52 protein-coding genes, 1 tRNA gene and 2 pseudogenes (1 of these 55 running past the window's edge) are annotated in these 56621 nt (G+C 71.3%); 28 read left to right on the top strand and 27 right to left on the bottom strand.

Going from position 1 to position 56621, the window contains the following annotated elements; translation table 11 throughout:
* A protein-coding gene (locus DY218_RS11120) for a hypothetical protein (RefSeq protein ID WP_128555780.1) crosses the window boundary here: on the top strand, window positions 1–185 show its 3' end. The gene continues 481 nt to the left of window position 1, outside the view; 185 of the gene's 666 nt are visible here — the last part of the coding sequence; its start codon lies beyond the left edge, outside the window; the stop codon is at window positions 183–185.
* A 99-nt stretch (window positions 186–284) separates the two neighbouring features.
* On the opposite strand, the gene DY218_RS11115 is transcribed toward DY218_RS11120, so the two are convergent.
* From DY218_RS11115 to DY218_RS11090, 6 genes are all read right to left on the bottom strand, one after another.
* Window positions 285–1721 (bottom strand): alpha/beta hydrolase family protein, encoded by a 1437-nt coding sequence (locus tag DY218_RS11115; protein ID WP_128555779.1) that lies wholly within the window; start codon window positions 1719–1721, stop codon window positions 285–287.
* A 124-nt stretch (window positions 1722–1845) separates the two neighbouring features.
* On the bottom strand, window positions 1846–2238 hold the full coding sequence (locus tag DY218_RS11110) for a hypothetical protein (RefSeq protein WP_407703601.1): 393 nt from the start codon (window positions 2236–2238) through the stop codon (window positions 1846–1848).
* Between the two features lie 102 nt (window positions 2239–2340).
* Window positions 2341–6093, bottom strand: coding sequence for an ABC transporter ATP-binding protein (locus tag DY218_RS11105; RefSeq protein WP_128555789.1), 3753 nt, complete (start codon window positions 6091–6093; stop codon window positions 2341–2343).
* Window positions 6094–6374: 281 nt separating this feature from the next.
* The gene (locus tag DY218_RS34490) at window positions 6375–6542 is read right to left on the bottom strand and encodes a PIN domain-containing protein (RefSeq protein WP_199566695.1); all 168 of its coding nucleotides are present in this window, start codon (window positions 6540–6542) and stop codon (window positions 6375–6377) included.
* Window positions 6542–6823 (bottom strand): hypothetical protein, encoded by a 282-nt coding sequence (locus DY218_RS11095; RefSeq protein WP_233521502.1) that lies wholly within the window; start codon window positions 6821–6823, stop codon window positions 6542–6544. The genes DY218_RS34490 and DY218_RS11095 overlap by 1 nt, the downstream gene beginning before the upstream one ends.
* Window positions 6824–6894: 71 nt before the next feature.
* Window positions 6895–7203 (bottom strand): hypothetical protein, encoded by a 309-nt coding sequence (locus DY218_RS11090; RefSeq protein ID WP_233521500.1) that lies wholly within the window; start codon window positions 7201–7203, stop codon window positions 6895–6897.
* Window positions 7204–7324: 121 nt separating this feature from the next.
* Here DY218_RS11090 and DY218_RS11085 point away from each other — a divergent pair, with 121 nt between their 5' ends.
* The 3 genes from DY218_RS11085 (at window position 7325) to DY218_RS11075 (ending at window position 8850) form a co-directional block, all read left to right on the top strand.
* On the top strand, window positions 7325–8134 hold the full coding sequence (locus DY218_RS11085) for a helix-turn-helix domain-containing protein (protein WP_128555778.1): 810 nt from the start codon (window positions 7325–7327) through the stop codon (window positions 8132–8134).
* On the top strand, window positions 8112–8333 hold the full coding sequence (locus DY218_RS11080) for a DUF397 domain-containing protein (protein WP_128555777.1): 222 nt from the start codon (window positions 8112–8114) through the stop codon (window positions 8331–8333). Before DY218_RS11085 ends, DY218_RS11080 begins: the two co-directional genes overlap by 23 nt.
* Before the next feature lie 61 nt (window positions 8334–8394).
* The gene (locus tag DY218_RS11075) at window positions 8395–8850 is read left to right on the top strand and encodes a hypothetical protein (protein ID WP_128555776.1); all 456 of its coding nucleotides are present in this window, start codon (window positions 8395–8397) and stop codon (window positions 8848–8850) included.
* A 10-nt stretch (window positions 8851–8860) separates the two neighbouring features.
* Here the strand turns inward: DY218_RS11075 and DY218_RS11070 are convergent, their stop codons facing one another.
* Together DY218_RS11070 and DY218_RS11065 are read right to left on the bottom strand one after the other, a co-directional pair.
* Complete coding sequence (locus DY218_RS11070; RefSeq protein ID WP_128555775.1) at window positions 8861–9721, bottom strand: LLM class flavin-dependent oxidoreductase; 861 nt, start codon at window positions 9719–9721, stop codon at window positions 8861–8863.
* 175 nt (window positions 9722–9896) lie between these two features.
* A complete protein-coding gene (locus DY218_RS11065) occupies window positions 9897–10667 on the bottom strand; it encodes an MBL fold metallo-hydrolase (protein WP_128555774.1) in 771 nt (256 codons plus the stop codon).
* A gap of 138 nt (window positions 10668–10805) precedes the next feature.
* Between DY218_RS11065 and DY218_RS11060 the strand changes: the two genes are divergently transcribed.
* A complete protein-coding gene (locus tag DY218_RS11060) occupies window positions 10806–11138 on the top strand; it encodes a hypothetical protein (protein ID WP_128555773.1) in 333 nt (110 codons plus the stop codon).
* Between the two features lie 55 nt (window positions 11139–11193).
* On the opposite strand, the gene DY218_RS11055 is transcribed toward DY218_RS11060, so the two are convergent.
* Window positions 11194–11727, bottom strand: a complete 534-nt coding sequence (locus DY218_RS11055) for a hypothetical protein (RefSeq protein WP_128555772.1) — start codon at window positions 11725–11727, stop codon at window positions 11194–11196.
* Window positions 11728–11885: 158 nt separating this feature from the next.
* Here DY218_RS11055 and DY218_RS11050 point away from each other — a divergent pair, with 158 nt between their 5' ends.
* On the top strand, window positions 11886–12278 hold the full coding sequence (locus DY218_RS11050) for a VOC family protein (RefSeq protein ID WP_128555771.1): 393 nt from the start codon (window positions 11886–11888) through the stop codon (window positions 12276–12278).
* A 23-nt stretch (window positions 12279–12301) separates the two neighbouring features.
* Here DY218_RS11050 and DY218_RS11045 read toward each other — a convergent pair whose 3' ends face one another.
* Window positions 12302–12658, bottom strand: coding sequence for a MerR family transcriptional regulator (locus tag DY218_RS11045; RefSeq protein WP_128555770.1), 357 nt, complete (start codon window positions 12656–12658; stop codon window positions 12302–12304).
* 83 nt (window positions 12659–12741) lie between these two features.
* On the opposite strand from DY218_RS11045, the gene DY218_RS11040 reads away from it, so the two are divergent.
* Complete coding sequence (locus tag DY218_RS11040; RefSeq protein WP_128555769.1) at window positions 12742–13899, top strand: alkene reductase; 1158 nt, start codon at window positions 12742–12744, stop codon at window positions 13897–13899.
* Window positions 13900–13909: 10 nt separating this feature from the next.
* Here the strand turns inward: DY218_RS11040 and DY218_RS11035 are convergent, their stop codons facing one another.
* The 3 genes from DY218_RS11035 to DY218_RS11025 form a co-directional block, all read right to left on the bottom strand.
* Window positions 13910–15634 (bottom strand): thiamine pyrophosphate-binding protein, encoded by a 1725-nt coding sequence (locus DY218_RS11035; protein WP_128555768.1) that lies wholly within the window; start codon window positions 15632–15634, stop codon window positions 13910–13912.
* A gap of 600 nt (window positions 15635–16234) precedes the next feature.
* The gene (gene speB / locus DY218_RS11030) at window positions 16235–17209 is read right to left on the bottom strand and encodes an agmatinase (RefSeq protein ID WP_128555767.1); all 975 of its coding nucleotides are present in this window, start codon (window positions 17207–17209) and stop codon (window positions 16235–16237) included.
* A 79-nt stretch (window positions 17210–17288) separates the two neighbouring features.
* Window positions 17289–18110, bottom strand: coding sequence for a nitrilase-related carbon-nitrogen hydrolase (locus DY218_RS11025; RefSeq protein WP_128555766.1), 822 nt, complete (start codon window positions 18108–18110; stop codon window positions 17289–17291).
* Between the two features lie 210 nt (window positions 18111–18320).
* Between DY218_RS11025 and DY218_RS11020 the strand changes: the two genes are divergently transcribed.
* Window positions 18321–19994 (top strand): PucR family transcriptional regulator, encoded by a 1674-nt coding sequence (locus DY218_RS11020; RefSeq protein WP_128555765.1) that lies wholly within the window; start codon window positions 18321–18323, stop codon window positions 19992–19994.
* Window positions 19995–20131: 137 nt separating this feature from the next.
* Complete coding sequence (locus DY218_RS11015; RefSeq protein ID WP_128555764.1) at window positions 20132–20920, top strand: phosphatase; 789 nt, start codon at window positions 20132–20134, stop codon at window positions 20918–20920.
* Window positions 20921–20952: 32 nt separating this feature from the next.
* On the opposite strand, the gene DY218_RS11010 is transcribed toward DY218_RS11015, so the two are convergent.
* The 4 genes from DY218_RS11010 to DY218_RS10995 all read right to left on the bottom strand — a co-directional run bounded on the left by DY218_RS11010 (window position 20953) and on the right by DY218_RS10995 (window position 24771).
* The gene (locus DY218_RS11010) at window positions 20953–21963 is read right to left on the bottom strand and encodes a cation diffusion facilitator family transporter (RefSeq protein ID WP_128555763.1); all 1011 of its coding nucleotides are present in this window, start codon (window positions 21961–21963) and stop codon (window positions 20953–20955) included.
* Between the two features lie 79 nt (window positions 21964–22042).
* Window positions 22043–22915, bottom strand: a complete 873-nt coding sequence (locus tag DY218_RS11005) for an acyl-CoA thioesterase (RefSeq protein ID WP_128555762.1) — start codon at window positions 22913–22915, stop codon at window positions 22043–22045.
* 5 nt (window positions 22916–22920) lie between these two features.
* Entirely contained in the window at window positions 22921–24078 is a 1158-nt protein-coding gene (locus tag DY218_RS11000) for an acyl-CoA dehydrogenase family protein (RefSeq protein ID WP_128555761.1), read from the bottom strand.
* Between the two features lie 105 nt (window positions 24079–24183).
* A complete protein-coding gene (locus tag DY218_RS10995; protein WP_128555760.1) occupies window positions 24184–24771 on the bottom strand; it encodes an SACE_7040 family transcriptional regulator in 588 nt (195 codons plus the stop codon).
* Between the two features lie 151 nt (window positions 24772–24922).
* Between DY218_RS10995 and DY218_RS10990 the strand changes: the two genes are divergently transcribed.
* From DY218_RS10990 to DY218_RS10970, 4 genes are all read left to right on the top strand, one after another.
* Entirely contained in the window at window positions 24923–26539 is a 1617-nt protein-coding gene (locus DY218_RS10990; protein ID WP_128555759.1) for a carboxyl transferase domain-containing protein, read from the top strand.
* Window positions 26540–26603: 64 nt separating this feature from the next.
* Complete coding sequence (locus DY218_RS35025) at window positions 26604–29132, top strand: acetyl/propionyl/methylcrotonyl-CoA carboxylase subunit alpha (protein WP_233521499.1); 2529 nt, start codon at window positions 26604–26606, stop codon at window positions 29130–29132.
* Window positions 29133–29164: 32 nt separating this feature from the next.
* Window positions 29165–30166 carry a hydroxymethylglutaryl-CoA lyase gene (locus tag DY218_RS10975; RefSeq protein WP_128555786.1) on the top strand — a complete coding sequence of 334 codons (1002 nt, stop codon included), beginning with the start codon at window positions 29165–29167 and terminating at the stop codon, window positions 30164–30166.
* A 2-nt stretch (window positions 30167–30168) separates the two neighbouring features.
* On the top strand, window positions 30169–31329 hold the full coding sequence (locus DY218_RS10970; RefSeq protein WP_128555758.1) for an acyl-CoA dehydrogenase family protein: 1161 nt from the start codon (window positions 30169–30171) through the stop codon (window positions 31327–31329).
* Between the two features lie 178 nt (window positions 31330–31507).
* On the opposite strand, the gene DY218_RS10965 is transcribed toward DY218_RS10970, so the two are convergent.
* The gene (locus DY218_RS10965) at window positions 31508–33253 is read right to left on the bottom strand and encodes a beta-N-acetylhexosaminidase (RefSeq protein ID WP_128555785.1); all 1746 of its coding nucleotides are present in this window, start codon (window positions 33251–33253) and stop codon (window positions 31508–31510) included.
* 105 nt (window positions 33254–33358) lie between these two features.
* Here DY218_RS10965 and DY218_RS10960 point away from each other — a divergent pair, with 105 nt between their 5' ends.
* The 3 genes from DY218_RS10960 (at window position 33359) to glmS (ending at window position 36567) form a co-directional block, all read left to right on the top strand.
* Entirely contained in the window at window positions 33359–34267 is a 909-nt protein-coding gene (locus DY218_RS10960) for a DUF4429 domain-containing protein (RefSeq protein ID WP_128555757.1), read from the top strand.
* 140 nt (window positions 34268–34407) lie between these two features.
* Entirely contained in the window at window positions 34408–34665 is a 258-nt protein-coding gene (locus DY218_RS10955; protein ID WP_128555784.1) for a hypothetical protein, read from the top strand.
* 87 nt (window positions 34666–34752) lie between these two features.
* Window positions 34753–36567, top strand: coding sequence for a glutamine--fructose-6-phosphate transaminase (isomerizing) (gene glmS / locus DY218_RS10950; protein ID WP_128555756.1), 1815 nt, complete (start codon window positions 34753–34755; stop codon window positions 36565–36567).
* Between the two features lie 390 nt (window positions 36568–36957).
* On the opposite strand, the gene DY218_RS10945 is transcribed toward glmS, so the two are convergent.
* Complete coding sequence (locus DY218_RS10945) at window positions 36958–37482, bottom strand: universal stress protein (RefSeq protein ID WP_128555755.1); 525 nt, start codon at window positions 37480–37482, stop codon at window positions 36958–36960.
* A 482-nt stretch (window positions 37483–37964) separates the two neighbouring features.
* Between DY218_RS10945 and DY218_RS10940 the strand changes: the two genes are divergently transcribed.
* From DY218_RS10940 to DY218_RS10925, 4 genes are all read left to right on the top strand, one after another.
* Window positions 37965–38339 (top strand): hypothetical protein, encoded by a 375-nt coding sequence (locus DY218_RS10940; protein ID WP_407703600.1) that lies wholly within the window; start codon window positions 37965–37967, stop codon window positions 38337–38339.
* 434 nt (window positions 38340–38773) lie between these two features.
* Entirely contained in the window at window positions 38774–39976 is a 1203-nt protein-coding gene (locus DY218_RS10935; protein WP_128555754.1) for a helix-turn-helix domain-containing protein, read from the top strand.
* 5 nt (window positions 39977–39981) lie between these two features.
* Window positions 39982–40584: an oligoribonuclease gene (gene orn, locus DY218_RS10930; protein ID WP_128555753.1), complete on the top strand. Its 603-nt coding sequence runs from the start codon at window positions 39982–39984 to the stop codon at window positions 40582–40584.
* A gap of 103 nt (window positions 40585–40687) precedes the next feature.
* Window positions 40688–40760, top strand: a tRNA-His gene (locus DY218_RS10925).
* 70 nt (window positions 40761–40830) lie between these two features.
* Here DY218_RS10925 and DY218_RS10920 read toward each other — a convergent pair.
* A complete protein-coding gene (locus DY218_RS10920; RefSeq protein WP_128555752.1) occupies window positions 40831–41895 on the bottom strand; it encodes a LacI family DNA-binding transcriptional regulator in 1065 nt (354 codons plus the stop codon).
* A gap of 261 nt (window positions 41896–42156) precedes the next feature.
* Between DY218_RS10920 and DY218_RS10915 the strand changes: the two genes are divergently transcribed.
* The 4 genes from DY218_RS10915 (at window position 42157) to DY218_RS10900 (ending at window position 46993) form a co-directional block, all read left to right on the top strand.
* Window positions 42157–43509, top strand: coding sequence for an ABC transporter substrate-binding protein (locus tag DY218_RS10915; RefSeq protein ID WP_128555751.1), 1353 nt, complete (start codon window positions 42157–42159; stop codon window positions 43507–43509).
* Between the two features lie 5 nt (window positions 43510–43514).
* The gene (locus DY218_RS10910) at window positions 43515–44528 is read left to right on the top strand and encodes a carbohydrate ABC transporter permease (RefSeq protein ID WP_128555750.1); all 1014 of its coding nucleotides are present in this window, start codon (window positions 43515–43517) and stop codon (window positions 44526–44528) included.
* On the top strand, window positions 44525–45436 hold the full coding sequence (locus DY218_RS10905) for a carbohydrate ABC transporter permease (RefSeq protein ID WP_128555749.1): 912 nt from the start codon (window positions 44525–44527) through the stop codon (window positions 45434–45436). The genes DY218_RS10910 and DY218_RS10905 overlap by 4 nt, the downstream gene beginning before the upstream one ends.
* 117 nt (window positions 45437–45553) lie before the next feature.
* Window positions 45554–46993, top strand: coding sequence for a GH1 family beta-glucosidase (locus DY218_RS10900; protein ID WP_128555748.1), 1440 nt, complete (start codon window positions 45554–45556; stop codon window positions 46991–46993).
* A 106-nt stretch (window positions 46994–47099) separates the two neighbouring features.
* Here the strand turns inward: DY218_RS10900 and DY218_RS10895 are convergent, their stop codons facing one another.
* From DY218_RS10895 to DY218_RS10885, 4 genes and pseudogenes are all read right to left on the bottom strand, one after another.
* Window positions 47100–48149, bottom strand: a complete 1050-nt coding sequence (locus tag DY218_RS10895) for a chitinase (RefSeq protein WP_128555747.1) — start codon at window positions 48147–48149, stop codon at window positions 47100–47102.
* 126 nt (window positions 48150–48275) lie between these two features.
* A pseudogene (locus tag DY218_RS35020) lies at window positions 48276–48472 on the bottom strand (ATP-binding protein); the annotation flags it as partial.
* Window position 48473: 1 nt separating this feature from the next.
* The coding region (locus tag DY218_RS10890; protein WP_233521494.1) for a sensor histidine kinase at window positions 48474–49714 on the bottom strand (1241 nt) is incomplete at its 3' end.
* On the bottom strand, window positions 49711–50403 hold the full coding sequence (locus DY218_RS10885) for a response regulator transcription factor (protein ID WP_199566694.1): 693 nt from the start codon (window positions 50401–50403) through the stop codon (window positions 49711–49713). The genes DY218_RS10885 and DY218_RS10890, both read right to left, overlap by 4 nt.
* A 78-nt stretch (window positions 50404–50481) precedes the next feature.
* On the opposite strand from DY218_RS10885, the gene DY218_RS10880 reads away from it, so the two are divergent.
* Window positions 50482–51048 (top strand): hypothetical protein, encoded by a 567-nt coding sequence (locus DY218_RS10880; RefSeq protein ID WP_128555745.1) that lies wholly within the window; start codon window positions 50482–50484, stop codon window positions 51046–51048.
* A 62-nt stretch (window positions 51049–51110) separates the two neighbouring features.
* Here the strand turns inward: DY218_RS10880 and DY218_RS10875 are convergent, their stop codons facing one another.
* Window positions 51111–51965 (bottom strand): spermidine synthase, encoded by an 855-nt coding sequence (locus DY218_RS10875; RefSeq protein WP_233521493.1) that lies wholly within the window; start codon window positions 51963–51965, stop codon window positions 51111–51113.
* A gap of 63 nt (window positions 51966–52028) precedes the next feature.
* Window positions 52029–52493: a hypothetical protein gene (locus tag DY218_RS10870; protein WP_233521492.1), complete on the bottom strand. Its 465-nt coding sequence runs from the start codon at window positions 52491–52493 to the stop codon at window positions 52029–52031.
* 416 nt (window positions 52494–52909) lie between these two features.
* On the opposite strand from DY218_RS10870, the gene DY218_RS10865 reads away from it, so the two are divergent.
* Window positions 52910–54307: a hypothetical protein gene (locus DY218_RS10865; protein ID WP_128555744.1), complete on the top strand. Its 1398-nt coding sequence runs from the start codon at window positions 52910–52912 to the stop codon at window positions 54305–54307.
* A 114-nt stretch (window positions 54308–54421) separates the two neighbouring features.
* Here DY218_RS10865 and DY218_RS10860 read toward each other — a convergent pair whose 3' ends face one another.
* Window positions 54422–55021, bottom strand: a complete 600-nt coding sequence (locus DY218_RS10860) for a histidine phosphatase family protein (protein ID WP_128555743.1) — start codon at window positions 55019–55021, stop codon at window positions 54422–54424.
* A 315-nt stretch (window positions 55022–55336) separates the two neighbouring features.
* On the opposite strand from DY218_RS10860, the gene DY218_RS10855 reads away from it, so the two are divergent.
* Complete coding sequence (locus DY218_RS10855) at window positions 55337–56314, top strand: phosphatase PAP2 family protein (protein WP_128555742.1); 978 nt, start codon at window positions 55337–55339, stop codon at window positions 56312–56314.
* Window positions 56265–56621, top strand: a pseudogene (locus tag DY218_RS10850) (hypothetical protein); the annotation flags it as partial. The gene DY218_RS10855 and the pseudogene DY218_RS10850, both read left to right, overlap by 50 nt.

Here is a 56621-nt window from a genome sequence, read left to right as displayed (position 1 = left end):
CCGGCCGCACGCTGCGCCCGGACGCCCGCAGGGACCATGCCGACGGCAAGGACGTGCCCGCCAACGCGCCTGAGTTCCGGGTCGGTTCGGCCGTGGCCGAGCGCGCACAGTGCCCGCCGTCCACGGTCCTCTACGTCCGCCTGCGCGGGCCCGAGCCGGTGGGGTGCGCCCAGGCGGTCGGGTGAGGACCGGGGGCCGTGCGCACACGACCGCGCCCGCCGCCACGGAGGCGACGGGCGCGGTGCGCATCGTTCGAACTACGGGCGCGGTGCGCATGGTTCGGACTACGGGCGCAGCACCGGCTCGCGCTGCAGGTTCTGCTTGTCGAGCTTCGCGTCGTACGTCGCCAGCGGCTTCGCCTTGCCCGGGTCCGCCTCGACGGAGTCCGGTGCGACGCCCGCCCAGTCCAGGATCGCGGCGGTCGCCGTCGCCTTCTCGTCGGGCACCAGGCCCTCGACGTTCGCGCCGTGGTTGGCGCCCGGCGCGGTGAAGACGTGGGTGTCACGGGTGTGCTTGCCCGGGCGGAACGGCTCGGCGCCCCACGGGTCGTTCTGGCCGTAGACCCACATCATGCGGGTGGCCTTGTGGCGCACCCAGGTGTCCACGTCGCGCATCGACCCGTGCTTGAACTTCATCGGGATCTCGCGCGGCACGAAGTTCCGCGGCGGCTGGTAGCCGTAGCGGGTCAGCCCGTCCAGGTGCGGGAGGCTGATGGTGGGCGCGCCCAGCTCGGTGCCGGCCTGGTAGTAGTACGGCGTGTACGGCTCCAGGCCCTGGTCGGTGTAGAAGGAGAACCCGGAGATCGTGTCCACGTAGTCGTAGATCTCCTGGTCGGTGGCGGTGGCCGCGTCCGGCACGTCGGCGCAGTCGGCCTCCAGGCTGTACTGCCAGAAGCCCCAGACCAGGTCGGTGACGACGGCCTCGTAGGCCTTGTCGAGGGTGCCGACGGTGTTGAAGGTGGCGCCCTCCTCCTTCGCCCAGTCCGCGTACTTCTTCTTCAGCGGCTCGCGGCGTACCAGGGCCTCGCGCTGCACGGCGTTCAGGGCGTCGCGGCACTCGGGGGTGCCGACCTTCTCGAAGAACTCGTCGTAGGCCGAATCCTCCTTGTTCACCACGTCGTTCGGCGCGACATAGGCGACGACGCCGTCCATGTCACGCGGGTGGAAACGCTCGTAGTACGTGGCGGTCATGCCGCCCTTGGAGGCGCCGGTGGCCAGCCACTTCTTGTCGTAGATCGGCTTGAGGGCCTTGAAGATGCGGTGCTGGTCGTCCGCGGCCTGCTTGATGTCCAGCTTGGTCCAGTCGGCGGGCTCCGGGCGGGACGGCGTGAAGAAGCGGTACTCCATGGAGACCTGGTTGCCGTCGATGATCCGGGTCGGCTCGCTGCGGCCCGGGGTGGTGGAGACGCCGTAGCCGGAGGTCTGGAAGACCGTGGGCCGTGCGGTGTCCTTGTGCAGCACGGTCAGTCGCTGCTGGAAGGTCCCCTTCGACGGGCGGCGGTGGTCGACCGGCTGCTCGTAGTTGAGGACGAAGTAGCGGTATCCCTCGTACGGCTTCTCCTCGATCAGGCTCATGCCGGGTATCGCGAGCAGCCGTTCCTTGATGTCGGTCTTTCCGGTGCTCGCCCCTGCCTCCGGCTGTGCGGCGGTGGCCGCGCCGGCCGTGCTCACGGTGCCGATCAGCACCACGAGCGACAGCAGCCATCTGAGCGCCTTGCTCATGCACCCTCCCCTGGTTTCACGTGTGTGCGCCGGAACCTAGCGGAGCAACAGGCGCCACACCAGGGGCGGTTGGGGATACGTCAGGTATGCCCGGATCGGTGCTCGGGGCCGGCGGGCAGGGCGTTCAGCAGAGAATCCAGCCGGAGTTGTACGACCCGCCGCCGATGGTCGCCTTGATGCGGACGCAGCGCTTGCCGGCGTGCACGTTCACCGGGCCCGCGTACTTCTTGAAGGTGCCCGCGTTCTTGACCGCGCGGTGGCCGCGGGCCTGCACGCTGACGCTCATGTGGCGGGCCTTGCCGGGCTTTGCGGCATGCGCGGTGGCGCAGACGAAGCCGCTCTTGCGGTAGACGTGCACCGTGCCGGTGGAGAAGGACAGCTTGCGCGCCTTGTGTCCGGCGCAGGCCGCCGCGTGCGCCTCGCCGCCGGCCGGTCCGGCCAGGGCGAGCAGCAGTCCGGCCACCAGCGTGCCGACGCCGACGCCCCAGCGTCGCCGCCCACCCACCGCAGATCCCACAGCACCCACTGTCGTCCCTCCCCGCGCAGCAGCGTACTGATGTACGGACGCCGAACGGAGACCGGATGGTTGCGGCGGGAAGCCGAAGACAGGCCCCAGGGATCAGCGCTGCACGGCGGCCGGCTGCGGCTCCGGGTCCGCCGCGCCGACGAAAGTGCGCCACAGGCGGGCGTATGTGCCGTCCAGGGCGAGGAGTTCGTCGTGTGTGCCGTCCTCGGCGACCCGGCCGCCGGCCATCACCACCACCCGGTCCGCGCGGGCGGCCGTGGTCAGCCGGTGGGCGACCACCAGCGTCGTACGGCGCCCCGCCAGCCGGTCGGTGGCCTGATTGACCTGCGCCTCGGTGGCCAGGTCGAGCGCGGCGGTCGCCTCGTCGAGCAGCAGCACGTCCGGATCGACGAGCTCGGCGCGCGCCAGGGCGATCAACTGCCGCTGTCCCGCGGAGAGATTGCGGCCGCGCTCGGTGACATGGTGCAGATAGCCGCCGTCGAGCGTGGCGATCATCTCGTGTGCGCCGACCGCCCGGGCGGCCGCCTCCACCTGCGCGTCACTCGCCTCCGGCCGCCCGTACGCGATGGCGTCCCGCACGGTGCCCTCGAAGAGGTACGCCTCCTGGGGCACCACACCGAGCCGGTGCCGGTACGAGGTCAGGTCCAGGTGGCGCAGATCGGTGCCGTCGGCGGTGACCCGCCCGGCCGTCGGGTCGTAGAACCGGGCGACCAGCTTGACCAGGGTGGACTTGCCCGCGCCGGTCTCGCCGACGAAGGCGACGGTCTGCCCGGCGGGGATGCGCAGAGTGATCGCGCTGAGCGCCTCCTCCGGGGCGGGTGCCTGGGCCCCCGGGTCCGCCGCGTACGCGAAGTGCACGTCCTCGAAGGCGATGTCGCCGCGCAGCGAGACCACCTCGAGCGGTTCCTTCGACGCCTTCGTCGAGGTGGGCTCCTGCAGCAGCTCCTGGATCCGGCCGAGCGAGACGGTCGCCTGCTGGTACCCGTCGAAGACCTGCGACAGCTGCTGCACGGGCGCGAAGAACAGGTCGATGTACAGCAGATACGCCACCAGTGCACCCGTGGTCAGCGTGCCCGCCTCGACCCGGCCCGCCCCGACGATCATCACCGCCGCGGCCGCGACCGTGGAGAGCAGCTGCACGAACGGGAAGTAGACCGAGATCAGCCACTGGCCGCGGATCCGCGCCTGCCGGTACCCGTCGCTCCGCTCGGCGAACCGGTCCGCACCCGTCCGCTCCCGCCGGAACGCCTGCACGATACGGAGCCCCGACACGGACTCCTGCAGATCGGCATTGACCACCGAGACCCGCTCACGCGCCAACTCGTACGCCTTCACGCTCGACTTGCGGAAGAAGTACGTGCCCACGATCAGCACCGGCAGCGTCGCGAACACCACGAGCGCCAGCTGTACGTCGATGACGAGCAGCGCGACCATGATGCCGAGGAAGGTGACGACGGAGACGAAGGCCGTGACGAGGCCGGTCTGCAGGAAGGTGGACAGCGCGTCCACGTCCGTCGTCATCCGGGTCATGATCCGCCCGGTCAGCTCCCGCTCGTAGTAGTCGAGACCGAGCCGCTGCAGCTGGGCGAAGATCTTCAGGCGCAGCGAGTAGAGCACCCGTTCGCCGGTGCGTCCGGTCATCCGGATCTCGCCGGTCTGCGCGGCCCACTGCAGCACCACGGCGCCGAGCGCGAGCCCGGCGGCCGCCCACACGGCGCCGAGCGCGGTCTGCGTCACGCCCTCGTCGATGCCGTGCCGGATCAGCACCGGAAGCAGCAGGCCCATGCCCGCGTCCACGGCGACCAGCGCGAGTGCGAAAAGCAGCGGCTTCCCGAAGCCCCGCAGCAGCCTGCGCAGCCCGTACGACTCCTCGGTGGTGACCGCCCGCGCCTCGTCGATGTCCGGGGTGTCGGTGGCCGGCGGCAACGCGTCGACCTGGGCGAGGAGTTCGGGCGTCGCCGGAGTGCCGGCGAGTGCCAGGTCCTTCGGCTCGCGGTCCCCGGTCCACAGCCGGGGTGTGGTGCCGCGCTCGGCGTCGAACTCGGCGTCCAGCTCCTGCCGTACGGAGGTGTCCTCTTCGTCCTCGGCGGGCGCGGTCGGCAGATGGCCGGGCGAGACCCCGCCCAGCTCGTCCGGGTCGGTGAGCAGCCGCCGGTACAGCGGCGAGCGCTCCTGCAGCTCCTCATGGGTGCCGATGTCGCTGAGCTGGCCGGCGTCCAGGACCGCGATGCGGTCGGCGAGGCCGAGGGTGGAGCGGCGGTGTGCGATCAGCAGGGTCGTCCGGCCGGCCATCACGCCGCGCAGCGCCTCGTGGATCTCGTGCTCCACGCGCGCGTCGACGGCGGAGGTGGCGTCGTCCAGGACGAGCAGCCGCGGGTCGGTGAGGATCGCGCGGGCGAGCGCGAGGCGCTGGCGCTGGCCGCCGGAGAGCGTCAGACCGTGCTCGCCGACCTTGGTGTCGTAGCCGTCCGGCAGCTCGGCGATGAAGCGGTCCGCCTGGGCGGCGCGGGCCGCGGTCTCGATCTCCTCCTGCGTGGCGTCGGGCTTCCCGTACGCCAGATTGGCGCGGACCGTGTCGGAGAACAGGAAGCTGTCCTCGGGGACCAGGCCGATCGCCGCCCGCAGCGACTCCAGCGTCAGCTCGCGGACGTCCTGGCCGCCGACCAGTACGGCGCCGTGCGTCACGTCGTAGTAGCGCGGCAGCAGCAGGGACACGGTGGACTTGCCGCTGCCGGAGGCGCCGACCACGGCGACGGTCTCGCCGGGCCGGATCTCCAGGCTGAAGCCGTCGAGCACCGGGTGGCCGTCCTCGTACCCGAAGGACACGTCATCGAACTCGACCGTCGCCGGTGCGTCCTCGGCCAGCTCCTTCGAGCCGTCCTCGATCACCGGCTCGGTGTCGATCAGCTCCAGTACGCGCTCCACGCCCGCCCGCGCCTGCTGCCCCACGGTCAGCACCATGGCCAGCATCCGCACCGGTCCGACCAGCTGCGCCAGATACGTGGAGAACGCCACGAACGTACCGAGGGTGATCTCGCCGCGCACCGCCAGCCAGCCGCCGAGCGCCAGCATCGCGACCTGGCCGATCGCGGGGACGGCCTGCAGTGCGGGCGTGTACTTCGAATTCAGCCTGATGGTCCGCAGCCGGCCCGCGAACAGCTTCCGGCCGACCGACCGCAGCTTCCCGGTCTCCTGCTCCTCCTGCCCGAAGCCCTTGACCACGCGCACGCCGGACACCGAGCCGTCCACGACGCCCGCGACGGCCGCGGCCTGCGCCTGGGCGTACCAGGTCGCCGGGTGCAGCCGCACCTTGCTGCGCTTGGCGATGAACCAGAGTGCCGGTGCCACGGCGAGCGCGACCAGGGTCAGCGGCAGGGACAGCCAGGCCATGATCACCAGGGAGATCAGGAAGAGCAGAATGTTCCCGATCGTCATCGGCAGCATGAAGAGCAGGCCCTGGATCAGCTGCAGATCGCTGGTGGCCCGCCCGACGACCTGCCCTGTGGACAGCTCGTCCTGCCGCTGCCCGTCCAGCTTGGTGATCGTCCGGAACATGTCGGTCCGCAGATCGTGCTGCACATCGAGCGCGAGGCGTCCGCCGTAGTACCGCCTGATGTACGTCATCACGTACACCACAAGCGCGGCACCGATCAGCAGCCCCGTCCACACCGCGAGCGAACGGGTCGGGGTCTCGATGACGTCGTCGATGATCACCTTGGTGATCAGCGGAGCCAGCGCCATCACGCCCATACCGCCGAGCGAGGCCCCGAGCGCGAGCACCACGTCCTTCGGGTACCGCCATGCGTACCCGGTCAGGCGTCTCGCCCACCCCTTGCCCGCGTCCACCTCGGCTGCCACCTGGGCCCTCCCGTCGATCCGATCTGCCGGTGACGCCAACACGGGGGGCGATCGATTTCATCCCGCTGCAACAAACGGGGCGGGGAAGCACCCGGTCCCGGGCAACGTACGCGTTTACGGCAACAACGTCAGAGCCACCACGTGCTTCGGCGGGATCACCGAAAAGTGTCTGTGATCGAGCGTCGCCACGCGGTCCGTCCCAAAACGTTCGGCGACAGCCATGACCGAGGCGTCCACGGCGCCGAGAGGAAAGTCTGCGTACTGCAGGATCAGATCCGCGGCCAGCGTTCCAGGCTCCAGCTGACCTCGGCCAGAACTGTGCTGGGCAACAGCTTGCGACCCCGCAACCGCGTAAAGAAGTCCACGCGGCGATCGTGGTGCTTGTCATTGGCGTTGAATGCCGCGAGGAGCGGGCCGGTGTCGAGGACAGTGATCATCAGTTCTCGGGCCCGAGGTCTCGTTCCATGCGGTCTCGGATGTAGTCGTCATGCCGCTCGGCGTAATCGGCGGGTGCATCGATGCTGCCGAACATGGCCAGGAACTCTGGCGGCAGCGGCCCCTCGTCGGCGTCGCCCCCGGTAGACGTTCCCGGCACTTCCTCATCGACTCGCGAGAGTTCCTCGTCCTGGGTGATGATCAGCCGCAGGCGGCGCACCTGGGTCGGACTCAGCCGGTCGACCAAGTGGTGCAGATGCTCGTAGTCGTGCGCTGCCGTCATGCTCCAAGTCTGGCACGCTCTGGACAGCCAGGTCGTGGCGTTGCCCGGCTCCTGCGCTCCGAATCGCCACCTCACGGCAGGGTCTGGACGCCGCGGCTGACCGCGATGCGGCGTACGTCGGTGAGGGACTCGGCCATTCTGGCCAGGAGGTAGCGGAGCTGTGGGGGTGTTGCGCGGCTGTCGGCGAGCAGGTCGGTCGCGTGGGCGAGGAGCTCGCCGGCCATCTCGAGCTGTACGCGCTCGGCGTCGTCCGCCATCCGGGAGATCAGGCCGCCCTCGGCGCCGCCGAGGAGGTAGCAGGGCTTGCCCTCCGGCCCCGCCCAGGGCAGCAGCCTCGCGACTCCGCCGACCTGTCCCCGTTCGTCGTTCACCTGTGCCACACCGGCCACCTGCCTCACATTTGTCGCTGTCCGTACGGAACGTGTCACAGCGTGCGAGGGGCGCGGCTAGGCTCGCCAGGGGTTTCCGGGTGACCAGGCAGGCGTCACAGGGGAGTTGACGATGGCGAACAAGTACGGCGACTGGCTCCGCGCGAAGCGGGAGGCCGCGGGCCTCACGCAGCAGGAGCTGGCCGATGCGGCGATCATGACGCGGTCGCACATTGCGCATATCGAGGCGGGGAGACGGGTTCCGTCACGTGACGACGCGAGGCGTCTGGATCGGGCGCTGGGGACGGGGGATGTGCTGGCGAGCTTCTTGCCGGAGCGGGACGTGGTCGTGGCCGAGTACTTCGAGGCTGCCCGCGCGCTCGAGCAACAGGCGGTTTCATTACGCGAGTTCGCGCTGTCCTTCGTGCCGGGCATCCTGCAGACGGAGGCGTATGCGCGGACGGTGCTCAGCACCACGTATCCACCGCTGCCGGCAGAACAACGTGACCAGCGCGTCGTCACCCGCCTTCAGCGAGCAGAAATCCTGAACGACCCGGTGACGCCCTCGGTCTGGGCCCTGCTCGACGAAGCGGTTCTACGCCGCGCAGTCGGCGGCCCTGAAGTGATGGCCGGCCAGCTCGCCCACCTCATCGACCTGGTGGAGTGCGGGCGCATCCGCGTGCACATCCTGCCGTTCGACCTCGGCATGCACCCTCTGATGTCGAGCATGCTGACGCTGATGGCCTTCGACGACCAGCCGCCCGTGGCGTACAACGAGGGAGTGCGGTGGAGCCGGATCCACGACTCACCCGTCGTCGTGGACGAGCTGTACGACCGTTACCATCTCGCCCTGGCGGACGCCCTCCCGCAGACGGAGTCGCTCGCCTTCCTGAAGGCGCGAGCAAAGGAGTACAGAGACCGTGAGCAACCTCGCCATTCCTGACGCCTCGGCCCTCTCCGGCTGGCGGAAGTCCTCGTACAGCAACGACACCGCCGGCAGTTGCCTCGAAGTCCTCGACAACCACGCCGCCCCCGGCGTCCCCGTGCGCGACTCCAAGAACCCCGCCGGCCCCGCCCTCCTCATCACCGCGGCCCCCTGGTCCGCGTTCGTCGCGGCCGTCGCGCGGGGGGAGTTGTCCTGACGCCTTTCGGTCCAGGTCGAAGCACGCCCTGCCGGGCGTCGGTGCCCCTACGATCCCGGCCATGCAGATACAACGGGGGTACTTCATCGCGCTGGTGGCACTGCCACTGGTCCTGGCCACGATCTTCGGCTTGATCCTGTGGGAGCAATCGAGGCTGGACCGGGACGAGTTGGGGGAGGTCTCGCGGGACGCCGTGGACCGGATGGAGTCGGCCCACTATGCCGGCTCGCTCCCCAAGGACATACAGGCGGCGGTGGACTCGGCCGTGGAGAGCGCCGCGCAGCGCAAGTCCGTACCGGTGCCGTTCACGCCGAGCGCGGGCTTCTCGACGGATCCGGGCGACGACAGCCTCCGGACGTACTACTTCCACCTCACCGGCGACGAGGACTGGCACGTCAGCAACGGCAACGCGGACGACGTGGTCTGTCTGACTCTCACGCCGGCCGAGGAAGCGCCGCGGTCCGGGACCGGGCTCTTCGAACCGAAGTTGAAGGACGGGATGTGCCCGGACAACTGACCGCCCGGCCCTACCAGAGCGAGAAGAGGGCATCCGCCAGGCGGTCGAGCTGGGCGATGTCCGAGGACCAGCAGTAGAGCATGACCTCGTCCGCGCCGATGGCGGTGAAGTCCGCGACCGCCGTGCGGATCGACTCCGGCGTGCTGAGGAGGCCTTCGGCCATGTGGTCGGCGCGGCCGGTGAAGTCGTAGTAGTCGAGGAGGACGCGTCGGGCCTGCTCGACGATGTGGTCCGGGCCGAGGGCGACGTTGACCTGGGCGACCAGTCGCGGCCGGCCAGGGCGTTCGTACCTCTCCCAGACCGTCTCCACGTCGCGGAACATGCCGTCCATGAACCGCGGCGGCAGCGCCGCACCGAGGAAGCCGTGGCCGAACCGGCCGACCCGCTCGATCGCCGCCGGCGCGAACCCGCCGAACAGCACCTCAGGCCCACCGGGCGTCGTGGGCGCGGGACCGATGGGCCCGACGCCCTCGCCGTACGGCTCACCGCGCCAGGTCAGGTCGAGCAGCCGCATCTGCTCGTCGAGGCGGCGGCCCCGGCGCCGGATGTCGATGCCTGCGGCGAGGCAGTCGTCCTCGCGCCCGCCGACGCCGATGCCGAGCGTGAACCGGCCGCCGGACAAGCGGTCGAGCGTCGCGGCCTGCTTGGCGAGCAGCGCGGTGTTGTGGACGGGCGCGATCAGCACCTCGGTCTGGAGGCGGATGCGCGAGGTGGCGCCGGCGAGCGTGGCCAGGGTGATCAGCGGCTCGGGATTGTCGTAGACGAGGCGGTCGAGCAGGCCGAGGGTGTGGAAGGGGCCGGCGTCTGCGCGCCGGGCCCAGTCGAGCAGCAGGGCGGGATCGTCGATGGGGAGACCGAGACCGATCTTCATAGGAGAACCTCCGGAGGGCATGCGGACATGAATGCCGCCCCTCCGTGGCTCCGCGCTGCTGTGCGCGGGCTCGCTCCCGTACTGCGGCTGTGTTCTCAGAGAGCGTGATCTGTAGAGTCCGGCGACCATAACGCGGTCGCGCGAGCGCCGGCAACGGACTTATGGCCGGCCCGCCTCAGCCGATCGTGAAGGCCGCCCCCGGGGCCGCGTAGTCGATCGGCCCGGCGTAGTGCTTCCCGGCGCGGGACACCGCTTCCTCCGGGGTGAGGTACGGGCCGACGTGGGTGACGACGAGGCTGCGGGCGCCGGCCGCATGGGCGGTGGCGCCGGTGTCCTCCGGGGTGTGGTGCGCCTGCGGACGCAGGGTCGGCACCTCCGCGCTCTCCGCCTCGCAGAGGAGGGTGTCGCAGTCGGTGGCGAGGTCCGTGAGGGACGGGCAGGGGGCCGTGTCGCCGGAGTAGACGAGCGAACGGCCCGCGGACTCGATGCGTACGGCGAAGCCGGGGATGTCATGTTGCACGGACCGGCTGGTCAGGGTGAGCCCGCCGGCCTCGGCCCGGTGGCCGTCGTACAACTCCCGTACGGAGAAGGCGGATTCGACAGGGCTGCGGGTGTCGGAGTTGGTGAGGAAATGCGCCAGCCGGTCCGCGGTGCCGGGCGGTCCGTACAGCGGGATCGGGGCGTCGAGTTCGAGGTCGGCGTAGCGCGCCGCGTAGTACGCCGTCAGGAGATCCGCGCTGTGGTCGGCATGCAGATGCGAGATCCAGATCGCGTCCACCTCGTCGAGCCGGCAGTACCGCTGCAGCGCGGCGAGCGTCCCACTCCCCGCATCCACCCACACCCGGGCTCCGCCGCCGGCCACCAGATATCCGGAACACGGATTGTCCGCACTCGCGCACGGCGTCGCACTGCCGAGCACAGTGAACTGCAGGTCATCGCTGATCATCTGCGCACCATGCCCGCCGAGGGCCGCCGCCGCAAGGTATGACCTCCACCATCGGTCACCCTGTGAACCGGCGACGGTGCGCCCGCCCTTCGCCCAGCAGCGGCGCCGTACTGTGGGCGCCATGTCAGCGCGCGCCCGATGAGGACCTGCGGAGAACCGCTCGACCTGCGGGGAACCTTCCATCTCGCCCTGATCCGCACGGATCACCTGCCCACCCTGCGCGAGCTCCTGCCGGAAGCCTTGCCCTGGTCGGAGTTCCTGCCCGACGACGACATCGAGACGATGCTCGGCGAGCTCGTCAGCACGGCGCGCGGCACGGTCTCTCCGCAGAGCCCGGACCCCGTCGCCACACTCCTCGCCCAGTGGCAGCACACCGCCGAGATCTACGCCGATCCGGCGCTGCACAACGCGGTGACTCGCGAGCCCGAGGGCGATCTCGGCGCGGTTCCCGCGCCCCGGATCACCGAGTAGCCGCGTGGACCGCAGTCAAGTCAGTCCGCACACCCTGTCACCGCCCGGAGTCAGCTCACTTCGAGACGATCTGCAGGAGGGCCGTCGACGTCGGGCCCGTGGTCATCTGGATGACTACGGCGTCGGGTTGGGGGGAAGGGGCGGTGTCCGGGGAGACGCCGCCGCAGGTGTTGCCGCTGCCGGTGGAGCGGAGGACCGTGAGGCAGCCCTGGCCGGGGCCGGTCGCGCCGCCGGAGGAGCGGCCGTTGTCGGACTTGACCGTGTACTCGACCTTGTTGCGGGCGACCTCGGTGACCGAGAGGGTGGTCGGTCCTGCCGGGCCCTTGAAGCGGATCGTCACCGGCTCGGAGACCGTGACCTCGCAGTCGGCGTCCTTGCAGGCGTCGAGGTCGTCGCCGTCCGCAGCCGTGAAGGACGGCGACGGCTTCGCGGGCGGGCTCGAAGTGGCGGGCGCCGGGCTGGACTTGGTCTTCCCGTCGCCGGGTGCCGCGGTGTCGTCCGCGTTGTCCTGGCCACCGCCGCAGGCGGTCAGCGCCGCCGCGGCAAGGAGCGCGGCCACCGCCCCCGTACGTACCGATCGTGCCCGCATCCCGCTCTCCCGCCCATGTGTCCGCGACGCCACCCGGGTCGGCCCGCCGCTCCCGCGGCCCAGTCTTCCCCGTACGGGACCGGGAACCACCCCGTACGACCGGCCCCGGTTGCCGGGCGCCGGTTGCCGCCGTCCGGCGCCCGCAGTTCCATGGGCGTATGGCCAAGCTCGAGATCAACCTCGTGGTCGCCGACCCGGCCCGCAGCAAGGACTTCTACACCGCCCTCGGCTGCACCTTCCGGCCGCTGTCGCCGGATCCGGACGACATCCAGGCGTGGATGGCCGTGGACGGGCCGCTGCCGGTCACCGTGCACAGCGTGGAGTTCGCCCGCTGGTGGGACACCACGGGCCCGACGGTGGCGCCCGGAGCCACGGTCATCGACGTCACGGTCGCACCGGACGAGGCCCACCGCATGCTCGACGCCGTACCCGCGCACGGGGGCGAGATCGTACAGCCCCTGCGCAACATGCCCTGGCGGCAGGCGTACGCCATCGTCACCGACCCGGACGGCTACCGGTGGGGCGTCAAGACGGAGGAGCTCGACGCCTGAGCTCGACGCCTGAGCGCGACGCCTCAGCCCGCCGCCGTCGCGATGACCTCGTCGAGGATCTCGCGGGTGTGGCGCAGGTCGTCGATGGAGCGGTCGATGCGGGTGCGTTCCGCGGTCAGTTGTTCCAGGAGCCATGGGGTGGCGGTCTCGGCCGGGCCGCCGTCGTGGTCGCGCATGCAGGGCAGGACGCGGGCGATCTTGTCGGTGGTCAGGCCGGCGGCGAGAAGCTGCTGGACGAGGATCACGCGGTCGACGGCCGCCTCGGGGTACTCGCGGTGGCCGCCGGGCGTCCGGTCGGAGGCGAGGAGGCACTTCTGCTCGTAGTACCGGATCGAGCGCACGCTCACGGCCGTGCGCCGGGACAGTTCGCCGATCTTCATGTCGCCCACCTCTGCCGCCGGGCGGCCGTCACCGTACGGCCGGGGTTGAATCTGACACCGGTGTCAGATCTTACGGTTCCGGCATGACGAACACAGCGCAGTCGACGGAGACGGGCCACTCGACGGACACGGCCCACTCCCCGCTTCTCACCCCGTACGCAGCCCGGGGCCTCGATCTCCCCAACCGCCTCGTCATGGCGCCCATGACCCGGTTCCGCGCCGCGGAGGACGGGACTCCGCTCCCGGTCGTCGCGGAGTACTACGCGCAGCGCGCGGACGCCGGGCTGCTGGTCAGTGAGGGCATCTGGCCGCACCGCAGGGGCCAGAGCGGCTGGCGCATCCCGGGCCTGGAGACCGAGGCGCATGTCGCCGGCTGGCGGACGGTCACCGAGGCCGTGCACGCACGCGGCGGCCGGATCTACGCGCAGCTCATGCACGGCGGACGCCAGGGGCACCCGCGCTCGCGGCTGCTCGGGGACGTCCCGGCGGGCCCGTCCGCCGTCCCCACACCGAGCCCGGTGCACGTGAAGGACGGCAAGGCCGAGGCGCCCGTGCCGCGCGAGATGACGACCGCCGACATCCGGACCGCGATCGACGATCATGTGGCCGCCGCGCGCAACGCGCTGCGGGCCGGCTTCGACGGCGTGGAGATCCACGGCGCCAACAGCTATCTGACCCACCAGTTCCTCGCCGACAACACCAACCTCCGCAGCGACGCGTACGGGCGGGAACGGACCCTGTTCGCCGTCGAGTTGGTGACCGCGGTCGCCGAGGCCATCGGGGCGCACCGGCTCGGGCTCAGGCTCTCGCCCGGCAACCCGCAGTTCGGTATGGCCGAGCGCAACCCGGGGCCGGTGTACCGCGCACTGGTGGACACCCTCGATCCGCTCGGCCTCGCCTACCTCCACCTCACCGACAACGACGCCTACCCGGCTCTCGCGGACCTGCGCCCGCGCTGGCACGGCACGCTGATCGCCAACGTCGGCGAGAACCACGCGCCCACCAGCCAGGCCCAGGGCGAGCGGGTGCTCACGGAGGGCCTCGCCGACCTCGTGTCGTACGGGCGCGCCTTCCTCACCCATCCCGATCTGCCGGCCCGGATCGCGGTGCACGACCCGCTCGCGACGCCGATCGACATGGCGCACCTGTACACGCACGGCGCGGAGGGCTACACGGACTATCCGACGCTTGAGGGGGAGCGTCGTGCGGGGCGGCGGGACGCCGCGGTGGCCGCCTTGTGAGTCCGGTCGCTCAGCCCTCCCCGGTGTGCGTCGGCGCGAAGAGCCGCAGCGTCGCGGGCAGGACGACCACCGAAGGGCCGGGCGCGGCAAGGGACTTGGCCAGGTCCGCGGCGAGGGTGTCGGGGGTGGTGAGGGTGGCGGGCACGTCGAAGGACGTGGCCAGGGCGACGAAGTCGGGGCGGGCGAGTTCGGTGCCGGTGGTGGTGCCGTAGGCGTCGGTGAGGTAGTCGCGCAGGATGCCGTAGCCGCCGTCGTCGACGATCAGCCAGGTGATGTTCAGGTCGTGCTGGCGGGCCGTGGCGAGCTCCGCGATCGAGTAGAGGGCGCCGCCGTCGCCGGAGACGGCGAGCACCGGTCCTGTGGGGTCGGCGACGGCCGCGCCGATCGCGGCGGGGAAGGCGTAGCCGAGGCCGCCGGCGCCCTGCGCGGAGTGCATGGTGTTGGGGCGGCGGGCGTCGAACGCGGACCACGCCCAGTAGGTCAGCATGGTCATGTCCCAGAAGCTGGGCGCCCGGTCGGGCAGGGCCTCGCGCACGGCGGCGAGGATGCGCTGCTCCGCGCCGAGGTCCTGGGAGTCGATACGGGTACAGATCCGGGCCAGGACGTCACGGACCCGGTCGGCCGGGGACGGGGTGGCCGTGGACGGGTCGGCCACGGACGGGGCGGGCCGGTGGTCGTCGAGGGTCTCCAGGAGGGCCGTCAGCGCGAGGCGGGCGTCGGCGTGGATGCCGAGCGCCGGATGGTTCGCCTCGAGTTTGCCCGCGTCGGCCTCGATCTGGATCAGACGGCCGCGGGGCGCGAACGTGTGGTAGTTCGAGGAGAGTTCGCCGAGACCGGAGCCGACGACGAGCAGGACGTCCGCGTCCTCCAGGAAGTCGGTGAGGTGCCGGTCCTCCAGCCAGGACTGCAGCGAGAGCGGGTGCTCCCAGGGGAAGGCGCCCTTGCCGCCGAAGGTGGTGGCGACGGGCGCGGAGAGCTGCTCGGCGAGCGCCCGCAGTTTGCCGGAGGCGTCGGAGCGGATCACTCCGCCTCCGGCGATGATCGCGGGGCGTTCGGCGCCGGCGAGGAGGTGTGCGGCGACGGCCGTCAACTCCGGCCGCGGGACGACCTCGTGGGGTGTCGCGTCCATCGCCGTGACACCGGGCAGCCGGGTCTCGGCGGACAGCACGTCCGCGGGGATCTCCACCCAGACCGGCCCGTGCGGTGCAGTCAGCGCGGACTCCCAGGCGGCGGCGATCGCGGACGGGATCTGCGACTGGGTGCGCGCGGTGTGCACGGACTTGACCACATCGCGGAACGAGGCCTGCTGGTCGCGGAGTTCGTGCAGATGGCCGTGCCGGCCGCCGCCGAGCCCGGCGACCGGGACCTGGCTCGCGATCGCCAGGACGGGCGCGCTGGCCGCGGCGGCCTCCTGGAGCGCGGGCAGCGCGGTGAGGGCGCCGGGACCGGTCGACACCAGCAGCGGGGCCGCCTCGCCCGTGATCCGTCCGTACGCGTCGGCGGCGAAGCCCGCGTTGTTCTCGACGCGCAGACCGACGTAGTGCAGGTTGCTGCGGCGCACGGCGTCGAACAGGCCGAGCGCGTGCTGCCCCGGCAGACCGAAGACGGTCGTCGCACCGAGCCCGTACAGGGTCTCGACGACCAGGTCACCGCCGGTGCGCCCCGGCTCCGGGTCCAGGGCGGCGGCCGTCTGGCGCGGGGTCGGACGCAGCTCCAGGTCGTGGTCGTGGGTCACGGGGGTCTCTTTCCGGCGGGTCGGGTCGGGTCGGGTCGGTTCTGCTCAGCGGTACGGTCGCGGCCCACCGCTGCACAGCACCCAGTGTGTCCGCGCCGGACGACGGGGCGCGAGGCGGGGCGGAGCGCTGCGCGGTGCGGGCTCTGAGGTCCCCCAGCCGGAGTCCACGCACTGAGTCCACGCACTGAGTCCGCGCACTGAACCGTGCATGAGCTGTCGGCCGGGGGCAGGGACAGCGTGCCGGATGCCACGCAGAACTCCGCGGCCATACCCCAGCGCCCGGGAACCTGGGCCGCCCCGGTCCGAGCGCACGAGCACCTGCCCGACGGCCCGGCCCGCTTCCGGACCGCCACCACCGAAACCGAGATCGGACGGACCCGCCACGGACCCTGACCGCCCCAGCCGGAAGACACGAACACGTACCGACAGCACTCGGCGCCCCGCTCGGCGCGGCTTGCCCCGGTTCCAGGCGGCCGCCGACACCGGGGCGCGGCCGGCCGGGGCGAGGCCCGGCTCGGTGGCGCCGTCACGTGTGGATGCCGGGCGATGTCAGCGAAGCAGGTCGTGGGCGGCGCCCACCCCGGCCCCCCTGACCACCGGTCAGGCCTCGCGCCCCGCCGCGATCTGCCGGGCCATGATCGTGGTCAGTTCGTACGCCGTGTGGGAGGCCGCGACCGAGGTGATCTCGGCGTGGTCGTACGCCGGTGCCACCTCGACGAGGTCCGCGGACACGAGATGGCAGGAGGCGAGGCCGCGCAGGATCTCCAGGAGCTCGCGGGACGTGAGGCCGCCGGCCTCCGGGGTGCCGGTGCCGGGCGCGTGGGCCGGGTCGAGCACATCGATGTCGATGGAGATGTACAGCGGGCGGTCGCCGATGCGCTGCCGCAGCTGGTCGGTGATCTCGTCCACGCCGCGGCGCATCACGTCCGCGGAGGTGACGATGCCGAAGCCCATCTTGGCGTCGTCGTCCAGGTCCTTCTTGCCGTAGAGCGGGCCCCGGGTGCCGACGTGGGAGAGCGCGGAGGTGTCCAGGATGCCCTCCTCGACGGCCCGGCGGAACGGGGTGCCGTGCGTGTACTCAGCGCCGAAGTAGGTGTCCCAGGTGTCGAGATGGGCGTCGAAGTGAAGGAGCGCGACCGGCCCGTGCTGCTTCGCGACGGAACGCAGCAGCGGCAGCGCGATCGTGTGGTCGCCGCCGAGCGTCATCATCCGCGCGCCGGTCGCCAGGAGGTCGTCCGCCGCACCCTCGACGGTCTCCACGGCCTCGTTGATGTCGAACGGATTGGCCGCCACGTCACCGGCGTCCGCGACCTGCGCGAGGGCGAACGGCGAGGCGTCCTGCGCCGGGTTGTACGGGCGGAGCAGCCGCGAGGCCTCCCGTATCGCATTGCCGCCGAAGCGGGCGCCGGGCCGGTAGGAGACACCGGTGTCGAAGGGCACACCGACCACGGCGACGTCGGCCGCACCGACCTCGTCCAGGCGGGGCAGCCGGGCGAAGGTCGCGGGGCCCGCGTAGCGCGGGATCCGGGAGGAGTCGACGGGGCCGCGGGGCGTGGACGGGGTGTGGCTGGTCATGCGGGGGCCTTTCACAGCGGAAGGGACAGGGGTCGGTCCTGCGGTCAGGTCGGTCCTACGGTCAGGTCGGTCCTGGCGGTCAGGGCTCGTACAGCTCGGGGCGCCGGTCGCCGAACACGTCGTTGTGGTCGCCGAGCCGCTTGTCACGGGCCCGGGCCGGATCGCACTCGGCGAGCAGCAGGGTGGGGCCCTCGGTCGGGCGGTGGCCGGCGAGCGGGAAGCCGTCCGGGTCGACGATCACGGAGCCGCCGGTCCAGGCCGTGCCGCGCTCCTCGCCGGCCCGGTCGCAGGCGGCGACGTAGAGACGGTTGACCGCGGCGTCGGCCTGGACGCGTACGACCTCGCCGGGGCGCTCGCCGTCGGGGCGCGGGAAACGCGGCCAGTTGACCGGCGCGCACAGCAGCTCGGTGCCGGCGAGGGCGGCGAGCCGTACCCACTCGGGGAACTCCAGGTCGTAGCAGACCATGACGCCGATCCGGCCGACGGACGGGACCTCGACGACCGGCGGCCGCTCGTCACCGGGGACGAAGAACTCGGCCTCGGTGCCGAAGAGATGAGCCTTGCGGTAGCGGGCGCGGAGCTCGCCCGAGGGGTCGATCAGGACCGCCGAGTTGCGGACCCGGCCGTCCGCGTCGCGCTCGCACAGGCCCGCGACCAGGGTCACGCCGTGCCGGCGGGCGGCGGCGGACCAGGCGGTGACAGCGGGACCGTCGACGGGCTCGGCGAGGGCCGCGGCCTCGGCGGCGTCGGCGAAGACGTAACCGCTGTTGGCCAGCTCGGGCAGCACGACGACCTGGGCGCCGGCCGCCGCGGCTTCGGCCACGGCCTCCTCAGCTGCGGCGCGATTCCCGGCCGCGTCACCGACCGCCAATTCGAGCTGCGCACAGGCCACGGTCGTCATACGTTCCACTGTCTCCCGCCTCGTCGAGCACTGCCGGGCGGCCTCGGGCGGGACCGGCCCCGGTTCGGCTGCGGGTGCGCGGACGCGGGGTGTACGCCTGGGCCACCACTCGAAGCTAGCGCGGTCCGCGACCAGCCCCGATGGCCCGCCGGGCGAATCCTCTCCCTCCTCCTGGACACCATGTCCATTCCGCTGGGCGACACTGGACCCATGCCCCTGCTCCTCTCCGACCTGGTCGACCTCCCGGACCTGCATCTCTCCACCGTCACGGGGCGCCGGCACCTCGACCGCCCGGTGCTCGCCGCGCACGCCTCGGAGCTGGTGCGGCCCGGCGCCTGGCTGCAGGGCGGGGAGCTGCTGATGACGATCGGGCTGCTGCTCCCGATGGAGCCGGCCGCCTGCCGGGCGTACGTGGACGATGTGGCCGCGGGCGGTGCGCACGCGCTTGCGCTCGGGCTCGGCGGCGATCTGCCGTACCAGGAAGCACCCGCTCCGTTGATCGACGCGGCGACGGAGGCCGGGCTTCCGCTCCTCACGGTCGGGGCGCAGGTGCCGTTCATCGCGGTGACCAAGGCGGTGTTCGCGGCGCAGGCGGCGGAGCAACGGGCCGCCGTTGAACGGGCGTTCGCCACCCAGCGGGGCCTCACCGCGGCCGCCGCCTCAGGTCGGGGCCTGGCCCCGACCCTGGACGCATGGACAGCGGCAACCGGCATCCGCGCCTACGTCACGGACCCCCTCGGCCGCGTCCTGGCGGCGGACGGCAGCGGGCCGCGGGAGGTGGGGGACGGCACCTGGCCGGAGCCGGAGGGTGGCGGCCGCGGTGAGCCTCCGCCGGGTGACGCCGACAGTCCGCGTACGGCCGCGGGCCCGGCGGACGTCGGCCGGCCCGATGCCTCCGCCGGAGGGGATCAGGCTCCGAGTGGCGGGAGTCCCCTCACCGGCGATGACCCCGCGGTGGCCGGGCGCGATCTGTTGCGGCGGGTCGCGACAGGCGGGCTGCGGTCCAGTGCCGCGGCGCCGGGGCTCGAGGTACAGCCGCTCGGGGCGCGGCGGCTGCGCGGGATGCTGTTGCTCGCCGGTACGCCGGGGTCCGACGACCGGCTCCTTGTGCCGGGGCTCGTCTCGCTGCTCTCGCTCGAGCTGGAGCGCCGGCATCTGGCCGGAGAGCCGGAGCGCCGCCGCCGGGCGACACTGCTCGGTCGCCTGCTCGCCGAGGACGTCAGCGCGGAGCAGGCCGGTGACGTACTGGCGGTGGCCGGCCTGGCGTCGGCCGCGGTGCGCGGCGTGGTGGTGTCGGTGAACCCACCGGCGGACGCCGGGGACCCGGCCGCCATGGAACTCGCCGCCGATCTCGCCCTCGCCGTGCCCGGCGGCCTCACCCGGGCCCGGGGCACGCTGGTGGAGGCGCTGGTCGGTGCGGAACTCGACCTCGACGCCGTACTCGCCCACTTCGCGCCCGGCCGCCCCGCGGGCATCGGCTCGGCAGTGCCGCCGGAGGCCGCCCGGGTGTCGCTGCGCGAGGCGGCCGGTCTGGTGGAGCTGAGCCGGGACGCCGGGCATCCGGTACGGGCCCGGCGGACGCGGTCCAGCGGCCTGCTGCTCGGCCTCGGGGACCGGCCGGCCCTCGCCGGGTACGCGGACTCCGTGCTCGGCCCGCTGGACGCCGCGGACCCGTCGGGCGCCCTGACCCGTACCCTCGCCACCTGGCTGGACTGCGGAAGCTCCTGGGACGAGACGGCCCGCCGCCTGGGCCTGCACCGGCACACCGTTCGCAACCGCCTCGACAAGGCCGCCCGCCTCACCGGCCGCCGCCTCGACGACGGCGACGACCGCTTCGACCTGTGGCTCGCCCTCCGCGCCCGCGCAGCGGCGGGCCCGACTTGACGGCCGGACCACCCGAGCCCCGCCCCCCCTGGGCGGGCCCGACCCCGGCCAGAAGCGGAGACATCCGCTCCGCCCGGGCCTGTCCGCCCCTCGGAACCCGTTCCCCCGAGCGGCCCGAGCGACGGCACAATGGGGGCATGCCGATACCCAGTCGGGTCGCCCTGGTCGACCACCTCGTCCGCACCCGTATCGCCGGAGACGTCGCCACCCCGCGCGACAACAACCTCTCCCACTACCGCAAGCTCGCCAACGGCGACCGGCACTACTGGCTGGGACTCGAGCTCGGCGACCGCTGGACCGACGAGCAGGACGTGCTCGCGGTGATGGCCGAGCGCTGCGGCGTCAACGACGACCCGGAGTACCGCTTCGGGCAGGACACCATCGACCCGGAGCTGACCGTCGACGCCCTGGACCGGCTGGCCGCGCGGCTGCGCAAGGCGGCCGCGAGCCGGCAGCGGGTGCTGTTCGCGACCGGTCACCCGGGCGGGCTGCTCGACGTGCACCGGGCGACGGCGGCCGCGCTGCGCAGGGCGGGCTGCGAGATCGTGGTGATCCCCGAGGGCCTCACCGCGGACGAGGGCTATGTCTTCCAGTTCGCCGACGTGGCGGTACTCGAACGCGGCGCGACGCTCTGGCACACCCATTCCCCCGAGCCGATGAACGCGATCCTCGACGGCCTGGAGCGCGAGGGCCGCCCGGTGCCCGACCTGGTCGTCGCCGACCACGGCTGGGCCGGCCGGGCCGGTCAGCGCGGCCTGGACTCGGTGGGGTACGCGGACTGCAACGACCCGGCGCTCTTCATCGCGGAGGCCGAGGGCACCCTGCAGGTCACCGTCCCGCTCGACGACCACGTCACCAGCCCCCGGCACTACGACCCGATGACGGCGTACCTGCTGGACGCGGCCGGCCTGGACGCAGCCGCGTAGCCGAAGCGACACCGCCCGCCGGGGCCGGGAGGTCAGCCGCCCGACCGCCCCGGCGTCGGATCCAGATACACCCGCCGGATCTCCGGATACCGCGCCCGCAGCCGCCGCTCCGCCTCCTCGCAGGCCGCCTCCACCTGCGCCGCACTGGACAGGTCACGGAAGTCGACCTTGGCGGCGATCATCACCTCGGCCGGCCCCTGCACCAGCGTCACCAGATCCAGTACGGCCACCACGTGCTCGACGCCGAGGAGCTCCTCGCGCACCCCGTCCCGCGCCCGTGCCGACATCGGCCGGCCCACCAGATACTGGGCGTTGGACCTGCCGAGCACCCATGCCACGTACACGAGCAGCAGGCCGATCAGGAGCGAGGCGACGCCGTCCCAGACGCTCGACCCGGTGAGCTGGGTGGCGAGCAGCCCGCCCGCGGCGAGCAGCAGGCCGGTCAGCGCGGCGGAGTCCTCCATGACCACGGCCTTGACCGCGGTGTCCGGGGTGTGGCGCAGATACCGGCCGAAGCGCACACCGTGCCGCTCCGCCTCCCCGGTGGCCTGCCGGAGCCCGGTGCGCAGCGAGAAGCCCTCCAGGAGGAAGGCGATCGCGAGCACCACGTACGACAGGACCGGGCTGCCCATCTCCTCGCCGTGCGTGAGGGTGTGGATGCCGTCGTACACGGCGAAGACACCGCCGCCCACGAAGGTGGCGACGGAGGCGAGCAGCGCCCAGATGTAGCGCGCGGGTCCGTAGCCGAGCGGATGCTCGTCGTCCGCGGGCCGTTCGCTGCGCTTGAGTGCGACGAGCAGCATCAGTTCGGTGACCGTGTCGGCCACCGAGTGGGCGGCCTCGGAGAGCATCGCGCTGGAGCCGCTGACCAGGCCGGCGACGGCCTTCGCCGCGGCGATGCCGAAGTTGGCGGCCGCGGCGACAAGGACGGTGAAGACGCTCTCGCCGGAATCCGACGCCCCGGAGCCGCCCGTGTCCTCGGCCCGCTCGGCCCGCCCACCGTCCCGTTCGCCGTCCGGTTCGCCGTCCCGTTCGCTGGTCATGCGGTGACGTTAAGGCCGCGGGGTGGGCCACGCACACGGGCCGCCGGGCGGGCACGCACACGGACGAGGCAGCCGCGCCTCAGCGCGGCACGCGCACCAGTCCCTCCTGGATGACGGAGACCGCGAGCCGCCCGTCCTGGGTGTAGATCCGGGCCTGCCCGAGTCCGCGGCCGCCGGAGGCCGAGGGCGACTCCTGGTCGTAGAGCAGCCATTCGTCGGCGCGGAACGGGCGGTGGAACCACATCGCGTGGTCGAGGGACGCGCCCACCACGTCGCCCACGGTCCAGCCGCCCCGGCCGTGCGCGAGCAGCACCGAGTCGAGCAGGGTCATGTCGGAGACGTACGTGGCCAGGCAGACGTGCAGCAGCGGATCGTCGGCGAGCTTGCCGCCGGTCCGGAACCAGACCTGTGAGTGCGGCTCCCGGGGCGCGCCCACGCTCGCGTACGGCGGCTCGTCCACGTACCGCAGGTCGACGGCCGCGCGAGCCTGGAGCATCCGCTCGACGATGCCCGGATCGCTGAACCGGTGCGCGTACCGGGGCAGCATCTCGGCCGCGGTGGGCAGCAGTTCGGGATCGGTCGTGGGCGGCATCGGAGCCTGGTGCTCGAGCCCTTCCTCCACGCTCTGGAAGGACGCCGAGAGATGGAAGATCGGCCGGCCGTGCTGTACGGCGACGACGCGGCGCGTGGTGAACGACCCGCCGTCCCGGATCCGGTCCACCTCGTAGACGATCGGTGCACCCGGATCGCCCATGCGCAGGAAGTACGCGTGCAGCGAGTGGGCGTGCCGGCCCTCGGGGACGGTGCGGCCCGCGGCGACGAGCGCCTGGGCCGCGACCTGTCCGCCGAAGACCCGCGGCACCAGCGCGGAGCGCGACTGGCCGCGGAAGAGGTCCTGCTCGATCCGCTCCAGATCGAGGAGATCGAGCAGGGCCTCGAGTTCCTGGTTCACCTCGGTCAGAGGCCCATGTTCTTCGCGATGATCATCTTCATGACCTCGCTGGTGCCGCCGTAGATGCGGTTGACGCGGTTGTCGGCGTAGAGGCGGGCGATCGGGTACTCGTTCATGAAGCCGTAGCCGCCGTGCAGCTGGAGGCAGCGGTCGATGACGCGGTGCGCGACCTCGGTGCAGAAGAGCTTGGCGCTGGCGGCCTCGGCGGCGGTCAGCTCGTGCGCGTCGAGCGCCTCGAGGGCGCGGTCGGCGACGGCCTCGGCGGCGTCCACCTCGGCCTGGCAGGCGGCCAGTTCGAACTTGGTGTTCTGGAACGAGGCGACGGTCTTGCCGAAGACCGTGCGGTCCTGCACGTACTCCTTGGCGAAGCCGACGGCGGCCTTGGCCTGCGCATAGGCACCGAAGGCGATGCCCCAGCGCTCGGAGGGGAGGTTCTGGCCGAGGTAGTGGAAGCCCTTGTTCTCCTCGCCGAGGAGGTCTTCGACGGGGACCTTGACGTCGACGAAGGCGAGCTCGGCGGTGTCGGAGGTCTTGAGGCCGAGCTTGTCGAGCTTGCGGCCGACCGAGTAGCCCTCGGACTTGGTGTCCACGGCGAACAGCGAGATGCCGTGCCGGCGGTCCTCGGCGCTCGGGGCGTCGGTGCGGGCGCAGACGATGACCTTGTCGGCGTGCACACCGCCGGTGATGAAGGTCTTGGCGCCGTTGAGGACGTAGTGCGTGCCGTCCTCGGAGAGCTTCGCGGTGGTCTTCATGCCGGCCAGGTCGGAGCCGGTGCCCGGCTCGGTCATGGCGAGCGCCCACATCTCCTCGCCGGTGACGAACTTCGGCAGGTAGCGCTTCTTCTGCTCGTCGGTGGCGAGCATCTGGATGTACGGCAGGCCGAGCAGGACGTGCACGCCGGAACCGCCGAAGGAGACGCCCGCGCGGGCGGTCTCCTCGTACATGATCGCCTCGAACTTGTGCGAGTCGATGCCCGCGCCGCCGAACTCCTCGGGCACGCGGATGCCGAAGATGCCGAGCTCGCCGAGCTTGTAGTAGAAGTCGCGGGGCGCCTGGCCGGCGGCGAACCAGTCGTCGTAGACGGGGACGACCTCGGTCTCGATGAAGGCGCGGAGGGTCTCCCGGAACGCCTGGTGATCCTCGTTGTAGACGGTACGGCGCACTGGGGGCCTCCTGATCGGCCTGGTCGGCAGCTGGCTAAGCGCTTGCTCAGACGAAGTTACCGGGGAGTCCGAACGGCTGTCCAGACCAACGGGGCGAGGCGCGCATCACGCCGAGGCCGCATCGAAGGCGCCGCGGGCCAGGCGGTGCAGCAGCGCGGCGGTGGCGCGGCGGCCGGGCAGGGTGCCGGAACGGCCCAGGTGCGGGGTCGAGTTGAGCAGCCCGAAGACCGCGTGCACGGTGGCCCGCGCCTCCGGCTCGGCGAGCTGCGGATAGACCTTACGGACGGCCTCCACCCACAGCTCGACGTACTGCCGCTGCAGCTGGCGGACCAGGCGGCGGTCGGTGTCCCGGAGGCGGTCGAGCTCGCGGTCATGGAGGGTGATGAGGGGGCGGTCGTCGAGCGCGAAGTCGATGTGCCCCTCGATCAGCGCGTCGAGCAGCTCGTCCGCCGAGCCGTCCGCCTCCGCGACGCATCGCCTGCCGCCGGTGAGGAGCCTGCCGCTGATACCCACGAGGAGCTCGGCGAGCATCGCGTCCTTGCCCGCGAAGTGGCGGTACAGGCCCGGGCCGCTGATCCCGACGGCGGCCCCTATCTCGTCCACGCCGACGCCGTGGAAGCCGCGCTCGGCGAAGAGGCGGGCGGCCTGCTTGAGGATCTGCTCGCGGCGGGACGTCGGTGCACTGGTGCTCATGAGAATTCATTCTAGACAGGACGGTTAGCGGTCGTTAACCTGAGAGGCGGTGTTAACGGTCATTAACAGGCGGGCGCGGTCGTACAGGCATCTCGTACCAGCTACGGGCACCTCGTACGAGCGCGGCCATACGAGCAAAGGGGCTCGACCGATGCAGCAGGCACCGGTGCTTCACAGCGGGGTCGATCCCGCCTCGGAGGCCTGGCGGGTCAATGAGGCGGCGCACCACGCCCTGGTCGAGGAGCTGCGCCAGAAGCTCGCCGCGGCCCGGCTCGGCGGCGGTGAGCGGTCCCGGGCCCGCCATGTGGCCCGCGGCAAGCTCCTTCCGCGGGACCGCGTGGACACCGTGCTCGACCCGGGCTCGCCCTTCCTGGAGCTGGCGCCGCTCGCGGCGGACGGGCTGTACGGCGGGGACGCCCCGGCGGCCGGCGTGATCGCCGGCATCGGCCGCGTCTCGGGCCGCGACTGCGTGGTGGTGGCGAACGACGCGACGGTCAAGGGCGGCACGTACTACCCGATGACGGTCAAGAAGCACCTGCGCGCCCAGGAAGTGGCCCTGGAGAACCGCCTGCCGTGCCTGTATCTGGTCGACTCGGGCGGCGCCTTCCTGCCGATGCAGGACGAGGTCTTCCCGGACCGCGAGCACTTCGGCCGGATCTTCTACAACCAGGCCCGGATGTCCGGCGCCGGCATCCCGCAGATCGCCGCGGTCCTCGGCTCCTGCACGGCCGGCGGTGCGTACGTCCCGGCGATGAGCGACGAGGCGGTGATCGTCCGCGGCCAGGGCACCATCTTCCTCGGCGGCCCGCCCCTGGTGAAGGCGGCGACCGGCGAGGTCGTCACGGCCGAGGAGCTGGGCGGCGGCGAGGTGCACTCGCGCACCTCCGGGGTCACCGACCACCTCGCCGAGGATGACGCGCACGCCCTGCGCATCGTGCGGGACATCGTCGCGACCCTGCCCGCCCGCGGCCCCCTGCCCTGGTCCACCGAGCCGGCCGAGGAGCCGAAGGTCGATCCGTACGGCCTCTACGGCGCGGTGCCGGCCGACTCCCGTACGCCCTACGACGTCCGCGAGGTCGTCGCGCGCGTGGTGGACGGCTCCCGCTTCCAGGAGTTCAAGGCCGAGTACGGCACGACCCTGGTCACCGGCTTCGCCCACATCCACGGCCACCCGGTGGGGATCGTGGCGAACAACGGCATCCTGTTCTCCGAATCCGCCCAGAAGGGCGCCCACTTCATCGAGCTGTGCGACCAGCGCGGCATCCCCCTGCTCTTCCTGCAGAACATCTCGGGATTCATGGTCGGCCGGGACTACGAGGCGGGCGGCATCGCCAAGCACGGCGCCAAGATGGTCACCGCGGTGGCCTGCACCCGCGTCCCCAAGCTGACCGTGGTGATCGGCGGGTCGTACGGCGCGGGAAACTACTCGATGTGCGGCCGGGCGTACTCCCCGCGCTTCCTGTGGATGTGGCCCAACGCCAAGATCTCCGTGATGGGCGGCGAACAGGCCGCCTCGGTCCTGGCGACGGTCAAGCGGGACCAGTTGGAGGCCCGCGGCGAGAGCTGGTCCGAGTCCGCGGAGGAGGAGTTCAAGGCCCCGGTCCGCGCGCAGTACGAGACCCAGGGCAATGCGTACTACGCCACGGCCCGCCTCTGGGACGACGGTGTGATCGACCCGGCCGACACCCGCAGGACCGTCGGCCTCGCCCTGACCGCCTGTGCGAACGCCCCGCTGGGAGACCCCGGCTTCGGCGTCTTCCGGATGTGAGGGGGCGGCGATGACAGCGGCACAGGCAGCAGCGGAATCCGTGCAGGGACCTTCGGGAGTGGCCATGTTCGACACCGTGCTCGTCGCCAACCGGGGCGAGATCGCGGTCCGTGTCATCCGTACGCTGCGCCGGCTCGGCATCCGCTCCGTCGCGGTCTTCAGCGACGCGGACGCGGACGCCCGCCATGTGCACGAGGCGGACACGGCGGTACGGATCGGGCCGGCGGCCGCGGCCGACAGCTATCTGTCCGTGCAGCGGCTCCTGGACGCGGCCGCCCGCAGCGGCGCCCGGGCGGTCCACCCGGGATACGGCTTCCTCGCGGAGAATGCGGGCTTCGCGCGCGCCTGCGAGGAGGCCGGCCTGGTCTTCATCGGTCCCGGCGCGGACGCCATCGACCTGATGGGCGACAAGATCCGGGCCAAGGAGACCGTGCGGGAAGCCGGCGTTCCGGTCGTCCCGGGGTCCTCGGGCAGCGGCCTGACCGATGCCGAACTGGCCGCGGCCGCCCGGGAGATCGGCATGCCGGTGCTGCTCAAGCCGTCGGCGGGCGGCGGTGGCAAGGGCATGCGGCTGACCCGCGTCGAATCGGCGCTCCTTGAGGAGATCGCCGCCGCGCGGCGCGAGGCCCGCGCCTCCTTCGGCGACGACACGCTGCTCGTGGAGCGCTGGATCGAGCGGCCCCGGCACATCGAGATCCAGGTCCTCGCGGACGGGCACGGCGGCGTGGTGCACCTCGGCGAGCGCGAGTGCTCGCTGCAGCGCCGGCACCAGAAGATCATCGAGGAGGCCCCGTCGGTACTGCTCGACGAGGCGACCCGGGCCGCGATGGGCGAGGCGGCCGTGCGCGCGGCGCGCTCCTGCGGGTACCGGGGCGCGGGCACCGTGGAGTTCATCGTGCCGGGCGGCGACCCGGCGGCGTACTGCTTCATGGAGATGAACACCCGGCTGCAGGTGGAACACCCGGTCACCGAGCTAATCACCGGACTCGACCTGGTGGAGTGGCAGATCCGGGTGGCCGCGGGCGAGCAACTGCCGTTCGCCCAGGGGGACATCACGCTCACCGGGCACGCCGTGGAGGCCAGGGTCTGCGCCGAGGACCCGGGCCGCGGCTTCCTGCCGTCCGGCGGTACGGTGCTCGCGCTCGCCGAGCCGGGCGGCGACTGGAGCTCCCCGCTGACCGGCCGTGCTGCCGGCGGCGTACGCACGGACTCCGGCCTCAGCGAGGGCACGGAGGTCGGCAGCCGGTACGACCCGATGCTGTCGAAGGTCATCGCGTACGGTCCGGACCGGGCGGCGGCGCTGCGCGGTCTGCGGGCCGCCCTGGCGGACACGGTGACCCTCGGCGTCCCGACGAACGCGGGCTTCCTGCGCCGCCTCCTCGCCCATCCGGCGGTGATCGAGGGCGAGTTGGACACGGGGCTCGTGGAGCGGGACGCGGACTCGCTGGTCTCGGAAGAGGTCCCGGCGGAGGTGTACGCGACGGCGGCGCTGCTGCGGCATGCGCGGCTCGCCGACGCCGCTGCGGGCGGCGGCACTTGGGCAGACCCCTTCGCCGCCGCCGACGGCTGGCGGCTCGGCGGCGAGCCGGCATGGACGCCGCACGCCCTGCGGGTACCGGGGCAGGACCCGGTGACGCTCGCCGTACGCCCGGCGACCACTGCCCCCGGCCGGAGTCGCCCCCTGACCGGGGAACTGGAGATCCGCCTCGACGGTCCGGGGGCGCTTGCCGCGGGGGCCGGGGACGACACGCGCACCGGACGCGACACGGCGTCCGGGGACGACACGGCCACCGGGGCCGGTGCGACGGCCGGAGTCGGCGCGAACATCGCCGGCGGCACGGACACCGGGACCCGTACGGCAGTCGCAGCCGACACCGGGACCGGCACGACGGCCGGAAGCGGCACAACAGGTGGCGACAGCACGGTCACCGGCAACGACACAGGCACCGGGACCGGGACCGGCGCGGGCGCGAGGGCCGGAGGCGGCACGGACGCCGGAAGCGGCACGGTGTCCGGCACGGGGCACAGCGCGGATTCCAGACCCGACGCGGATTCCAGGCCCGGCACGGGCCCCGGCTCGCTCGACGCCGGGCAGGGGGACCGTGGGCCGCGCCGTGGCCTGCTCGCCCGTCTCGTGGCCGTCAGGCCGGGCCGGGTCACCGTCGAACTCGGCGGAGTCACGCACACGTTCAGCCACGCGATCGATGGCACCGACGACTGGCTCGGGCGGGACGGCGACTCCTGGCGGGTGCAGCGGCACGACCCGGTGGAGGCGGCGCTGCGGGGCACCGCGCACGCCGGTGCCGACACCCTGGCGGCCCCGATGCCCGGCACCGTGACCGTGGTCAAGGCCGCGGTGGGTGACCACGTGACGGCAGGGCAGAGCCTGCTCGTCGTCGAGGCGATGAAGATGGAACACGTGATCTCCGCACCGCACGCAGGCACCGTGGCCGAGCTGGACGTCACACCGGGCGCCACGGTGGCCATGGACCAGATCCTGGCGGTGGTGACCCCCGACGACGCGGACCCTGCCTCCTCCGGCGCCGAGCCCGCGTCCGGTGCAGCCACCCACTCCCCCGAGGGGGCATCATGACCAGCACCCCGCACGGCCCCGCCGCCCTGCCGATGAGCTTCCCCGCCCCGGGCCTGCCGGCCCGGATCCGTATCCACGAGGTCGGCCCCCGGGACGGACTGCAGAACGAGTCGGCGACCGTACCCACCGAGATCAAGGCGGAGTTCATCCACCGTCTGGCGGACGCGGGGCTGACCACCGTCGAGGCGACCAGCTTCGTCCACCCCACATGGGTGCCCCAACTGGCCGACGCCGAGGACCTGTTCCCCCGCCTGTCCGACCTGGCCGGCATCGCCCTCCCGGTCCTGGTGCCGAACGAACGGGGACTGGACCGCGCCCTCGCCCTCGGCGCCCGCTCCATCGCTGTCTTCGGCTCGGCCACCGAGACGTTCGCCTCGCGCAACCTCAACCGCACCGTGGCCGAGTCACTCGCCATGTTCGAGCCGGTCGTCGCCCGCGCCAAGGCCGAGGGTGTACGGGTACGGGGCTACCTGTCCATGTGCTTCGGCGACCCGTGGGAGGGGCCGGTCCCGCTCTCCCAAGTGGTGCACGTCGCCAAGTCCCTGTTCGACCAGGGCTGCGACGAGTTGAGTCTCGGCGACACCATCGGAGTCGCCACCCCTGGCCATGTCACCGCACTGCTCGCCGCGCTCGATGAGGGCGGTGTCCCCACCACGGCGATCGGCGTCCACTTCCACGACACCTACGGCCAGGCCCTCGCCAACACCCTGGCCGCCCTGCAGCACGGCGTCACCACCGTCGACGCCTCGGCAGGCGGCCTGGGCGGCTGCCCGTACGCGAAGAGCGCCACGGGGAATCTCGCCACCGAGGACCTGGTGTGGATGCTCCAGGGCCTCGGTGTCGAAACCGGGGTCGACCTCGGCCGGCTCACCGCCACCAGCAGCTGGATGGCCGGACACCTCGGCCGCCCCAGCCCGTCCCGCACCGTCCGCGCCCTCACCGGGGTCGGCACGGAACGCACCGCATCCGACCGGGAGCCCGAGGCCGGCCACCCCGCCTCCACCCCGGCCGGCCCCGACGACAAGGAGTCCTGATCATGCCGCTCGACCACCGGCTCTCCCCCGAGCACGAGGAACTCCGGCGTACCGTCGAGGAGTTCGCCCACGACGTGGTGGCACCCAAGATCGGTGACCTGTACGAGCGCCACGAGTTCCCGTACGAGATCGTGCGCGAGATGGGGCGGATGGGACTGTTCGGGCTGCCGTTCCCCGAGGAGTACGGCGGGATGGGCGGCGACTATCTGGCCCTGGGCCTGGCCCTCGAGGAGTTGGCGCGGGTCGACTCGTCGGTGGCGATCACCCTGGAGGCCGGTGTCTCGCTCGGCGCGATGCCGCTGCATCTGTTCGGCACCGAGGAGCAGAAGCGGCAGTGGCTGCCGCGGATGTGCTCCGGCGAGATCCTCGGAGCGTTCGGCCTGACCGAGCCGGACGGCGGCTCGGACGCGGGCGGCACCCGCACCACGGCCCGCCTCGACGGGGCCACGGACGAATGGGTGATCAACGGCAGCAAGTGCTTCATCACCAACTCCGGCACGGACATCACCGGCCTGGTCACGGTCACCGCGGTGACGGGCCGCACGGAGGACGGCAAGCCGCTGATCTCGTCGATCATCGTCCCGTCCGGCACTCCCGGATTCACGGTGGCCGCCCCGTACTCGAAGGTCGGCTGGAACGCCTCGGACACCCGCGAGCTCTCCTTCTCCGACGTCCGCGTCCCCGCGGCGAATCTGCTCGGCACCCAGGGCCGCGGCTACGCCCAGTTCCTGCGGATCCTCGACGAGGGCCGGATCGCCATCGCCGCCCTCGCCACGGGACTCGCCCAGGGCTGTGTGGACGAATCCGTCCGGTACGCCAAGGAGCGGCACGCCTTCGGCCGGCCGATCGGTGCGAACCAGGCGATCCAGTTCAAGCTCGCCGACATGGAGATGAAGGCCCACACCTCCCGCCTCGCCTGGCGGGACGCGGCCTCCCGGCTGGTCAGCGGCGAGCCCTTCAAGAAGGAGGCGGCCCTCGCCAAGCTGTATTCCTCCACGATCGCGGTGGACAACGCCCGCGAAGCCACCCAGATCCACGGCGGCTACGGCTTCATGAACGAGTACCCGGTCGCGCGTATGTGGCGCGACTCCAAGATCCTCGAGATCGGCGAGGGCACGAGCGAGGTCCAACGCATGCTGATCGCCCGAGAATTGGGTCTCTGACCCAAACCCGGCACCACATTCAGCCCCTCCGGCGTTTGAGATGGGGGTCCCCCGTGCTCGAGCGGAGCCGAGAGCTTGGGGGAGGGGTCCGGGGCAGCGCCCTGGAAACCACGCGCCCTGACCGCCGGTCAAAAGATGTCCTCAAACGCCGGACGGGCTGGATTTGCCGGACAGTCCCTCAATCGCCGGCCGCAGGCCACGGCACCACAGGCGACCTGTAGTAATTGATCCCGAGCGCATCCCACCGAGCCCCCTGCTCGGCCAGCCGAGCCTTGTACTCGTCCCAGGAGTGGGACCCCGCCGGCGACCACCCCAGCTCCGCGATCCCGGGAAGCCGCGGGAACGCCATGAACTCCACCTCGTCCGACTCGGACAACGTCTCCGACCACAGCGGCGCCTCGACACCGAGCACCGCGTCCTCGGGCAGCCCCTCCAGATAGGAGGCCGGATCCCAGTCGTACGACCGGTCGACCTCGACAAGTCCCGCCCAGGACAGGCCGAGCGGCGTGTCCTCGTCGTACTTCATGTCGAGATACGAGCGGTCCGCGGGCGAGAGCACGACACCCGTGCCGTTCTTCCCCGCGTCGGCGACCTGCTTGCGCTCCTCCGCGCTCGTCGCGTCGTAACCCCAGTACTGCGCGACCGCACCCTCCACGGGCGTGGCGGCGGTCAACTGGTGCCAGCCCACCACGGTCTTGCCGTACTTGCCGACGACCGGCTGCACCCGGTTCATGAACGCGACGTAGTCCTCGTGGGTGGTGGAGTGCGCCTCGTCACCGCCGATGTGGAGGTACTTGCCGGGGGTGAGCTCGGCGATCTCGCGGATCACGTCGTCGACGAAGTCGTACGTGATCTCCTTGTCGACGCAGAGCGAACTGAAGCCGACCTCGGTGCCGGTGTAGAGCGGCGGGGCGACGCCGTCGCAGTTGAGTTCGGCGTACGAGGCGAGGGCCGCGTTGGTGTGGCCCGGCAGGTCGATCTCGGGAATCACCTCGAGGTTCCGGGAGGACGCGTACTTCACCAGGTCCTTGTACTCGGCCTTGGTGTAATAGCCGCCCTCGCCGCCGCCGACCTGGGTGGAACCGCCGTACTCGGCGAGCCGCGGCCAGGAGTCGATGGCGATGCGCCAGCCCTGGTCGTCACTGAGATGCAGATGCAGCTTGTTGATCTTGTAGAGCGCCAGCTGGTCGATGTACCGCTTGACCTTGTCCGGGCTGAAGAAGTGCCGTGAGACGTCGAGCATGGCGGAGCGGTAGGCGTAGCGCGGGACGTCCTCGATGGTGCCGCCGGCCACCTGCCAGGGCCCCGGCTGTTCGGTGTCCTGCTCCACGGACGCGGGCAGCTGCTGACGCAGCGTCTGGACGCCGTGGAAGAGTCCCGCCGGCTCGCGGGCGGTGATGGTGACGGCCTCGTCGCCGGACTCGAGCCGGTAGCCCTCCTCGCCCAAGTCGCTCTCGTCCGGCGAGAGTTCGAGCCGGATGCCGTCGTTGCCCGAGTCCTCGGTGACGGGCAGCGGATGCCCGGTGGACGGCCGCAGCACATCCGCCAGATAGTCGCCGACGCGGCGCGCATCGCCGCCTTCTCCTCCGTCTTCTCCCCCGACACGGATCTGCGTGCCCTCGGTGATCTCGTAGCCGGGCCCCTCCGCCTGCACCGAGGACGGAGCGGGGATCACGCGGCCGAGCGGGACTGGCGCCGGCTGCTCGGCCCCGCTGGCCGGCGCGGCCCCGACTCCGCAGACCCCGACGGCCCCGACGAGGAGCAGCGCACCCAGGATGCGGCCCGGCAGACGCGGTGCGGCCGGCGGACGTGGTGTGGATCGTGGACGGCTCACAGGCTCGGTTCCCTTCGACGGGCTCTCAGCTGTGGTTCCCCGGGGCGTACGGAAGACCCCCGGCGCCGCGACGGACGGCCGGCGCGGCATGTGCATCCCAACCTCCTCATGGCTACCGGCACACCAGGGCCCGGTCAAGGGGTGTAGACCAATTTTGAACGACCGGCCCGACAGGCCTGATGACAGAATCGCGGCATGGCGGAAATCATCCAGCGCGACGGGACCTGGACCTTCGACGGCGAGACCCTGCGGATCGTCCCGGGCCGCGACAAGGGGGTGAGCCTGCTGCGCAAGACCCTCGGCGAACTGGCCGTCCCCGTAAGGGCAGTGGCCGCCATCTCGTTCGAGCAGGGCAAGAAGTCGGGGCGGCTGCGGCTCCGGCTGCGGGACGGCGCGGATCCGCTGCTCCAGGTCACGCACGGCAAGCTCGAGGACGCCTCGGACCCCTATCAGCTGACCGTGGACTCCGACCGCTACGGAGTCGCCGAGTACTTCGTGGACGAGGTGCGCAACGCCCTGCTCCTCGAGCAGGTCCCGTCCGAACCGAGCGACAGCTATCTGCTGCCCGGTCCCGCGGTGCCGCTGTCGGCGACCGCCGGCGACGGCACGGTCTCCTTCGACGGTGAGCAGATCCGCCTCGAGTGGAAGTGGAACGCCGAGGAGGCCAAGTCCGCGGCCGGCGCCCGCTCCCTCGCCCTCAGCGATCTCGCCACCGTCGAGTGGCATCCCGCGGTCGGCTGGGAGAACGGCTACCTCCGCTTCACCGTGCGGCACGCACCGACCAAGGCCCCGCCGAAGTACGACCCGAATTCGGTGGAGCTCTTCGGCTTCAAGAAGGACCCCCTGATGGCCTTGGTGGCGGCCGCGGTACGGGCCCGGATGCCGCACCCCGCGAGCCCGGAACCGACAGCTGCCATCGCCGGACCCGCGTCGCCCACCCCTTCCGCTGATACGCCCGGCGCCACCCGCTCCCCCGCCCCTGCGAACGACGATCACGACGCGCTCCTGCGCCGGCTGCGGGAGCTGGGCGAGCTGCACCAGTCGGGAGTGCTCACCGACGAAGAGTTCAGCCTCGCCAAGCAGGCGGTACTCAAGCGCCTCTGAAGCCCTCCGCCGGACGGAACCCGACAGAACCCGACGGAACCCGACCGCGCGCCCGACCGAACACCCATGGAACGCCACGATCCTGCCCGGATTCGGGCAGGATTCTTGCGATGCACTCGCCCATACCCCAGGATCGTCGAGTGCACGAGGACCTGGTCGACCACCTGACGCGCAGCACCTCCCTCCAGCGGGGCGAGGCCCTGCGGGTCATCCAGGACGTCCTGGCGTACTTCGACGAGACCGCCGAGGACTACGTCCGCCGCAGACACCGCGAACTCCAGGCCCAGGGCCTGCTGAACGCGGCGATCTTCGAGCAGATCGCCGGCGAACTCGACTACCGCGCCGTGGCACCGCCCGAGCTCTCCCTCAGACAGCTCCGCCGCATCGTCTACGGCTGACCACCACCCTCGCGAAAAGCCCAGCCCGGGCCGAGCCCCCGAGCCCCCAAGACCGAGCAGAGCACCCCGAGAAGAGGACCAACACCCATGTGCGGAATCGTCGGATACATCGGCAAACGCGATGTGGCTCCCCTGCTGCTCGAAGGCCTGCAGCGCCTCGAGTACCGCGGCTACGACTCGGCCGGCGTGGTGATCACCGGCAAGTCCGGCGGCCTGAAGATGGTCAAGGCCAAGGGCCGCGTACGTGATCTGGAGTCCCGTGTCCCCAAGCGGTTCGCGGGCACCACCGGCATCGCGCACACCCGCTGGGCCACCCACGGCGCCCCCTCCGACGAGAACGCCCACCCGCACCTGGACGGCGAGTCCAAGGTCGCCGTCGTCCACAACGGCATCGTCGACAACGCCTCCGAGCTGCGCGCCAAGCTCGTCGCCGACGGCGTGGAGTTCCTCTCCGAGACCGACACCGAGGTGCTCACCCACCTGATCGCCCGCTCCCAGGCCCCGACCCTGGAGGAGAAGGTCCGCGAGGCCCTCCGCCTCGTCGAGGGCACGTACGGGATCGCCGTCCTGCACGCCGACTTCACCGACCGCATCGTGGTGGCCCGCAACGGCTCCCCGGTCGTGCTCGGCATCGGCGAGAAGGAGATGTTCGTCGCCTCGGACGTGGCCGCGCTCGTCTCGCACACCCGCCAGGTCGTCACCCTCGACGACGGCGAGATGGCCACCATCAAGGCCGACGACTTCCGTACGTACACCACCGAGGGCTCCCGCACGACGGCCTCGCCGACCACCGTGGAGTGGGAGGCCGAGTCGTACGACATGGGCGGCCACGACACGTACATGCACAAGGAGATCTCCGAGCAGGTCGACGCCGTGGACCGGGTGCTGCGCGGCCGTATCGACGACCGGTTCTCCACCGTCCACCTGGGCGGACTCAATCTGGACGCCCGCGAGGCGCGCACCATCCGCCGGGTGAAGATCCTCGGCTGCGGTACCTCGTACCACGCGGGCCTGATCGGCGCCGGACTGATCGAGGAGCTCGCGCGCATCCCCGCGGACGCGGAGCCGGCCTCCGAGTTCCGCTACCGCAATCCCGTCGTGGACCCCGACACGCTCTATGTCGCGGTCTCCCAGTCCGGTGAGACGTACGACGCGCTGGCCGCCGTGCAGGAACTCAAGCGCAAGGGCGCCCGGGTGCTCGGCGTGGTCAATGTGGTGGGCTCGGCGATCGCCCGCGAGACCGACGGCGGCGTGTACGTGCACGCGGGGCCCGAGGTCTGCGTGGTCTCCACCAAGTGCTTCACCAACACCGTCGTCGCCTTCGCCCTCCTCGCCCTGCACCTCGGCCGCATCCGGGACCTGTCGGTCGCCGACGGCAAGCGGCTCATCGCCGGCCTGCGCAAACTGCCCGAGCAGATCTCCGAGATCCTCCAGCAGGAGGACGAGATCAAGAAGCTCGCCGAGGAGTACGCGGACGCCAAGTCGATGATGTTCATCGGCCGGGTGCGCGGCTACCCGGTGGCACTCGAGGCCTCCCTGAAGCTCAAGGAGATCTCCTACATCCACGCCGAGGCGTATCCCGCCTCGGAGCTCAAGCACGGCCCGCTCGCCCTCATCGAGCCGGCCCTGCCGACGGTGGCGATCGTCCCCGACGACGACCTGCTCGAGAAGAACCGCGCGGCGCTCGAGGAGATCAAGGCCCGCAGCGGCCGGATCCTCGCGGTCGCCCACCAGGAGCAGGAGAAGGCCGACCACACCGTGGTGGTGCCGAAGAACGAGACCGAGCTCGACCCGATCCTGATGGGCATCCCGCTCCAACTCCTCGCCTACCACACGGCGTTGGCCCTCGGCCGGGACATCGACAAGCCGCGCAACCTGGCCAAGTCGGTGACGGTCGAGTAGTCGGCCGCTTCCGGATCCGGCCGCTCCCGTCCGGTGCCGGCGGGGAGCATACGGGAGCGGCCCCCTGCGTGTGCCACCACGCACTCAGGGGGCCGCTCCCTTCGGATGCCGGGATCGCCCTAACCCCGGCCTCAGGCTGCCGCGCGCCGGCGGCCGTCACCCACCGGCCGGCAGCTCGCCGACCCGGCGTCACCGCGTGGACGCCCGTGCCTGATACGTACCCGCGGCAAGGGCGCACAGCACCTCTACGCGCGGGTAGATTCCGTTGATCCGGAAGGAAGTTGACGGCCCGACAGGCCGATATGAGCAGGCCCGCAGCCGCGTTACGGAATGAGGCGCGGGCTGAGGAACCGGCTGGGCGCCGACTGGGGCGGCGGCTGCGGACGCCGGTCAGGGAATGACGACGACGGGGCGCTGCGCGCGCTTGGCGAGCCGGCCCGCCACCGATCCGAACATCCGCCCCACGAGCCCGTGTGTGGAGCCGACGACGATGGCGTCCGCCTCGTACTCCCGGCCCACTTCCTCGAGTTCGTGACAGATGTCGCCGCCGCGCTCGACCAGGATCCAGGAGACCGAGCCGAGATAGTCCGCACAGGCCAGCTCGAGGCCGAGCACTTCGGTGCGGTGATCGGGGACGTCGACGAACACCGGCGGTTCGCAGCCCGCCCAGACGGTGGTCGGCAGCCGGTTGGCCACGTGCACGATGATCAGGCCCGAGCCCGTGCGGTTCGCCATGCCGATCGCGTACGACAGGGCCCGCTCGCTCGAGGTCGATCCGTCGAAGCCGACGACGACACCGTGCCGGAAGGCCGGATCGCAGGGGTGACGTGCTTCTTCCGCCGCCAGGGGGTCGACCGTGGGATCGGTGACCTGCCGCTTGCGGTCCGTGGGTTCAGGGAATTCGTGACCGGCCATCGGTGTCTCGGCGAAGAAAGTCCTCGGTGGAGGGCGGCTGCTGTGGTCTCTGCGGCTGCCGGGGCGGCCACGTGGTCGGAGGAACGGTGTGGAGCGGGGACGATGCGTACTGGACGGGCGGTCGGACGACAGGGATGCCTGTCCGGGATTCATCTTCCCGACCCCATACCCCCAAGGGTACGGCGACACTCCTGCCCTGCCCAGTTCCCGCAAGGGTTCCGCGGCATTCCAGGGAGCATGCACGAGGTCGCCCCGGATGGCAACGGTCGCTGGCAGGTACAGCATTCTGGCCCGCTTCTGCCCCGTATCAGCAGGTGTAAGCCGTGTAAGCCCCTTGAATCGCCGGATGCCCCAGGAACCCCACCACCGGCCGGCTCCCTCCGCGTCCGTTCCGGGGCCGCGTCACCTCGCCGCCCCACGGACAGTGACCGGCCGGAAGGCGTGACGTTGAACGGGAGACATCGAGCCAGAGGGAGCACGCAGTGCCCGGACCGTCCCCCGCATCCACCGGATCGAGCGACCCGGCGCCCGAGACGGCACCGGAGGCCGACACCGTCGGGGATCTGGTCCGCTGGGCCGCCTTCAGCTGCGTCCTGGTGCCGGTGGTACTCGTGATCTACGGCACCGGGCTGCTCGGCACCGCGGAGGCCGCGCTCGGCCTGGCGGCCGTCACCGGGGTGTGCCGGGTGCTGCTCCGCCGTTGCGAGCGCGGTGCGCGGAGCGACGCGGCCGGTCCTGCCGAAGGGACGCCCGCACTCCCGGCGGACCCACCGTCCGCCGGCGCCGTGGACCTGCCGCGAGCCCGACGCGACAGGGCGCACACAGGGGCGCACAGCAGCGGTCGACACTCGGCTTGAATTACGCGCGGCGCTGACTTGATCCGACTGTGCGCCCCCGTCTACTTTCAGCCAAACTCCGGCAGTGCCCGGAGCGTTGGCACTCCGGGCCTCCAACCCCCTTACCACCAGGGCTGAAAGGGGTGGAGCGGGTCGACGCACCCTACGGGGACCGGCCATGGATCCGAGGCGTACTTCCACGGAACGCCCTTGAGTGCCACGCTTCGTGATCGAATGCTTCACGCCAAGTTGCCTTGTCGACAATGTGTCGAGTCCTGAACTGGTCACGCAGGCCCCACGGGACGCAGTAGATTCGATCATGACCGTCTGGGCGGGGGACTCGTGCAGGACCGAGGGACTGTGACAGGGACTGTGATTGTGAAGGACCGTGCGCAGGACCGAGGGAGCCAGCGACACAGTCGAGGAGCCGCGACTATCGAGGGGGGCTTAGCACCGTGAGCCACGACTCCACTGCCGCACCGGAGGAGGCAAGGAAACTCACCGGACGCCGACGCAGGGAAATCGTCGCCGTGCTGCTGTTCAGCGGCGGCCCCATCTTCGAGAGCTCCATCCCGCTCTCGGTGTTCGGGATCGACCGCCAGGACGCCGGCGTACCGCGGTATCGCCTCATGGTCTGTTCCGGCGAGGAGGGGCCGCTCAGGACGACCGGCGGACTCGAACTCACCGCGCCACACGGCCTGGAGGCCATCGCGAAGGCCGGCACCGTCGTCGTCCCCGCATGGCGGTCCATCACCTCCCCGCCACCCGCGGAGTCGCTCGAGGCGCTCCGCCGGGCCCACGAGGAGGGCGCACGGATCGTCGGCCTGTGCACCGGAGCCTTCGTGCTCGCCGCCGCCGGACTGCTCGACGGCCGCCCGGCGACCACCCACTGGATGTACGCACCCACCCTCGCCAAGCGCTACCCGTCGGTGCACGTCGACCCGCGCGAGCTCTTCGTCGACGACGGCGACGTCCTCACCTCCGCGGGCACCGCCGCCGGCATAGACCTCTGCCTGCACATCGTGCGCAGCGACCACGGCAGCGAGGCCGCCGGGGCACTCGCCCGCCGCCTCGTCGTACCACCGCGCCGCAGCGGCGGTCAGGAGCGCTACCTCGACAGGTCTTTACCGGAGGAGATCGGCGCCGACCCGCTCGCCGAGGTCGTCGCCTGGGCACTCGAGCACCTCCACGAACAGTTCGACGTGGAGACCCTCGCCGCGCGCGCCTACATGAGCCGGCGGACCTTCGACCGGCGGTTCCGCTCGCTCACCGGCAGCGCCCCCCTGCAGTGGCTGATCACCCAGCGGGTACTGCAGGCCCAGCGGCTGCTCGAGACCTCCGACTACTCGGTGGACGAGGTCGCAGGCCGCTGCGGCTTCCGCTCACCGGTCGCCCTGCGCGGGCACTTCCGCCGCCAGCTGGGGTCCTCCCCCGCCGCGTACCGCGCCGCCTACCGGGCGCGCAGGCCGCAGGGCGAGCGCCCCGTCGAGGCCGAGCTCGCGGGACCCGTACCCGCGCAGACCAGACGCACGGCCGCAGCAGTGGCACTCGGAGCGACCGGCACGCCGGTGGCGTCGGACGGTGGCAAACCCACCTCCGACGCCTACGCGCCCGCCCGCCCGACGCTGCCCGGCCAGCGGGAGCGCCCCGTAGGGTGAGACATATGAACGATCGCATGGTGTGGATCGACTGCGAGATGACCGGGCTCTCGCTGACGGACGACGCACTTATCGAGGTGGCCGCACTGGTCACCGACTCGGAGTTGAACGTACTCGGCGACGGCGTGGACATCGTGATCCGCCCGCCGGACGCGGCCCTCGAGACGATGCCCGAGGTGGTGCGCGACATGCACACCGCCTCGGGCCTCCTCGAGGAACTCGCCGCCGGCACCACCCTCGCCGACGCCGAGGACCAGGTCCTGGCGTACGTACGCGAACACGTCAAGGAACCGGGCAAGGCGCCGCTCTGCGGGAACTCCGTCGGCACCGACCGCGGCTTCCTGCTGCGGGACATGCCCGACCTCGAGGGCTACCTGCACTACCGCATCGTGGACGTCTCCTCCGTCAAGGAGCTCGCCCGGCGCTGGTACCCGCGGGCCTACTTCAACAGCCCCGAGAAGAACGGCAACCACCGGGCACTCGCCGACATCCGCGAATCCATCGCCGAACTCCGCTACTACCGGGAAGCCGTCTTCGTACCGCAGCCCGGTCCCGACTCGGACACCGCCAAGCGCATCGCCGCACAGCACGTGCTGCCCACCGAATAGCAGCCACCGCGCGGTGCCCACAGGCGCCCGCAAAAGGGGTGCGCGAGCACCCGTCCGGACCCTGTACACTTTTTCTCGGCCGGTCGGAAACGACCCGGTCATGGTGGGTGTAGCTCAGTTGGTAGAGCACCTGGTTGTGGTCCAGGTGGCCGCGGGTTCAAGTCCCGTCACTCACCCTCGAGGGTCAAGGCCCGGTCTGCTTCACGCAGACCGGGCCTTGATCGTTCTCCAGGCCGGGATTCGCGCTCAGGACGATTCCCGCACCACCAGAGCGTTCGGCAGCACCAGCTGCTCCCTGCCCCGACGGCCGGCCGCACCGGCGCGCCGACGCCCGGGCGCCGCGATCTCCTCGATCAGCAGCCGCGTCATCTCCCGCCCCATCTCCTCGATCGGCTGCCGCACACTCGTCATCGGCGGATCCATGTGCCGCGCGATCGCCGAATCGTCGAAGCCGACCAACGCCACATCCTGCGGTATTCGCCGGCCGGCCGACCGCAGGACCTGGCGCGCACCCGACGCCATCACATCCGAGCCGGCGAACACCGCGTCCACATCAGGGCGCCGCTCGAGCAGCTCCGCAGTCGCCTGCCGGCCGCCCTCCTCCGTGAAGTCCGCGGGGCACACCAGCTCCTCGTCCACTTCACGACCCGCCTCCACCAGCGCCGCCCGGTAGCCGTCCAGACGGCGCTGCGCCCCGTACACATCGAGCCGCCCCGTGATCGTGGCGATCGAGCGGCGGCCACGGGCCACCAGATGCGCCACCGCATCCCTCGCGCCCCCGAAGTTGTCCGAATCGACGGAGGTCAGCGTCTCCTCCGCAGAGCGGCGACCACTGATCACCGCCGGCATCCCCGACTGCTCGAGCAGATCCGGCAGCGGATCGTCCGCATGCACCGAGACGAGCAGCACCCCGTCCACCCGCTGCGCCGCCAGGTACTGGGCCAGCCGCTGGCGCTCCCGATCACTGCCCGCAAAGGTCAGCAACAGCTGGAACTCCGTCTCCGCCAGGGCGATTCCCACCCCGTGCACGATGTCGGAGAAATACGGCTCGGCGAAGAAACGGCGTTCCGGCTCGGGCACCACAAGGGCGATCGCGTCCGTACGATTGCCGGCCAACGCCCGCGCCGCGTTGTTCGGCACATAGCCCAGCTCCGCGATCGCCGCCTCCACCGCGGCCCGGGTGCGCTCACTCACCCGTGGAGAGCCATTGATGACCCGCGACACCGTCCCCCGGCCGACCCCGGCATGCGCGGCCACCTCCTCCAGCGTGGGGCGACGCCCGCTCCATGTACGCGGTTGACGCGTGGTCATGCCTTCCTCCCAACACAGTGCGCCGGATTCCCGGCACCGGCGGCAAACTAACAGCCCTATAACCGAAGGGACTCCGGCTGTCCGGTCCCTTGACACCCCCGAACCGAACCGCGACCCTTCAAGACATCACACATGGGAGCGCTCCCACAGTACTGGAGTCATACACAACCCGCACGTTCCCGCCCGAGCCGCAACCCGGGTCCTGCACCGTGCCGCAACGGTGCCCCAAGGCGGCACAGGACAGGGCACAAGGAGGACGCAATGCGCATCACCGTGCCGAACAGAAGGGCCTCGTCCCCCCGCCGCAGGAGCCGCAGACTGGTGGCCGTCGCCGCCGTCGCCGCCCTCGGCGCCGGACTGCTGGCCGGCTGTGCCGAGGACTCGGACGACGGCGGAAGGGCCGGCTCGGGCTCCAAGGACGGCAAGACCACCATCAAGGTCGGAGTGTTCGGCGTCTTCGGCCTCAAAGAGGCCGGGCTCTACGACGAATACATGAAGAAGAACCCCGACATCGTCATCGAGCAGACCTCCATCGAGCGCAACGAGAACTACTACCCGAGGCTCCTCACCCGCCTCGGCGCCGGCAGCGGCCTCGCCGACATCCAGGCCGTCGAGGTCAACAACATCGCCGAGATCGTCGAAACCCAGTCCGACAAACTCGTCGACCTCAGCAAGACCCCCGGCGTCGACAAGAACAAGTACCTCGACTGGAAGTGGCAGCAGGGCACCACCAAGGACGGCAAGACCGTCGGACTCGGCACCGACATCGGCCCCCAGGGCATCTGTTACCGCAAGGACCTCTTCAAGAAGGCCGGGCTGCCCACCGACCGCGACAAGGTCAGCGAACTCTGGGCCGGCGACTGGAACAAGTACCTCGAAGCCGGAAAGAAGTACAAGAAGAACGCCCCCAAGAACACCGCGTTCGTCGACTCCGCGGGCGGCGTCATGGCCGCCGTCACCGGCAGCTACGAAGACCGCTACTACGACAAGAGCGGCGAGATCATTTACAAGTCGAACCCACGCGTCAAGGAAGCCTGGGACCTCGGCGTCGACTTCGCCGAAGAAGGACTGACGGCCAAACTCCAGCAGTTCCAGAAGACTTGGGACCAGGCCTACGCCAACGGCACCTTCGCCACCGTCTCCTGCCCCGCCTGGATGCTCGGCTACATCAAGGGCAAGGCCGGTGAGAAGGGCGAGGACCAGTGGGACGTCGCCCAGGCCCCCATGCCCAGCAACTGGGGCGGCTCGTTCATCACCGTGCCCAAGGCCGGCAAGAACACCGAAGAGGCAGCCAAGCTCGCCGCCTGGCTGACCGCACCCGAACAGCAGGCCAAGCTCTTCGACAAGCAGGGCAGCTTCCCCAGCGCCTCCGCCGCCTACGACCTGCCCCAGGTCGCCGACGCCAAGCACCCGTACTTCAGCGACGCCCCCATCGGGAAGATCTTCGCCAAGGCCGCCGAAGGAGCACCCGTCCAGATCCTCGGCCCCAAGGACCTGATCATCGCCCAGAACCTCGGCGACGTCGGCATGCTCCAGGTCGACCAGAAGGGCACCTCCTCCGAGGAAGCCTGGAAGGCCGCCACCAAGGCGATCGACAACGCGCTGGACAAGTGACCCGTATGGCAAGCGAATCCCGCACCGCCGCGCCCTCCCCGACCGGGGAGGGCGCGGCCCCGCGCCCCGAGGACACGCCGCCCAAGAGCGACGCCCGCCGCCGCGAACGACGCAGCCGGCGCTACCGCCTCGACGTCAAATGGAGCCCGTACGCCTACATCGCGCCCTTCTTCCTCTTCTTCGCGGCGTTCGGACTCTTCCCCCTGCTCTACACCGGCTGGGCCTCGCTCCACCGCGTGGAGCTCACCGCGCCCACCGACATGGAATGGGCCGGACTGCACAACTACTCCCGACTCCTCAGCGACGAATTCTTCTGGAACGCGCTGAAGAACACCTTCACCATCGGGATCATCTCCACCGTGCCGCAGCTCCTCATGGCGCTCGGCATCGCCCATCTCCTCAACTACCGGCTGCGCGGCTCCATGTTCTACCGCGTCGCCGCCCTCACCCCGTACGCCACCTCCGTGGCCGCCGCGACCCTCGTCTTCGCGCTCCTCTTCGGACGCGACTACGGGATGATCAACTGGGGCCTCGGCCTCATCGGCATCGACAACATCGACTGGCAGACCGGCGACTGGACCTCCCAGATCGCCGTGTCCAGCATCGTCATCTGGCGCTGGACCGGCTACAACGCCCTCATCTACCTGGCCGCCATGCAGTCCATCTCGCACGACCTCTACGAATCGGCGGCACTCGACGGCGCTTCACGGTGGCGGCAGTTCATCCATGTCACGCTCCCCCAGTTGCGACCCACGATCCTCTTCACCTGTGTCGTCTCGACGATCGGCGCCGTCCAACTCTTCGGAGAACCACTGCTGTTCAGCGGCAGCGGCGCCACCGGCGGAGCGAACCACCAATACCAGACCCTCGGCCTCTACCTGTACGAACAGGGCTGGGTGAACCTGCACCTCGGCCGGGCCTCCGCCATCGCCTGGGCCATGTTCCTGATCCTGCTGCTGATCGGTGCCGTCAACTGGCTGATCGCACGGCGGCTGCGCAAGAGCGAGGGGGACTCGTGACCACGCTCACGGACACCGAGCCGAAAACACCGGACCTCAAGACCGCACGCGGGGCCAGGCGCCTCGTACGCGGACCGCGAGCCGGACGCCAACTCCACGGCGGCAAATGGACCTACGTCGCCCTTGTCCTGGTGACGGTGATGTCCCTCTTCCCTCTGGTGTGGACGGCGATCGCCGCCTCCCGGAGCAACTCCCGGCTCGCAGAGACGCCGCCACCCCTCTGGTTCGGCGGCAATCTCTTCAAGAACCTCGAGTTCGCCTGGCACGAAGCGAACATGGGGACAGCCCTACTGAACACACTGGTCGTGGCCGGCACCGTCTCCATCGGCACAGTGCTCTTCTCCACCCTGGCGGGCTTCGCCTTCGCCAAACTGCGCTTTCGTTTCAAGAACCTCCTCCTGCTGCTCGTCATCGGAACGATGATGGTTCCCCCGCAGCTGAGCGTCGTACCTCTGTACATGCTCATTGCGGAACTGCACTGGACCGATCAGCTCCAGGCCGTGATCCTGCCGACCCTGGTCACCGCCTTCGGTGTGTTCTTCATGCGGCAGTACCTGCTGCAGGCCCTCCCGACCGAACTGATCGAGGCGGCGCGCGTCGACGGCGCCAGCAGCATCCGCATCGTCTGGCACATCGTCTTCCCGGCCGCCCGGCCCGCTATGGCCGTGCTCGGCATGCTCACCTTCGTCCAGGCTTGGAACGACTTCTTCTGGCCGATCATCGCCCTGACCTCGTCCGGCAATCCGACCGTACAGGTCGCCCTCACCGGTCTGGCCCAGGGATTCGACCCGGACCAATCGGTGATCATGGCGGGGGCTCTGCTGGGAACGCTGCCGCTGCTCATCGCCTTTCTTGTGTTCGGGAAGCAGATTGTGGGCGGGATCATGCAGGGGGCGGTCAAGGGGTGACGGTTGGGGTGGGGGCCCTCCCCCTCCCCACCCGCCCCTCCACCTCGCACGACCTGACCCCGGCTCATCCCCCCCCCTTCCCGTACGACTGCCCACACCGACCTTGGGAGCGCTCCCGTGTCCGATGCGAAGTTGAGCTTCCCCCCGGAGTTTCTCTGGGGTGCCGCAACCGCCGCCTACCAGATCGAGGGCGCTGCCCAGGAGGACGGCCGCACACCGTCCATCTGGGACACCTTCAGCCGTACGCCGGGGAAGGTCCTCGGCGGGGACACCGGCGATGTGGCCTGCGACCACTACCACCGCTGGCGCGAGGACGTCCGGCTGATGGCCGATCTCGGACTGCGGACCTACCGCTTCTCGGTGTCCTGGCCACGTGTCCAGCCCACCGGCCGCGGTCCGGCCGTGCAGCGCGGTCTCGACTTCTACCGGGAGCTCGTCGACGAGCTCCTGGAGAACGGCATAGAACCGATGCTCACCCTGTACCACTGGGACCTGCCGCAGGAGTTGGAGACGTCCTTCCCCAGTGGTGACAGCGCGGGCGGGGGCTGGCCGGAGCGCGACACCGCTCACCGCTTCGCCGACTACGCCCGAATCGTCGGCGAGGCGCTGGGCGACCGTGTCCGGATGTGGACGACGCTGAACGAGCCGTGGTGCAGTGCGTTCCTCGGTTACGGCTCAGGGGTGCACGCCCCGGGCCGGACCGACCCCGCTGCCGCCCTGCGCGCGGCGCACCATCTCAACCTCGCGCACGGCCTGGGCGCCCAGGCCCTGCGTTCGGTGTTGCCGGCGCGGGCGCGGCTCGGCATCAGCCTGAATCCGAGTGCGGTGCGGCCCTTGACCGATTCAGCGGCGGACCGTGACGCTCAGCGTCGTATCGATGCCCTTGCGAACCGGGTGTTCTCCGGTCCGCTGCTCAAGGGTGCGTACCCCGGGGATCTGCTCACCGATACGGCGTCGGTCACTGATTGGTCCTTCGTGCGGTCCGAGGACCTTGCTGTCATTCATCACCCCCTCGATTTCCTGGGTATCAACTACTACGCACCGGCGGTGGTGTCCGGTGGTGCCGACCCGTCCGCTCCCCGCCACGACGGGCACAACTCCGCTGATCACTCCCCTTGGCCCGCAGCTGATTCGGTGGCCTTCCATCGGGCGCCGGGCGAACTCACCGCGATGGACTGGCCGGTGGATCCGTCCGGACTGACCGACCTTCTCCTGAGATACACCGCGGAGGCTCCGGGGGTTCCACTTTTTGTCACGGAGAATGGGGCGGCTTTCGACGACAAGCCGAATGCTGCAGGTCAGGTCCATGATCCTGACCGGATCCGGTATCTGGATGCGCATCTGCGGGCGGTGCACAAGGCGTTGGAGGCGGGCGCGGACGTGCGCGGGTACTTCCTGTGGTCGCTGCTCGACAACTTCGAGTGGGCGTACGGCTACAGCAAGCGGTTCGGTGCGGTGTACGTCGACTACGAGACGCAGCGCCGGGTGCCGAAGTCGAGTGCGTACTGGTACGCGAAGGCGGCGGCATCGGGCCGGCTGCCGGATGTGGAGGACTGACGGCGGGCCGCAGGCGCAGGCGCGTGCCCCGGTCGGAGTGGGGGGAAGTCCGGCCGGGGCACGCTGTGTGGGGGGAAGGGATTCGCTTTTCGGGGGTGGGGCGGGGTTACTTGTAGGCGGCGAAGGCCTCGGTGAAGGCGAGGGGTTCCTGTTCGATGGAGCTGCAGGTGGGCGAGACCTCGGTGGAGCCGTCCTCGCAGGCCTTGTCGCGGGTCGAGGACCACATGGAGAGCCAGCCGATGCCCTTGTCCTGGGCGAATTCGACGAGTTGGGGTGCGTCGTCGAGCTGGAAGATCTCGGTGGTGACGTCGTTGACGCCGATCATGGGGGTGATGGCGACGGTGGCCCAGGCTTCGGTGTCGTCGAGGCCGAGGGCGTCCTTGAGTTGGCCCTGGGTGGCGGTGGCTGCCTGGATGGCGTAGTCGCCCATGTCGTCGCTGTAGGCGGGGCCGTAGTCCATGGCCATGATGTTGACGGCGTTGATGGTGACGCCGTTGTCCTTGGCGTCGGCGAGCAGGTCGACGCCGGGCTGGGTGAGGCCTTCGGGCATCACGGGCAGGGTGAAGGAGACGTCGAGGTCGGGGTGGTCCTGCTGGAGTTGGGCGATGGCCTGGGCGCGGCGGGTGTTGGCCTCGGTGTCCGGGAGTGCGGCGCCCTCGATGTCGAAGTCGACCTTGGTGAGGTCGTAGGCGTCGACGACCTTGCCGTAGGCCTCGGCGAGTTCGTCGGCGCTGCTGCAGTTGAGGGCGAGTTCGGAGCCGGCCGCGCCGCCGAAGGAGACGCGTACGTCGCCGCCCTGGGCGCGCAGATCGCCGATCTGGTCGGCGACGGGGTTGTTGTCGAGTTCGGTGCTGCCGCCCCACAGGGGTGCGCAGCTGCCGCCGGAGGTGATGAAGGCGAGGTTGTACTCCTTGACGCCGGTGGCTTCGGCGGTGGCGAGGAGGTCGTAGGCCGGTTCGAGTGAGGTGTCGACGAAGGGGGCGAAGCCGCCGGCCTCGGCGGTGGGCTTGGCTGCGGCTTTGGCGGTGGGTTCGTCCTTGGTGGCCTGGGCGGTGCTGGTGAGCGTGAGGGCGGCGGCGCCTATGGCTGCGGCGGCGAGGGCTGCGCCTGCCGCCTTGGTCTTGCCGCTGATCCGGCGCCGGTGGGTGTTGCTCATGTGTGCCGCCTTGGTGGTGTGGGGGTGGGTGCGGCAGCACGTTAGCGATGTGGAATCGGACAATCAGCTTGTTGTGGACGGGAGTTGGGGAGTTTAGGGGTCGCTTAAGGAAGCGTTCGGAGGCGGTTAAGAGCGGCGGCCTGCGGTGGGGCGCCGGCGGCGGCGTACGGTTCCGCGGTGGCCGCGGCGGGCGGTGGCGGGGGTGCGCTGGTCGAGTTGGATCCAGACGCGGATTTCGGTGCCGCCGAGCATGGAGCGTCCGATGGTGACGTCGCCGCCGGTGGTTTCGGCGAGGCGGCGGACGATGTCGAGGCCGAGTCCGGNGTGGTTTCGGCGAGGCGGCGGACGATGTCGAGGCCGAGTCCGGTGGAGCCGGCGGTGCCGTTGCTGCGGCCGCGGGCGAGGGCGGATTCGGTGTCCTGGATGCCGGGTCCGGCGTCGGAGACGAGGAGGATGACGGCGCCTTCGCCGTGGTGGACGTCGACGGCGAGTGCGGTGCCTTCGGGGGTGTGGCGGAAGACGTTGCCGAGGAGTGCGTCGAGGGCGGCGACGAGGTCGGCGCGGGCGACGGGGATGCGTGCGGGGGTGTCGACTCCGGCGACGCGTACGGTGCGGGCCTCGTCCTCGGCGAGTGCGGACCAGAAGGCCATGCGGTCGCGGATGACTTCGGCGGCGTCGCAGCCGGCGGCGGGTCCTGCGGGTGCGGTCTGGGGTTTGGCGTCGCGGGCGGTGCGGATGATGGTGTCGACTTCGTGCTCGAGCTGTTCGACGGCTGCGCGGGTCTGGTCGGCTGCGGGGGTGTCGCCGAGGGAGGCGGCGTTGAGGCGCAGGACGGTGAGGGGGGTGCGGAGCCGGTGGGAGAGGTCGGCGGCGAGTTCGCGTTCGTTGGCGAGGAGTTGGACGACCTGGTCGGCCATGGCGTTGAAGGCGGTGGCGGCTTGTTTGAGTTCGGTGGGGCCGTCTTCGGGTACGCGGGCGCCGAGTTTGCCGTCGCCGAGTGCGTGGGCGGCGGCGACGAGTTCTTTGGCGGGTTGGACGAGTCGTATGCCGAGGCGGTCGGCGACGGCGACGGAGCCGATGATGAGGGCGACGCCGACGCCGGCGAGGACAAGCCAGGCGGTGGTGACGCCGTTGCTGACTTCGCCTTCGGGTACGAAGACTTCGACGATGGCGATCTCGCCGCTGCTGAGGGCGGTGGGTTGCAGGAGTGCGGAGCCGCCGGGTGCTTCGGTGGTGGAGGCGCGGCCGAGTTTGCGGGTGGTGTCGAGGTCTTCGAGGGTGGCTCTTCGGCGGCCGATCTCGATGGCGGCTTCGTCGCCGACGGCGGGGACGTGGACGGCGAGTTGTCCGTCGGAGCCGGCTTGGGTGGACATGACGGCGCGGGTGAGCTGGGTGCGGTCGGTGGTGATGGAGAGGGTGGGGCCGAGAGCGGCGGCTTGGCGTTCGGCGTTGGAGAAGGCTCGGTCGGAGGCCATTTCACGGATGACGAGTCCGAGGGGGATGGCGAAGGCGACGACGACCATGGTGGTGACGGCGAGGCAGACCTTGACGAGCGCCCATCTCATTGCGGCGGTTCCAGTTTGACGCCGACGCCGCGGAGGGTGTGCAGATAGCGGGGTTGTGCGGCGGTTTCGCCGAGTTTGCGGCGGAGCCAGGAGAGGTGGACGTCGATGGTCTGGTCGTCGCCGTAGGACTGCTGCCAGACCTCGGCGAGGAGTTCCTTGCGGGGTACGACGACTCCGGGGCGGCCGGCGAGGAAGGCGAGCAGGTCGAATTCGCGGCGGGTGAGGTCGAGCGGGGTGTTGTCGAGGGTGGCTTGGCGGCGCAGCGGGTCGATGGAGAGGCCGCCGACCTCGATGACGCGGGTGACGGGTGCATCGGTGGTGCTGCCGGTGCCGGAGCGGCGCAGGACGGCGGTCATGCGGGCGGAGAGGTGCTCGACGGAGAAGGGTTTGGTGAGGTAGTCGTCGGCGCCGTCGTTGAGGAGGCGGACGATCTCGGCTTCGTCGTCGCGTGCGGTGGCGATGATGACGGGGACGTCGGTGATGCCGCGGAGCATCTTGAGGGCTTCCGATCCGTCGAGGTCGGGCAGCCCGAGATCGAGGATCACGACGTCGAACCGGAAATGGGCGACCTCGCGCAGCGCCTCGAGGGCGGTGCCGACGCTCCGTACGGTGTGGGAGGCGTCGGTCAGGTGCCGGATGAGGGCGGAGCGCACGAACTGGTCGTCTTCCACGACGAGCACACTTGCCATGGGCGGCACCGTACGCCATTCGGGGGACGGGGCGCTGTGGAGGACAGGGCGCGGCCGGATGGTGCAGTATGACCGGCGATGCAACGAGGACTGGTGCACACATTGGCGTGGACGCTCGCCACGGGCGCGGCGGTCACGCTGTCGTGGTGGGGTGTGCACACGGTGATGTCGGGCACGGTGTACGACCCTCCGCGGGCGGTGCCGATCGCGGGGGCGGCGTCGGACGGGTCGGGTGCGGCGAGTCCGCAGGTGTCGTCGACGCGGCGGCCGAGTGCTTCGCCGGAGGGCGGTGAGCCGAGCAAGTCGCCGGGGGGCGGGAAGTCCGGTGCGGGTGGTGGGGGCAAGGGTGATTCGGCCGGCCGTTCGCCGTCGAAGTCGCCGTCCGCCTCGCCGAGCGGTGGTGGGTCGGGTCCGGCGTCGAGTGGCCGGGTGAAGGGCTACTCGGTGGATGGTGGCCGGGTGGTGTTCGACATGCGGGCGGCGTCGGCGGAGTTGGTGTCGGCGACGCCGAATGCGGGGTGGGAGATGCAGGTCTGGAAGCAGGAGTCCTGGATCCGGGTGACGTTCACTCGGGAGGGCCGGGAGATCTCGGTGTTCTGTACGTGGCACGCGCATGCGCCGTTGGTGGAGATCGACGAACGGTGAGTCGTGCGGCCGCCCCTGGACGGGCGGCTCGGGCGTGGGCGGCGGCTCGGGCGTGGGCGGGCTCAGCGTCGGAAGGCGCCGGCGGGTGGGGCCGGTGATGCGGTGGCGCTCGCGTCGTGGACGGCGGTGGCGCCGCCGGTGAAGTCGAGGAGTCCGCGGCCGTGTTCCACTCGGCCGGGGTGGGGGTCGGAGGCGATACGCCGGGTCATTTCGGTCAGCGGCAGTGGTTGGTCGGAGGCGACGAGGACGGCGTTGCCGAAACGTTTTCCGCGTAGTACGGCCGGGTCGGCGGCGAGGGCGAGTTCGGTGAACCGGTGGGCGGCGGTGGCGATCTGGCCGCGGAGGTAGCCGAGCGGGGGGCCGTCGGCGAGGTTGGCGACGTAGGTGCCGCCGGGGGCGAGGACGCGGTGGACTTCGTCGAGGAATTCGGTGGTGGTGAGGTGGGCGGGGGTGCGGGCGCCGCTGAAGACGTCGGCTATGAGGAGGTCGGCCCAGCCGTCCGGGATTCTGCCGAGGCCGTCGCGGGCGTCGGTGGAGCGGATCTTCACGCGCGCGTGGGCGGCGAGCGGGAGTTCTCTGCGGACGAGTCGGACGAGGGCGGTGTCGCGTTCGACGACCTGCTGGGTGGAGCGGGGGCGGGTGCCGGCGATGTAGCGGGCGAGGGTGAGGGCTCCGCCGCCGAGGTGCACGGCGCGCAGGGGTTTGCCGGTGGGGGCGGCGAGGTCGACGATGTGGCCGATCCTGCGCTGGTACGCGAAGTCGAGATGGGCCGGGTCGTCGAGGTCGACGTGTGACTGGGGTGCGCCGTCCAGGAGCAGGGTCCACGCGCGCGTGCGTTCCGGGTCGGGGATGAGTTCGGCGAGTCCGCCGTCGACGGTTTCGACGATGGCGTCGGCGGTGCGTCTTCTCCTGCTCACCCGGCCATTATCGGTGCTGTGCCGCGGGGGCACCCTGCGGGCCCGCGGGGCCCTGTGTACGGGTCAGCCGCAGACGGGTCCGCCGGTCTCGATGATGCGGGTGGCCTCGGTGAGGGCCCGGCGCAGTTGTCCGGGGTCGGTGGCCGGGGCGCTGTCGGCGGGCGCGAGGAGCCAGCCGGTGCCGGTGACCGGGGGGTCGGTGCGGGTGTGTGCGGGGCGGGCGCAGGTCTGGGTGCAGGCGCTGCCGGGCAGCTCCCAGCGTTCGGCGGTGCCGGGGGGTACGAGGAAGCCGAGGGTGTCGCAGCTGCGGTCGTGCAGGACGGGGCCGAGGGCGGTGGCGTCGTCGCGGCGCAGGATGTCGACGGCCTCGAGGCCTTGCCGTGCGGGCACGGTGACGAGGTCCCACTGGGGTGCTGCGGGGGCCGGTGCGGGATCGGGGTGTGGCGGGGCGTAGAGGGCGTCGGCCGCGGGGCGAGTGCCTGGGCGCCGGGCGCGTGCGGTCGGCAGTGCTGCGCGGGTGATCTTCATGCCGGCCTCCAACAAGGGATCGCTCCTCGTCCGGGAGGGCGCCTCGCGGTGCCCCCGCCGTAAGGTCCAACGGCTCGCGGCGTCAACGGCTACGGCACAACACCCCCGTTTCGGATGGCGCTTCATGGCAGATCTCGCAGGAGATTTCCGGTTTGTAGGCAAACTCTGCGTACTGGTGCCGTCACAGCAGGTACCTTCGAGCCCCGCTGGGACAAGGGCGGCGCGAAGGCCGTCCGGGTGGCGGGCGCCGGCGCTGCGGGGTCGCGGCGCCGCCCGGTCGGGTCGCCGCCCGCCCCGTGCGGGACGGGGTCCGGTTCCGCCGGACGCACACGATCCGCCCGGGCGGCAGGTCCGCGCACGCACGGTCAGCACGGTCACGACCCGCACGAGCACGACCCGTACGAGAGGGCAAGGCCATGACGTCGTCAACGGTGACATCGTCAACGCGCTCCCCCCGGCCGAACGTCGCCTTCCGGCGATTGCGCGGTTCGCTGTCGCCGGGCGAGTTCGCCTCGCTCGTGCGCCGGGCCGGGCAGCAGATCGGCGAGCGGGTGTCGTGCGACGCGCGCTACATCGGCCGGGTGGAGGCGGGCGAGATCCGCTGTCCCAACTACGCCTACGAGCGGGTGTTTCTGCACATGTTCCCCGGCCGGACGCTGTCCGATCTGGGGTTCGCGTCCCGTGCGTCGGTGCGCGGCCGGGCGGCCCGTGAAGTGCCGGCCGAGCCGCCGGCGCACGCGTTCGGGCAGCACGCCCCCAGGCGCGTGGTGTCCCAGTGGTCCCCGAGAAACCCGAGTACACAGAGCGACGAGGTGAGCGACGTGCTGCGTCGCGCATTCATGACAGTCGGCGGCGCGGCCGTGGCGGCCTCGGTCGGCCGCACCGCGGAGGCCGCCGAGGCGCGGGTGCCGCGCAGAGTGGGTACGGCGGAGGCGCTGGCCCTGGAGGACGCGGTACGCCGGATCCGGCTGCTCGACGACCGGCACGGCGCGGACGGCCTGTACCGGCGGGCGTTGGGGCCGTTGCGTACGGCGCATGCGCTGCTCGACTCGGAGGCGTCACGGCAGTCGGTTTCCGAGCGACTGCATGCGGGGGCCGGCGAGTTGGCGATCTCGGTGGGCTGGCTGGCGCACGACTCGGGGCGTCTCGAGGCGGCGCGGGCGCACTACGCGGAGGCTCTTGCGACGGCGCGGATGTCGGGTGACGGGGCCCTCGAGACTCACGCGTTGTGCAACATGTCGTTCCTGGCGCGGGACGCGGGACGGCCCCGGGAGGCGGTACGGGCGGCGCAGGCGGCGCAGCGTTCGGCGCGGGCGTCGGGGTCGAGCAGACTGCAGTCGTTGCTGGCGCTGCGGGAGGCGGGCGGCTGGGCGGGGCTCGGGGACCGGGCGGGGTGCGGGCAGTCGCTGTCGCGGGCGCAGGGCCTGTTCGAGGCCGGTGCTTCGGACGCCGATCCGGAGTGGATGAGCTTCTACGGCGAGGCGGAGTTGGCGGGTCTCGAGGCGCAGTGCTGGTCGGCGCTCGGGGACTGGCCGCGGGCGGCCCGGCAGGCGGAGCGGGCGGTGGGTCTGCAGGATCCGCATTTCACCCGGAACATCGCGCTGTACACGGCGGAGGAGGCGGACGATCTGGCGCGTGCGGGAGCGGTGGACGAGGCGGCGGCGGCCGGGGGCCGGGTCCTCGATGTGCTGGGTGAGGTCGGGTCGGCGCGGATCCACTCGATACTGGCGGGCACGGCGCGGCTGTTGCGGCGCCATGGGGGCGGGGCGGGGGTGTCGGACTTCCTGGAACGGCATGCGGCGGTGGCCGGCTGAGGGTCTGCGCCTGCACGGATCAGCGAGAGGGGCCCCACGCGCGCGTGGAGGCCCCTTTTCGTGATGCCGGCCCGCGTCCCCCACGCGCGCGTGGGGGACGGCGACCGTGCGGCGTCAGGTGTCCGTGAGATGCCCGGTGTCGTTCCAGGACTCGATGGCCGGATCCCCGTAGGCCCAGCCGAGTACCGACAGGGACGTCGGGTCGAGGCGGATGCGGGCGCCGAAGTCGAGCGGCAGGCCGAGCCAGCGGGCACCGAGCGCACGCAGCAGGTGGCCGTGGGCGAAGACCAGCAGATCGCGGTCGGCGCTGCGGGCGCGGTCGACCACGGCGTCGGCGCGGGCGGTGACGTCGGCAAGGGTCTCGCCGCCGGGGACGCCGTCGCGCCACAGGAGCCAGCCCGGCTGCCGGTCCTGGATCTCGGCGGGGGTGAGCCCCTCGTAGTCGCCGTAGTCCCACTCGAGGAGGGCGTCGTACGGCTTGGCGCGATCGCCGAAGCCGGCGATGTCGCAGGTGTCACGCGCGCGTGCGAGCGGGCTGGTGAGGATCTCCGCCTCGGGCAGGCCGGACAGCGGTGGGCGGTGCAGCCGCCCGCCGACCAGTGCCGCGCCGTGCCGCCCCTGGTCGAGCAGCGGGATGTCGGTGCGGCCGGTGTGCTTCCCGGCCAGTGACCAGGCGGTCTGTCCGTGCCGGACCAGCAGGATGCGGGGTGCCATGGTGACTCTTCCGTGCGTGTTCCGCGGCGGCCCGGCGGGCTGCCGTATGCCGCTCGACGAGTGTGGAGCGGCGGGTCGCGGGACGGGTCAGCCCCGTCCCGGACCATCATCGCCCACCCGCGTCCAGGTCCTCAGGAGGTGCCCGCGGGCGGCAACCCGCAGCGCGGCACTTGCGTCTAGTACCACGCACCACGGTGCGTCCGTACCACGCACCACGGCAGCGGCGGAGGTCACCGTCCGCCCTGCCGACCTACACCGTATGGTGGTTCGCTGGCCATGCGGCCAGAAGCGATGAGGGAGAGCGAGCGAATACGTATGGGAGCGCCGCAGACCGATGCGCCGCAGGCGGCCGCGGCCCCGGACGGCATAGGCACCGAGCCTGCGGGCGGGCGTCCGCGCTGGTGGACGGAACTGCCTCTGATCGTCCTGGTGTATGCCGCCTATTCGGCGGGCCGGCTCCTCGCGCGTGGTGACGTGTCGACGGCAGTCGATCACGGTCTGGCGATCCTGCGGATCGAGAAGGCGCTGTATCTCAACGCCGAGCACCCACTGAACCGCCTCTTCACCGAGCACGCCTGGCTGGGCATACCCGCCGACTTCGCGTACGCGTCGCTGCACTATCTGGTCACGCCCGCGATCCTGATCTGGCTATTCCGGCGCAGGCCGGCGCACTACCGGATCGCCCGCACCTGGCTGATGGTGTCCACGCTGATCGGTCTCGTCGGGTTCACGCTGCTGCCGACCTGTCCGCCGCGGCTGCTCGAGGCCGGGCACGGTTTCGTCGACACGATGGCGCAGTACAGCTCGTACGGCTGGTGGGGCGCCGAGGCGAGTGCGCCGCGCGGGCTCGGCGGGATGACGAACCAGTACGCGGCGATGCCGAGCCTGCACGTGGGCTGGGCCCTGTGGTGCGGGGTGATGCTGTGGAAGCACGGACGGTCGCGGGCGGCCCGGGTGCTCGCGGTCGCCTACCCGCTGATCACGACGGTCGTGGTGATGGGCACGGCCAACCACTACTTCCTCGACGCCGCGGCGGGAGGTGCCGTGATGGCGGCCGGTCTGCTGCTCGCGCCGCGTGTGATGCGGCTCGCCGAGCGGGTCAGGACCGGGGTCGCGGCGCGGGTCAAGTCCCGTTTCGTGGCGGGCACATCGGCCGCTCCTTCCCGCGTTGTCAGTCCTGGATGTCAGACTTCCGCAGGTGAGCGAATTCCCCAACAGCGCGGGGCCGCAGGCGGCCCCGCCGATGCCGAAGCAGGAGCCGCGGGCGACGGGGCTCCGGCAGCGGCTCGCTGAGCTTCGGGGCCCTGCGGTCCCGCCGAAATCCCTCGACGCCCGCGCCCTGGCCGCCCTCGCGGCCAATCCGGGGTGCCGGCGCCGCGCCCTGCTCGACGGCGCGGGTGTGGACAAGGCGGCCCTGGCCGGGGCGCTCGGTGCGCCCTCCGGATTCGGCCAGTCCCAGTTCGCGCTCGTCCGGGGCAACGCCTTCGAGGCGCGCGTCAAGGCGGACGGCGGCGCCGAGCTGCTGCGCCTGGCGCACGGCCTGCTCGGCGGCGGCCCCGAGCCGGAGCCGGGCACGGCACGGGTCCCGGAGCTCGGCGCG

It is taken from the genome of Streptomyces triticagri (genome assembly GCF_003429565.1).
GTDB lineage: Bacteria > Actinomycetota > Actinomycetes > Streptomycetales > Streptomycetaceae > Streptomyces > Streptomyces triticagri.
The sequence above is the reverse complement of the archived record's forward strand: the minus strand, read 5'-3'. Positions and strand labels throughout refer to the sequence as shown.

Bases quoted from the DNA above. Each gene is read 5' to 3' on its own strand.
- DY218_RS11115 (WP_128555779.1), bottom strand. From the start codon at position 1,721: ATGAGCAAGGCGCTCAGATGGCTGCTGTCGCTCGTGGTGCTGATCGGC.
- DY218_RS34490 (WP_199566695.1), bottom strand. From the start codon at position 6,542: ATGATCACTGTCCTCGACACCGGCCCGCTCCTCGCGGCATTCAACGCC.
- DY218_RS11095 (WP_233521502.1), bottom strand. From the start codon at position 6,823: ATGACGGCAGCGCACGACTACGAGCATCTGCACCACTTGGTCGACCGG.
- DY218_RS11085 (WP_128555778.1), top strand. From the start codon at position 7,325: ATGGCGAACAAGTACGGCGACTGGCTCCGCGCGAAGCGGGAGGCCGCG.
- DY218_RS11075 (WP_128555776.1), top strand. From the start codon at position 8,395: ATGCAGATACAACGGGGGTACTTCATCGCGCTGGTGGCACTGCCACTG.
- DY218_RS11070 (WP_128555775.1), bottom strand. From the start codon at position 9,721: ATGAAGATCGGTCTCGGTCTCCCCATCGACGATCCCGCCCTGCTGCTC.
- DY218_RS11065 (WP_128555774.1), bottom strand. From the start codon at position 10,667: ATGATCAGCGATGACCTGCAGTTCACTGTGCTCGGCAGTGCGACGCCG.
- DY218_RS11060 (WP_128555773.1), top strand. From the start codon at position 10,806: ATGAGGACCTGCGGAGAACCGCTCGACCTGCGGGGAACCTTCCATCTC.
- DY218_RS11055 (WP_128555772.1), bottom strand. From the start codon at position 11,727: ATGCGGGCACGATCGGTACGTACGGGGGCGGTGGCCGCGCTCCTTGCC.
- DY218_RS11050 (WP_128555771.1), top strand. From the start codon at position 11,886: ATGGCCAAGCTCGAGATCAACCTCGTGGTCGCCGACCCGGCCCGCAGC.
- DY218_RS11045 (WP_128555770.1), bottom strand. From the start codon at position 12,658: ATGAAGATCGGCGAACTGTCCCGGCGCACGGCCGTGAGCGTGCGCTCG.
- DY218_RS11040 (WP_128555769.1), top strand. From the start codon at position 12,742: ATGACGAACACAGCGCAGTCGACGGAGACGGGCCACTCGACGGACACG.
- speB (WP_128555767.1), bottom strand. From the start codon at position 17,209: ATGACCAGCCACACCCCGTCCACGCCCCGCGGCCCCGTCGACTCCTCC.
- DY218_RS11025 (WP_128555766.1), bottom strand. From the start codon at position 18,110: ATGACGACCGTGGCCTGTGCGCAGCTCGAATTGGCGGTCGGTGACGCG.
- DY218_RS11020 (WP_128555765.1), top strand. From the start codon at position 18,321: ATGCCCCTGCTCCTCTCCGACCTGGTCGACCTCCCGGACCTGCATCTC.
- DY218_RS11015 (WP_128555764.1), top strand. From the start codon at position 20,132: ATGCCGATACCCAGTCGGGTCGCCCTGGTCGACCACCTCGTCCGCACC.
- DY218_RS11010 (WP_128555763.1), bottom strand. From the start codon at position 21,963: ATGACCAGCGAACGGGACGGCGAACCGGACGGCGAACGGGACGGTGGG.
- DY218_RS10995 (WP_128555760.1), bottom strand. From the start codon at position 24,771: ATGAGCACCAGTGCACCGACGTCCCGCCGCGAGCAGATCCTCAAGCAG.
- DY218_RS10990 (WP_128555759.1), top strand. From the start codon at position 24,923: ATGCAGCAGGCACCGGTGCTTCACAGCGGGGTCGATCCCGCCTCGGAG.
- DY218_RS35025 (WP_233521499.1), top strand. From the start codon at position 26,604: ATGTTCGACACCGTGCTCGTCGCCAACCGGGGCGAGATCGCGGTCCGT.
- DY218_RS10975 (WP_128555786.1), top strand. From the start codon at position 29,165: ATGAGCTTCCCCGCCCCGGGCCTGCCGGCCCGGATCCGTATCCACGAG.
- DY218_RS10970 (WP_128555758.1), top strand. From the start codon at position 30,169: ATGCCGCTCGACCACCGGCTCTCCCCCGAGCACGAGGAACTCCGGCGT.
- DY218_RS10965 (WP_128555785.1), bottom strand. From the start codon at position 33,253: ATGCCGCGCCGGCCGTCCGTCGCGGCGCCGGGGGTCTTCCGTACGCCC.
- DY218_RS10960 (WP_128555757.1), top strand. From the start codon at position 33,359: ATGGCGGAAATCATCCAGCGCGACGGGACCTGGACCTTCGACGGCGAG.
- glmS (WP_128555756.1), top strand. From the start codon at position 34,753: ATGTGCGGAATCGTCGGATACATCGGCAAACGCGATGTGGCTCCCCTG.
- DY218_RS10945 (WP_128555755.1), bottom strand. From the start codon at position 37,482: ATGGCCGGTCACGAATTCCCTGAACCCACGGACCGCAAGCGGCAGGTC.
- orn (WP_128555753.1), top strand. From the start codon at position 39,982: ATGAACGATCGCATGGTGTGGATCGACTGCGAGATGACCGGGCTCTCG.
- DY218_RS10920 (WP_128555752.1), bottom strand. From the start codon at position 41,895: ATGACCACGCGTCAACCGCGTACATGGAGCGGGCGTCGCCCCACGCTG.
- DY218_RS10915 (WP_128555751.1), top strand. From the start codon at position 42,157: ATGCGCATCACCGTGCCGAACAGAAGGGCCTCGTCCCCCCGCCGCAGG.
- DY218_RS10910 (WP_128555750.1), top strand. From the start codon at position 43,515: ATGGCAAGCGAATCCCGCACCGCCGCGCCCTCCCCGACCGGGGAGGGC.
- DY218_RS10895 (WP_128555747.1), bottom strand. From the start codon at position 48,149: ATGAGCAACACCCACCGGCGCCGGATCAGCGGCAAGACCAAGGCGGCA.
- DY218_RS10885 (WP_199566694.1), bottom strand. From the start codon at position 50,403: ATGGCAAGTGTGCTCGTCGTGGAAGACGACCAGTTCGTGCGCTCCGCC.
- DY218_RS10880 (WP_128555745.1), top strand. From the start codon at position 50,482: ATGCAACGAGGACTGGTGCACACATTGGCGTGGACGCTCGCCACGGGC.
- DY218_RS10870 (WP_233521492.1), bottom strand. From the start codon at position 52,493: ATGAAGATCACCCGCGCAGCACTGCCGACCGCACGCGCCCGGCGCCCA.
- DY218_RS10865 (WP_128555744.1), top strand. From the start codon at position 52,910: ATGACGTCGTCAACGGTGACATCGTCAACGCGCTCCCCCCGGCCGAAC.
- DY218_RS10860 (WP_128555743.1), bottom strand. From the start codon at position 55,021: ATGGCACCCCGCATCCTGCTGGTCCGGCACGGACAGACCGCCTGGTCA.
- DY218_RS10855 (WP_128555742.1), top strand. From the start codon at position 55,337: ATGGGAGCGCCGCAGACCGATGCGCCGCAGGCGGCCGCGGCCCCGGAC.